63 protein-coding genes, 2 tRNA genes and 1 other RNA gene (1 of these 66 running past the window's edge) are annotated in these 53876 nt (G+C 62.2%); 19 read left to right on the forward strand and 47 right to left on the reverse strand.

All coding sequences use genetic code 11. From position 1 onward, the window contains the following. Positions 1–51: 51 nt before the first annotated feature. Positions 52–128, reverse strand: a tRNA-Pro gene (locus CR492_RS14850). A gap of 234 nt (positions 129–362) precedes the next feature. Here CR492_RS14850 and CR492_RS14855 point away from each other — a divergent pair. After that, positions 363–878 carry a molybdopterin-dependent oxidoreductase gene (locus tag CR492_RS14855; protein WP_102844528.1) on the forward strand — a complete coding sequence of 172 codons (516 nt, stop codon included), beginning with the start codon at positions 363–365 and terminating at the stop codon, positions 876–878. Between the two features lie 6 nt (positions 879–884). On the opposite strand, the gene CR492_RS14860 is transcribed toward CR492_RS14855, so the two are convergent. The 3 genes from CR492_RS14860 to CR492_RS14870 all read right to left on the reverse strand — a co-directional run bounded on the left by CR492_RS14860 (position 885) and on the right by CR492_RS14870 (position 2988). Continuing rightward, positions 885–1316, reverse strand: a complete 432-nt coding sequence (locus CR492_RS14860) for a DUF192 domain-containing protein (protein ID WP_245412096.1) — start codon at positions 1314–1316, stop codon at positions 885–887. Between the two features lie 200 nt (positions 1317–1516). Continuing rightward, entirely contained in the window at positions 1517–2086 is a 570-nt protein-coding gene (locus CR492_RS14865; RefSeq protein ID WP_102844530.1) for a cold-shock protein, read from the reverse strand. 143 nt (positions 2087–2229) lie between these two features. Continuing rightward, positions 2230–2988: an SIR2 family NAD-dependent protein deacylase gene (locus tag CR492_RS14870; RefSeq protein ID WP_102844531.1), complete on the reverse strand. Its 759-nt coding sequence runs from the start codon at positions 2986–2988 to the stop codon at positions 2230–2232. Between the two features lie 164 nt (positions 2989–3152). On the opposite strand from CR492_RS14870, the gene CR492_RS14875 reads away from it, so the two are divergent. Both CR492_RS14875 and CR492_RS14880 read left to right on the forward strand, forming a co-directional pair. Next, positions 3153–4328, forward strand: coding sequence for an SGNH/GDSL hydrolase family protein (locus CR492_RS14875; protein ID WP_102844595.1), 1176 nt, complete (start codon positions 3153–3155; stop codon positions 4326–4328). Between the two features lie 331 nt (positions 4329–4659). Next, positions 4660–5838, forward strand: coding sequence for an SGNH/GDSL hydrolase family protein (locus CR492_RS14880; RefSeq protein ID WP_245412097.1), 1179 nt, complete (start codon positions 4660–4662; stop codon positions 5836–5838). 57 nt (positions 5839–5895) lie between these two features. Here CR492_RS14880 and CR492_RS14885 read toward each other — a convergent pair whose 3' ends face one another. The 3 genes from CR492_RS14885 to CR492_RS14890 are packed head-to-tail and all read right to left on the reverse strand — an operon-like array spanning position 5896 to position 8320. Beyond that, the gene (locus CR492_RS14885) at positions 5896–7737 is read right to left on the reverse strand and encodes a carbamoyltransferase family protein (RefSeq protein WP_102844532.1); all 1842 of its coding nucleotides are present in this window, start codon (positions 7735–7737) and stop codon (positions 5896–5898) included. 4 nt (positions 7738–7741) lie between these two features. Further along, a complete protein-coding gene (locus CR492_RS20845; protein ID WP_012589598.1) occupies positions 7742–7891 on the reverse strand; it encodes a DUF5989 family protein in 150 nt (49 codons plus the stop codon). A gap of 9 nt (positions 7892–7900) precedes the next feature. Then, a complete protein-coding gene (locus CR492_RS14890) occupies positions 7901–8320 on the reverse strand; it encodes an SxtJ family membrane protein (protein ID WP_102844533.1) in 420 nt (139 codons plus the stop codon). Between the two features lie 492 nt (positions 8321–8812). Between CR492_RS14890 and CR492_RS14895 the strand changes: the two genes are divergently transcribed. Next, positions 8813–9262 (forward strand): RrF2 family transcriptional regulator, encoded by a 450-nt coding sequence (locus tag CR492_RS14895; protein ID WP_102844534.1) that lies wholly within the window; start codon positions 8813–8815, stop codon positions 9260–9262. A 69-nt stretch (positions 9263–9331) separates the two neighbouring features. Here CR492_RS14895 and CR492_RS14900 read toward each other — a convergent pair whose 3' ends face one another. From CR492_RS14900 to CR492_RS15050, 31 genes are all read right to left on the reverse strand, one after another. Continuing rightward, on the reverse strand, positions 9332–9913 hold the full coding sequence (locus CR492_RS14900) for an adenylate kinase (protein ID WP_102844535.1): 582 nt from the start codon (positions 9911–9913) through the stop codon (positions 9332–9334). Continuing rightward, entirely contained in the window at positions 9910–11238 is a 1329-nt protein-coding gene (gene secY, locus CR492_RS14905; RefSeq protein WP_102844536.1) for a preprotein translocase subunit SecY, read from the reverse strand. Before secY ends, CR492_RS14900 begins: the two co-directional genes overlap by 4 nt. Positions 11239–11549: 311 nt before the next feature. Then, positions 11550–12044, reverse strand: a complete 495-nt coding sequence (gene rplO, locus CR492_RS14910) for a 50S ribosomal protein L15 (protein ID WP_102844537.1) — start codon at positions 12042–12044, stop codon at positions 11550–11552. A 25-nt stretch (positions 12045–12069) separates the two neighbouring features. After that, positions 12070–12267, reverse strand: coding sequence for a 50S ribosomal protein L30 (gene rpmD / locus CR492_RS14915; RefSeq protein WP_102844597.1), 198 nt, complete (start codon positions 12265–12267; stop codon positions 12070–12072). Positions 12268–12277: 10 nt separating this feature from the next. Continuing rightward, the gene (gene rpsE / locus CR492_RS14920) at positions 12278–12847 is read right to left on the reverse strand and encodes a 30S ribosomal protein S5 (protein ID WP_102844538.1); all 570 of its coding nucleotides are present in this window, start codon (positions 12845–12847) and stop codon (positions 12278–12280) included. Positions 12848–12927: 80 nt separating this feature from the next. Then, on the reverse strand, positions 12928–13290 hold the full coding sequence (gene rplR, locus CR492_RS14925; RefSeq protein WP_012589606.1) for a 50S ribosomal protein L18: 363 nt from the start codon (positions 13288–13290) through the stop codon (positions 12928–12930). A 23-nt stretch (positions 13291–13313) separates the two neighbouring features. Beyond that, on the reverse strand, positions 13314–13847 hold the full coding sequence (rplF, locus tag CR492_RS14930; protein ID WP_102844539.1) for a 50S ribosomal protein L6: 534 nt from the start codon (positions 13845–13847) through the stop codon (positions 13314–13316). Between the two features lie 26 nt (positions 13848–13873). After that, a complete protein-coding gene (rpsH, locus tag CR492_RS14935; protein WP_012589608.1) occupies positions 13874–14272 on the reverse strand; it encodes a 30S ribosomal protein S8 in 399 nt (132 codons plus the stop codon). 10 nt (positions 14273–14282) lie between these two features. Then, positions 14283–14588, reverse strand: coding sequence for a 30S ribosomal protein S14 (rpsN, locus tag CR492_RS14940; protein ID WP_102844540.1), 306 nt, complete (start codon positions 14586–14588; stop codon positions 14283–14285). 41 nt (positions 14589–14629) lie between these two features. Continuing rightward, the gene (gene rplE / locus CR492_RS14945) at positions 14630–15358 is read right to left on the reverse strand and encodes a 50S ribosomal protein L5 (RefSeq protein ID WP_102844541.1); all 729 of its coding nucleotides are present in this window, start codon (positions 15356–15358) and stop codon (positions 14630–14632) included. Beyond that, positions 15351–15668, reverse strand: coding sequence for a 50S ribosomal protein L24 (gene rplX / locus CR492_RS14950; RefSeq protein ID WP_012589611.1), 318 nt, complete (start codon positions 15666–15668; stop codon positions 15351–15353). The genes rplE and rplX overlap by 8 nt, the downstream gene beginning before the upstream one ends. Next, positions 15668–16036 (reverse strand): 50S ribosomal protein L14, encoded by a 369-nt coding sequence (gene rplN, locus CR492_RS14955; protein WP_012589612.1) that lies wholly within the window; start codon positions 16034–16036, stop codon positions 15668–15670. The genes rplX and rplN overlap by 1 nt, the downstream gene beginning before the upstream one ends. Before the next feature lie 99 nt (positions 16037–16135). After that, on the reverse strand, positions 16136–16381 hold the full coding sequence (rpsQ, locus tag CR492_RS14960; RefSeq protein WP_102844542.1) for a 30S ribosomal protein S17: 246 nt from the start codon (positions 16379–16381) through the stop codon (positions 16136–16138). A gap of 48 nt (positions 16382–16429) precedes the next feature. Next, complete coding sequence (rpmC, locus tag CR492_RS14965) at positions 16430–16642, reverse strand: 50S ribosomal protein L29 (protein ID WP_012589614.1); 213 nt, start codon at positions 16640–16642, stop codon at positions 16430–16432. 11 nt (positions 16643–16653) lie between these two features. Then, positions 16654–17067: a 50S ribosomal protein L16 gene (gene rplP, locus CR492_RS14970; RefSeq protein ID WP_012589615.1), complete on the reverse strand. Its 414-nt coding sequence runs from the start codon at positions 17065–17067 to the stop codon at positions 16654–16656. 29 nt (positions 17068–17096) lie between these two features. Then, positions 17097–17816 carry a 30S ribosomal protein S3 gene (rpsC, locus tag CR492_RS14975; RefSeq protein ID WP_012589616.1) on the reverse strand — a complete coding sequence of 240 codons (720 nt, stop codon included), beginning with the start codon at positions 17814–17816 and terminating at the stop codon, positions 17097–17099. Positions 17817–17825: 9 nt separating this feature from the next. After that, the gene (rplV, locus tag CR492_RS14980) at positions 17826–18212 is read right to left on the reverse strand and encodes a 50S ribosomal protein L22 (protein ID WP_102844543.1); all 387 of its coding nucleotides are present in this window, start codon (positions 18210–18212) and stop codon (positions 17826–17828) included. Between the two features lie 2 nt (positions 18213–18214). Next, a complete protein-coding gene (gene rpsS / locus CR492_RS14985) occupies positions 18215–18493 on the reverse strand; it encodes a 30S ribosomal protein S19 (RefSeq protein WP_012589618.1) in 279 nt (92 codons plus the stop codon). A 2-nt stretch (positions 18494–18495) separates the two neighbouring features. Beyond that, entirely contained in the window at positions 18496–19335 is an 840-nt protein-coding gene (gene rplB / locus CR492_RS14990; RefSeq protein ID WP_102844544.1) for a 50S ribosomal protein L2, read from the reverse strand. 26 nt (positions 19336–19361) lie between these two features. Then, positions 19362–19658, reverse strand: a complete 297-nt coding sequence (locus CR492_RS14995; RefSeq protein ID WP_102844598.1) for a 50S ribosomal protein L23 — start codon at positions 19656–19658, stop codon at positions 19362–19364. Between the two features lie 8 nt (positions 19659–19666). Continuing rightward, on the reverse strand, positions 19667–20287 hold the full coding sequence (gene rplD, locus CR492_RS15000; RefSeq protein ID WP_102844545.1) for a 50S ribosomal protein L4: 621 nt from the start codon (positions 20285–20287) through the stop codon (positions 19667–19669). Then, entirely contained in the window at positions 20284–21018 is a 735-nt protein-coding gene (gene rplC / locus CR492_RS15005; protein ID WP_102844546.1) for a 50S ribosomal protein L3, read from the reverse strand. Before rplC ends, rplD begins: the two co-directional genes overlap by 4 nt. Positions 21019–21110: 92 nt before the next feature. Next, on the reverse strand, positions 21111–21419 hold the full coding sequence (rpsJ, locus tag CR492_RS15010; RefSeq protein WP_012589623.1) for a 30S ribosomal protein S10: 309 nt from the start codon (positions 21417–21419) through the stop codon (positions 21111–21113). A gap of 131 nt (positions 21420–21550) precedes the next feature. Then, entirely contained in the window at positions 21551–22741 is a 1191-nt protein-coding gene (gene tuf, locus CR492_RS15015) for an elongation factor Tu (protein ID WP_102844547.1), read from the reverse strand. Between the two features lie 40 nt (positions 22742–22781). Further along, complete coding sequence (gene fusA / locus CR492_RS15020) at positions 22782–24857, reverse strand: elongation factor G (RefSeq protein ID WP_102844548.1); 2076 nt, start codon at positions 24855–24857, stop codon at positions 22782–22784. A 32-nt stretch (positions 24858–24889) separates the two neighbouring features. Next, the gene (gene rpsG, locus CR492_RS15025) at positions 24890–25360 is read right to left on the reverse strand and encodes a 30S ribosomal protein S7 (protein WP_102844549.1); all 471 of its coding nucleotides are present in this window, start codon (positions 25358–25360) and stop codon (positions 24890–24892) included. Between the two features lie 69 nt (positions 25361–25429). Then, positions 25430–25801, reverse strand: coding sequence for a 30S ribosomal protein S12 (gene rpsL, locus CR492_RS15030; protein WP_012589627.1), 372 nt, complete (start codon positions 25799–25801; stop codon positions 25430–25432). A gap of 386 nt (positions 25802–26187) precedes the next feature. Then, on the reverse strand, positions 26188–27594 hold the full coding sequence (serS, locus tag CR492_RS15035; RefSeq protein ID WP_102844550.1) for a serine--tRNA ligase: 1407 nt from the start codon (positions 27592–27594) through the stop codon (positions 26188–26190). A 159-nt stretch (positions 27595–27753) separates the two neighbouring features. Continuing rightward, entirely contained in the window at positions 27754–28542 is a 789-nt protein-coding gene (gene tatC / locus CR492_RS15040; protein ID WP_102844551.1) for a twin-arginine translocase subunit TatC, read from the reverse strand. Positions 28543–28617: 75 nt separating this feature from the next. Further along, positions 28618–29229 carry a Sec-independent protein translocase protein TatB gene (tatB, locus tag CR492_RS15045; protein ID WP_102844552.1) on the reverse strand — a complete coding sequence of 204 codons (612 nt, stop codon included), beginning with the start codon at positions 29227–29229 and terminating at the stop codon, positions 28618–28620. Positions 29230–29337: 108 nt separating this feature from the next. Then, positions 29338–29586 (reverse strand): twin-arginine translocase TatA/TatE family subunit, encoded by a 249-nt coding sequence (locus CR492_RS15050; RefSeq protein ID WP_102844599.1) that lies wholly within the window; start codon positions 29584–29586, stop codon positions 29338–29340. A gap of 167 nt (positions 29587–29753) precedes the next feature. Here CR492_RS15050 and CR492_RS15055 point away from each other — a divergent pair, with 167 nt between their 5' ends. Then, positions 29754–30176, forward strand: a complete 423-nt coding sequence (locus CR492_RS15055; RefSeq protein WP_245412098.1) for an META domain-containing protein — start codon at positions 29754–29756, stop codon at positions 30174–30176. 7 nt (positions 30177–30183) lie between these two features. On the opposite strand, the gene CR492_RS15060 is transcribed toward CR492_RS15055, so the two are convergent. Beyond that, a complete protein-coding gene (locus tag CR492_RS15060; protein WP_348626722.1) occupies positions 30184–31347 on the reverse strand; it encodes a sensor histidine kinase in 1164 nt (387 codons plus the stop codon). A 118-nt stretch (positions 31348–31465) separates the two neighbouring features. Here CR492_RS15060 and CR492_RS15065 point away from each other — a divergent pair, with 118 nt between their 5' ends. The 3 genes from CR492_RS15065 to CR492_RS15075 all read left to right on the forward strand — a co-directional run bounded on the left by CR492_RS15065 (position 31466) and on the right by CR492_RS15075 (position 34034). Then, positions 31466–32257: a TIGR01458 family HAD-type hydrolase gene (locus CR492_RS15065; RefSeq protein WP_245412099.1), complete on the forward strand. Its 792-nt coding sequence runs from the start codon at positions 31466–31468 to the stop codon at positions 32255–32257. A 3-nt stretch (positions 32258–32260) separates the two neighbouring features. Continuing rightward, positions 32261–32788, forward strand: coding sequence for a hypothetical protein (locus CR492_RS15070; protein ID WP_146030288.1), 528 nt, complete (start codon positions 32261–32263; stop codon positions 32786–32788). A 190-nt stretch (positions 32789–32978) separates the two neighbouring features. After that, entirely contained in the window at positions 32979–34034 is a 1056-nt protein-coding gene (locus CR492_RS15075) for a hypothetical protein (protein WP_245412100.1), read from the forward strand. Between the two features lie 52 nt (positions 34035–34086). Here the strand turns inward: CR492_RS15075 and CR492_RS15080 are convergent, their stop codons facing one another. Then, entirely contained in the window at positions 34087–36459 is a 2373-nt protein-coding gene (locus CR492_RS15080) for an ATP-dependent helicase (RefSeq protein WP_102844556.1), read from the reverse strand. Positions 36460–36761: 302 nt separating this feature from the next. Here CR492_RS15080 and CR492_RS15085 point away from each other — a divergent pair, with 302 nt between their 5' ends. Next, positions 36762–40238, forward strand: a complete 3477-nt coding sequence (locus CR492_RS15085) for an AsmA family protein (protein ID WP_146030289.1) — start codon at positions 36762–36764, stop codon at positions 40236–40238. Here CR492_RS15085 and CR492_RS15090 read toward each other — a convergent pair. The 4 genes from CR492_RS15090 to ssrA form a co-directional block, all read right to left on the reverse strand. Further along, positions 40205–40465 carry a ribbon-helix-helix domain-containing protein gene (locus CR492_RS15090; RefSeq protein WP_102844558.1) on the reverse strand — a complete coding sequence of 87 codons (261 nt, stop codon included), beginning with the start codon at positions 40463–40465 and terminating at the stop codon, positions 40205–40207. The two genes, CR492_RS15085 and CR492_RS15090, sit on opposite strands and share 34 nt — an antisense overlap. Then, positions 40462–40746, reverse strand: a complete 285-nt coding sequence (locus CR492_RS15095; protein WP_102844559.1) for a DUF4169 family protein — start codon at positions 40744–40746, stop codon at positions 40462–40464. The genes CR492_RS15090 and CR492_RS15095 overlap by 4 nt, the downstream gene beginning before the upstream one ends. Further along, a complete protein-coding gene (locus tag CR492_RS15100; RefSeq protein ID WP_102844560.1) occupies positions 40746–41288 on the reverse strand; it encodes an SspB family protein in 543 nt (180 codons plus the stop codon). Before CR492_RS15100 ends, CR492_RS15095 begins: the two co-directional genes overlap by 1 nt. A 189-nt stretch (positions 41289–41477) precedes the next feature. Continuing rightward, positions 41478–41840, reverse strand: a transfer-messenger RNA (tmRNA) gene (ssrA, locus tag CR492_RS15105). A gap of 145 nt (positions 41841–41985) precedes the next feature. On the opposite strand from ssrA, the gene CR492_RS15110 reads away from it, so the two are divergent. The 8 genes from CR492_RS15110 (at position 41986) to CR492_RS15145 (ending at position 49104) form a co-directional block, all read left to right on the forward strand. Further along, positions 41986–42795: a thymidylate synthase gene (locus CR492_RS15110; protein WP_102844561.1), complete on the forward strand. Its 810-nt coding sequence runs from the start codon at positions 41986–41988 to the stop codon at positions 42793–42795. Positions 42796–42875: 80 nt separating this feature from the next. Then, positions 42876–43793 (forward strand): DMT family transporter, encoded by a 918-nt coding sequence (locus CR492_RS15115; RefSeq protein ID WP_102844562.1) that lies wholly within the window; start codon positions 42876–42878, stop codon positions 43791–43793. A 4-nt stretch (positions 43794–43797) separates the two neighbouring features. Beyond that, positions 43798–44304, forward strand: coding sequence for a GNAT family N-acetyltransferase (locus CR492_RS15120; protein WP_102844563.1), 507 nt, complete (start codon positions 43798–43800; stop codon positions 44302–44304). After that, positions 44301–44825, forward strand: coding sequence for a dihydrofolate reductase (locus CR492_RS15125; protein WP_102844564.1), 525 nt, complete (start codon positions 44301–44303; stop codon positions 44823–44825). Before CR492_RS15120 ends, CR492_RS15125 begins: the two co-directional genes overlap by 4 nt. 111 nt (positions 44826–44936) lie before the next feature. Beyond that, entirely contained in the window at positions 44937–46043 is a 1107-nt protein-coding gene (hflK, locus tag CR492_RS15130) for an FtsH protease activity modulator HflK (protein WP_102844565.1), read from the forward strand. Beyond that, positions 46040–46978, forward strand: coding sequence for a protease modulator HflC (hflC, locus tag CR492_RS15135; protein WP_102844566.1), 939 nt, complete (start codon positions 46040–46042; stop codon positions 46976–46978). The genes hflK and hflC overlap by 4 nt, the downstream gene beginning before the upstream one ends. A 368-nt stretch (positions 46979–47346) precedes the next feature. Continuing rightward, entirely contained in the window at positions 47347–48921 is a 1575-nt protein-coding gene (locus tag CR492_RS15140; RefSeq protein WP_102844602.1) for a Do family serine endopeptidase, read from the forward strand. Positions 48922–49027: 106 nt separating this feature from the next. Then, positions 49028–49104: transfer RNA gene (locus CR492_RS15145), tRNA-Pro, on the forward strand. 61 nt (positions 49105–49165) lie between these two features. On the opposite strand, the gene CR492_RS20550 is transcribed toward CR492_RS15145, so the two are convergent. Further along, on the reverse strand, positions 49166–49462 hold the full coding sequence (locus CR492_RS20550; RefSeq protein ID WP_146030290.1) for a hypothetical protein: 297 nt from the start codon (positions 49460–49462) through the stop codon (positions 49166–49168). Between the two features lie 39 nt (positions 49463–49501). On the opposite strand from CR492_RS20550, the gene CR492_RS15155 reads away from it, so the two are divergent. Next, positions 49502–49726, forward strand: coding sequence for a hypothetical protein (locus CR492_RS15155; protein ID WP_146030291.1), 225 nt, complete (start codon positions 49502–49504; stop codon positions 49724–49726). An 80-nt stretch (positions 49727–49806) separates the two neighbouring features. Here the strand turns inward: CR492_RS15155 and CR492_RS15160 are convergent, their stop codons facing one another. Beyond that, positions 49807–50058 (reverse strand): hypothetical protein, encoded by a 252-nt coding sequence (locus tag CR492_RS15160; protein WP_180982568.1) that lies wholly within the window; start codon positions 50056–50058, stop codon positions 49807–49809. Between the two features lie 208 nt (positions 50059–50266). Further along, positions 50267–52873 carry a magnesium-translocating P-type ATPase gene (gene mgtA, locus CR492_RS15165; RefSeq protein WP_102844570.1) on the reverse strand — a complete coding sequence of 869 codons (2607 nt, stop codon included), beginning with the start codon at positions 52871–52873 and terminating at the stop codon, positions 50267–50269. A 184-nt stretch (positions 52874–53057) separates the two neighbouring features. Between mgtA and CR492_RS15170 the strand changes: the two genes are divergently transcribed. Then, positions 53058–53876, forward strand: partial view of an MDR family oxidoreductase gene (locus CR492_RS15170; protein ID WP_102844571.1) — the 5' portion only. The gene runs 171 nt beyond the window's last position; the window shows 819 of its 990 coding nt (coding positions 1–819); it begins with the start codon at positions 53058–53060; its stop codon lies off the right edge, out of view.

Raw genomic sequence — 53876 nt, forward strand, 5'->3', positions numbered from 1 at the left:
AGATGTGTATAAGATACAGTCCACGGGCTTTGCGCAAATGCTCACGTTCGCTGGTCGGGGCAGCAGGATTCGAACCTGCGACCTGAAGTTCCCAAAACTTCCGCGCTACCAGACTGCGCTATACCCCGATTTGAACGTGCCGCCGCGAGAGAGCTTTCGCTATCATGCAGCGGCGATCCGAACAAGATCATCCTCAAGCGGCGCCGCCCCAATAAAGCTTGCCAACCTCCTCGCCGCGGCGACGGTTTTGGTCGAGCGTCAACCTGCGCCAAACAACGGATTGACCCACAGTTATATATTTTAATATACGGCTAACAGGCGAGAAACAGTGCGCCTGTGCAGTGATCTGAGGGGACTTCCGAATGAAATCGATTTTTACCGCATTGGCGCTCGTCGGAGGGCTGCTCGTTTCGCCTGTCGCGGTCAGGGCGCAGACCGCGTCGTCGGCCGCGTCCTTCGTTATCGGTGGAGAGGTGACGCAGCGCCTCGTTGTGAACTTGGCCAAGCTGAAGACCTTTCCCGCCGCAAGCGCAGACGTCACTTATTTCGCCGGGGGAGCCGTGACGACCCATTCCTTCACCGGAGCCTTGCTTTGGGACGTGCTGCAAAAAGCAGGAATCGTCGTCGACTCCGCCGTCAAGAATGACATTTTACGTAAAACTGTGACGGTGTACGGCAGCGACGGCTATGTGTCCGTTTTCAGCGCCGGAGAAATCAATCCATACTTCGGCGGTAATCAGATCATTTTGGCCTATTCCCAGGATGGCGCGCCGCTTGGAGACGGCGGCATTGCAAAGCTCGTCGCGCCAGGAGACAAGGCAGGCGGCCGCTTCGTTTCGAACATCGCCAGGATCACCGTCCGCGACAGTGGACGCTGATCTCGTTTATCGCGAGAACATCGAATGCCGGACGCTATCGCCGATTTTCAGCCCGATGCGGGCCGCGGCGCCGGCATTCAGTTCGAGCACGCCATAGGCCGGAGCCCTGGAGGGAATGATCGTCTCGGAAAGGGGTTCGGCGTTCTCCGCGACGCCGACGACCTTGCCGCTCCGCGAAATAAAAATCATGTCGAGCGGCAGATAGGTGTTTTTCATCCACATCTGGATCGGCTGCTCGACGCCAAAGTCGAACAGCATGCCGCGGTCCTGAGGCATCGAGCGGCGATACATCAGCCCGCGCTCGCGCCCGACCTCGGTGCGCATCACCTCAACGAGGAAGGCGTGCGGCCCGGTCGGCGTGACAATCTCGAGCGGTTCGAGCTTTGCGCCCGCGCTATCAGCGACAGCGCGCAGCGCGGCAAACGGCTGCCCCAACATAAAAATCACAGCCAGCAGAAATGACGCGGTCGCCAAGCGCGCTGGCGCGCGCCGTGAGGAAATCCTGAAAAACCGCATCGGCAAACTCGGGCAGCAGATCGCGTCGCGCTCAAACCTTTCAGCCTAGAGCGCCACCTTGCGCTCTAAACCCCAGAAGCGGATCACGGTCATCATCTGGAGCGCTTCAATATCATCGCGATCTAATGCGTCAAAGGCGCGGCGGCGTTGAGCGTGCGCACTTCCGCCGCCATCAGACCTTTCGGCCCGTCGCCGAAACGAACCAGCAGGCTTTCGCCCGGGCGCAATTCGCCGATGCCATAGTGCCGCAAGGTCTCGATATGGATGAAAATATCCTCGGTGCCATCGCCCCGCGTCAGAAAGCCAAATCCCTTCATGCGGTTGAACCATTTCACGACGACGATCTCGAAGCCGCTGCTCGGAGCGACATGGACATGGGTTCGCGGCCGACCTTCGCAAGGGCGCGTCGGCGGCGCGTCCATCGAATTGATTTTCAGGACTTGAAGCCCTTTCGCCCGCTGCGTGGCTTCGCAAACGATTCGCGCTCCCTCGTGGGCAGCCTCATAGCCGTCGCGCCGCAAAATCGTGACGTGCAAGAGCACATCGGGTCCGCCGCCGTCGGGCGTGATGAAGCCATAGCCCTTGATGACGTCGAACCATTTGATCTCGCCGCTGATCTCGACGAGGCTTTCTGGCTTTAACGGGCCGCTTTCGATCACGGCCTCGCGGCGAACAAGCGGCTTTTCGTCCAAGAAGCACCTGTTTCGGAATGCCGCCTTAGGGCTTTAAGAATCGGTTCCGACGCGGCGATCGGGCGCAAAGGATATCATCGCTTGGGCAAAGCGACAGCCGCCTCCCGCAGGAATGTGTGGACGGACCGCGGACCTGCCGCGCCCTATGCGGCGAAGGGCTGAAAAATGTCACCGATGTCGCCCCGCAGGACGAGGTCGGCTTCGGCGTCGAGCGGCGTCTCCTCGCCATTGATGATGACGAGCCGCGCATCGCGTTCGCGAGCGAGCAGCGGGAAGGCGGCGGCGGGATAGACCACAAGCGACGAGCCAATGGCGAGAAACAGGTCGCAGGCGACGCTCGCCTTGTAAGCCCGCGCCAGCGCCTCCTTGGGCATTTGCTGACCGAAGGAGATCGTCGCCGATTTGACGACGCCGCCGCATGCGGCGCAAACGGGCGCGGCGCCGCTCGCCTCGAAAGCGCGCCGAATCGGGAGCAGTTCGTAACGCGCACCGCAGGACAGACAACTCGCGTAAGAGCCATTGCCATGCAATTCGATAATGCGCTCGGCAGGCACGCCCGAAGCCTGGTGAAGATTGTCGATGTTCTGCGTGATGATGCTGCCGGCCTTGCCGCTGGCGACGAGACCGGCGAGGGCGTAATGGCCGCGGCCGGGCGCGGCATGGGCATAAAGATCGTCGAGCGCGAATTTTCTCCGCCAGGCTTCCTCGCGCATCAGGACGTCCGACAGAAAGAGGTCGAACTCGATCGGCCTCAGGCGCCGCCAGGGCGAATCTTTGGAGCGAAAATCAGGCACCCCGCATTCCGTCGAGATGCCGGCGCCCGTGAACGCCGCGATATGGCCGGCGGCCTCGATCAAATCTCCGAGCGCGGCCTGCGCCGTCTGAAGGTCCGTTACCAGCAACCCTCGCCTCCTCCCTGCCCCGCCTTTGCAGTCAACGCGGGAACGCTGCCGCGTTTTGAAATAAAACGTGACCACGCGGCTGTCAGCCGCAGCCTAGACACTTCATCGTCGAACATCTATCGACGGCTCCTTTCGATTATTTCATTCTGGCAAGTTCGGTGTCGATGACGCGGAAAACGTCTCTCCTTCCTCAGCTCGCGATAGCAACCGGGCTAATCGGGCTCATCATCTGGCTGGAAATCAAGCATCCCGTGACGCAGTTCCGCGTGTGGACCTTTCTTGGCGCCAGCCTGCTGCTGGCAAATCTGGCGTTCGCCCTGAAAGGGCGCGGGCGGGATGTCGCGATCGCCCTGACCGCCCTTGGCGTCGGCCTGACCCTCGCGGAGGGCGTGGCGATCGCCATGCAGCAAGGCGGCGGTCTAGACATCACGCGGGGCTGGTCGGTGCGTCAGCCGACTATGGGCTGGGGCCCCGACAAGCCGGGAGTCTATCATGCCGAGATGCGCGCCCCGAAAACCAACGCGCTGATCTACAAAGCCGATTATACGATCGATTCCAATCTCTTGCGTAAAACGGACTCTGCCACAAATGGGCCGGCCATCGTGTTCTTCGGCGATTCCTATACGTTTGGCGACGGCATTCAGGACAATGAAACGCTGCCCCAGGTGTTCGCTAATTCGCTGAATCAGAAGCAACGCGTCCTGAACCTTGGCTTTACCGGCTATGGACCGCAGCAGTTCCTGCGCGAGATGGAGACCTCTCGCTTCGATGAGCTTATCGGTCCGGATCCAAAACTGTTCATTTTCCTGACCGCCCCGTGGCACGCTGAGCGAACCGCCTGCAAGGCTTATTGGACGGCGCATGCGCCCTTGTACAAGGTCGAAAACGGTCATGTCGTCTTCACCGGCCAATGTGACGAAGGCGGCAAGCTTTGGCTTCGTGAATGGCTGCAGAATTCCGTCGCCTATCGCACTCTGACCGAGCCATATCGCCACATGGTCAGCCGTGACGATGTCGAGCTCTATGTCCGGATTCTCGAGGCAGCCGTCATTATGGCGAAGCAAAAATACGGAGTCGCCACCCTGATTCCCTATTTGCGCGTTCCGTCCGACTATCTGGCGGCTTCGGGCTTTACCAATGAGGCGATCATGGCGCGTCTTACCGCCGCCGGGGCGATTGTCCTTGACGCCTCGCTCAAGGCCGAGGCGGCCGCGGGGCAAGTGATTACGATCAAGGGCGACGGCCATCCGACGCCCTTCGCCAATGTCCGCCGCGCCGAGATGATCAAGGCCTATCTCGAGAAAAATATGGCCGGCGTTCTTCTGTCAAATGTGGATTAGAGCTGCGCTTTGCGGCTCGTCTGCCTGTCGCCCGGCGCGAACGAACAGGCACAGCCCTTTGGGACTAGAGCAGGTTCGTTGGGCCAAAAATCATTCGCCAGCGGTAGAAAAACGCCGCCCGGCGGATTCAAGCAATCTCGAGCGCCCTTGACGGAACACCGTTAAGCGGCGAGGACCTTCGGCCTGCGCATGTTCCGTCTTGGACCGTGGCGCTCCGGCGCCGCCTTGATCCTCAAGACCGGAACGCGCATCGCCTCAGGGCCAACAGGAGTGTTTCACCCTGAACAAGATCGATCCCTCGTCCAATTGGGCGCATAGACTGCGTTTCGGCTTGCTGACGCCGCGCTTCATCTCTATCGCCCTGCGCCTTGCCGCGGTTCCTGCGCTGATTGCGCTGATCCTGCATGTAGAGGCGAGCCATTCGCCGGCGCTGTTCCGCCTGGTCAGCTACTCGCTTCTGTTTCCGCTGTTTGCGATCGTCGCCTCCCTGCTGCGCGGCTTTGCACGCAATTGCGCAATCGTGCTGGCTTCAGTGGCGTTGGGGTTAAGCGTGATGGAAGCGGCCGCCACCTTCCTTGAACCCAAGCAAATCGTGATCACGACCGATGGCTGGAACGGCCGCAGGCCAATCCTTGGATGGGCGCCGCAGCGCCTCGGCGTGTATCATTCAGAACGCATCGACCCAAAGACCGGGGCCGTCATCTACAGCGCCGATTACACGATCGACGCCAATCTCCTGCGTAAAACTCAATCGGGAGACGCCAATCCGACCATCGTCTTCGTCGGCGATTCCTTCACTTTCGGCCTCGGCGTCAATGACGCCGACACCATGCCGCAGCAATTCGCCGATCTCATCCAGCGCAAACAGCGTGTGCTCAATCTCGGGTTTACCGGCTATGGCCCGCAGCATTTCCTGCGCGAGATGCAGGCTGGGCTGTTCGATCAGGTCATCGGTCCCGATCCCGGCGTTTTCGTCTTCCTGACGTCGCCCTGGCACGCCGAGCGGACGTCCTGCAAGGCGTCGTGGGTCATCGACGGGCCGCGCTACGAGATCGAAAGCGGGAAGCTTGTCGACAAGGGGCAATGCTATGAAGGGGACGCGCTGAAGTTGCGACAGTTCATGGAAAGCAGCGCGCTCTACCGCTTTGCGCTACAGCCTTACCGTAGCACCATCACAGCAAAGGATGTCGAGGGCTATATCGCGATCATTCTCGCGGCGGTCGATCTCGCCAAGACGAAATATCACGCGCCGACGATCGTCCCCTATCTGAACGGGCATGGATATCTCGCCCAGACCGGCTTCACCGATGCGACGATCATCGAACGCTTGAAGCAGGGCGGCGCCATGGTTATCGACGCTTCGCTCGAGAAGGAGCTGGCCGAAGGGCAGCCTTTGATTATCAAAGGCGACGGACACCCAACCGCCCTCGCCCATCGCCTGCGGATGGAGGCGCTAAAGGCCTATATCGAGCAAAATCTGCCGGGCGTTCTGGTGCCGAAAGCGAATTGAGCGCCTTGCGACGGGAAGCGCTTTCGCGAGTTCATGACTCGTGAAAGCGGCTCTCTGTCAGTCAAGTTCGAAGGCGTTCTTGTAATCGAGTTTCAACGCAGGGTTCTGTTGGTCCTTGGCGAGGATGCAATTGCCGACCGCCAGAAACTCGATCTCGCTGCCCATGAAGCAACGGAACGCGTCTTCCGGCGTATTGACGATCGGCTCGCCGCGGACATTGAAACTCGTATTGATCAGCACAGGACAGCCGGTTAACGCCTTGAAGCGGCTGATCAGCGCGTGATAGCGCGGATTGGTTTCTTCATGCACCGTCTGGACGCGGGCGGAATAGTCGACATGCGTGACCGCCGGAATGTCGGACCGCTGTATATTCAACTTGTCGATGCCAAACAGCGCCTCCTCCGCATCCGACATCTTGCGGCAGCGTTCTGACTTCACCGGAGCGACGAGCAGCATATAGGGCGAATCGACGTCGAGTTCGAACCAGTCCGCCACGTCCTCGCGCAGTACGGACGGCGCGAAGGGCCGGAAACTCTCGCGATATTTAACCTTGAGATTGAGCGCCTTCTGCATCGTCGGCGAACGCGGATCGCCAAGGATCGAGCGATTGCCCAGAGCGCGCGGCCCGAACTCCATCCGTCCCTGATGCCAGCCGACCGCCTGTCCGGCGGCAAGCGCGGCGGCGGTCTTCTCGATGAGATGGTCATCGTCGACAACGGAAAACACCGCTCCTGCCGCGGTCAGCCGCGCTTCGATGTCGGCCTGCTCATAGCTCGGGCCGAGATAGGCGCCCTGCATGGCGTCCGGCTTTTTCACGCTCTTTTGTGCGCCAGCCGGCTTTTCATCGAAATACACGGCGAGCGCGGCGCCGAGCGCGCCGCCGGCGTCGCCGGCCGCAGGTTGCACAAAAATATTATCGAAACGACCGTCGCGCAAAATCTTCCCATTGGCGACGCAATTCAGCGCGACGCCGCCGGCAAGGCAGAGATTGCGCGAAGCCCCGGCCTCCGCAGCGAGCGCGCGCGTCAACCGCAGTACGATTTCCTCGGTCGCCGCCTGCACCGAGGCGGCGAGATCCATATGGCGCTGATCGAGCGGATCGGCGGCGCTGCGCGCCGGCCCCCCGAAGAGGTCGTCGAACCGGCCGTTGGTCATGGTGAGGCCGGTCGAATAGCCGAAGTAATCCTGGTTCAGCCGGAACGAGCCGTCATCCTTGACGTCGACGAGATGCTCGAAAATCTCCTTGGCGAACCGCGGCTCGCCATAGGGCGCAAGCCCCATGACCTTGTATTCGCCGGAGTTGACCTTGAAGCCGGTATAATAGGTGAAGGCGGAGTAAAGCAGGCCGAGCGAATGGGGAAAGTGGATTTCCTTGGTGATTTTCAAGGATTCGCCTTCGCCGACCGCCGCCGAAGTCGTCGCCCATTCGCCGACGCCGTCCATCGTCAGCACAGTCGCGTCGCGGAACGGCGACGGAAAATAGGCCGAGGCCGCATGCGAAAAATGATGTTCGCTGAACCGAAGCTTCGCCTTGTCGCCGAGGGCGGGGTCGATCTCCTTCAGGGCGCGAATCAGAAGATCGCGCTGAAACAGCTTTTCGCCAATCCACAGCGGCATCGCTTTGCGGAACGAGGCGAAGCCGTTCGGCGCAAAAGCCAGATAGGTTTCAACAAGCCGCTCGAATTTCAGGAAAGGCTTTTCATAAAAGACGATGCGATCGACAGCACCAGCCGACGCTTTCGCTTCGCTAAGGCAATAGCGAATTGCGTTGGCCGGAAAATCCGGATCGTGCTTCTTGCGGGTGAAGCGCTCCTCCTGCGCGGCGGCGAGAATCTCGCCGTCGCGAATCAGTGCGGCCGCGCTGTCGTGGTAGAAGGCCGAAACGCCGAGAACGAGCATCGCGTCAGAACAACGTGTAGATGAAGGGAGCGACGGCAGAGCCCTGGCTCAGCACGAACAACCCGCCGAAGATCAAAAAGAGAGCCAGCAGCGGCAGCAGCCAGAACTTCTTTCTGGCTCCGAGAAATTCGAAAAGTTCTGCAATGATCGACATGGCTGCTCCTCAGAATTGCTTGGTCATGCCGCCCTGACCGGAGCCGGGTTCGCGGTCGATCCAATAGGTGGCGGCGTCGGGTTTGAGTTCGAGGCTGAGCAGGTCAGCGCCCCGTTTGCGCATGATCCAGCCAAGCGGCGTCACCGCGCCGAAAAACATCAAACCCATTACAAGCGGGTTCACGATGCGATTCAAAAGCAGACCGAGCTTGAACCAAGCGCGATTAAGCGGATCGAGCCGCTCTGGCGCGACCATCGCGACCGCTGCGAACAGGACGGCAACGATCAGCAGTATCCAGCGCGGCGAGTGGCCATGAATGAGAGGCAAAAAGGAGAAGACCGCGAAGATCGCCGCGAAGGTCATTCCGAATTTCCGATTGGACCCCAGCACGACCTTTCGGAAGCTGGCGACATTTTCATGGGTCTGCATGGGCTTGTGCTTCGTCCTCGGGAAAGTTGTCGGGAGGTCCTGATACGCCCCCTGACTGCAGCCAGCCGCTTCGCGCCTGCCGACAACACAACGGCGCGCCCTATATGGAAATGGACTATGGCGTAAGTTCGAGCCTATCGAATCGCGAGTCTTTTGTCATTTCCCCGCCGTCAAAACAAGTCCAAAGCGGCGAGGCCATTTCCCCGGCTATCGGCCCAAGCTGACGCCGATCGAATAATTCTGCTCGATTCAAGCGAGGCCGCAGCAATTGTGTGCTAAAGCCTACAAAAATAGTGGACATTTGACGAAAGGGCGCCTATGTGCGTGGCGCATGAGGCTGAAAAGTTGCAGTGTCTCCAAGCTGGAATTATGCGCTAAATTCTTGGAATCGATGATTTTCATGATTCTTGATCGGGCGTGTTCAGAATCAGATGTGCTCAAAAAACGTGACGCGAGCGCGATCCTGTCCAAAAACGCGCGCATGGGGATTTGATGCTCACCAAAAAAGGCAAATATGGTTTGAAGGCCATGGTCCATCTTGCCGGCTATCTTCCCGGCGAAGCGACCTTGGTAACGGACATTGCGACGGCGAATCAAATCCCGAAGAAGTTTCTCGACACGATCCTCGGCGAATTGCGCAACGCCGGCTTCGTCAATTCGAAGAAAGGCAAAGGTGGCGGCTATACGCTGGCCCGTCCGGCGCATCAGATCAAGGTCGGCCACATCGTTCGCGTGCTCGATGGCCCTTTGGCGCCGATCCAATGCGCCAGCGCCACGTCGTACCGGCGATGCGACGATTGCACGGACGAGAAGCGGTGCGGCGTTCGACTGATCATGCTCGAGGCGCGCAATGCGATAGCGGAGGTGCTCGACAACCGCACTCTGGCCGAAATGCGCGCGCTGACCCAAAGCGACGACGCGCGCCTCATGTATTACATTTGATTGAGGTTTTTTGCGGCGGCTGATCGACGCTTTTGTCGATCAGCGCTTGGAAAGCCAGCCTAAAATCGCTCAGGAAGCGAGCGCCTTTTCGATGGCAGCGGAGACGTCGTCGATTGGGGCCATGCCATCCACGGCCTTGAGCGCGCCCTTGCCCGCATAGAAAGCCGATACCGGCGCCGTTTGCGCATGGTAGGATTCAAGCCGTTTCTTGAAGGCTTCGGGATTGTCGTCAGCTCGAATCGTTTCGCCTCTGGCGAGGCATTCCTGCGCCCGGTTCTCGATGCGGGCGAGAAGCGGCTTGTCATCGACTTTGAGCTCGATCACCGCGTCAAGCTTCATATTCTTCTTGATGAGGATATCGGCGAGCGCTTCAGCCTGTTTCACCGTCCGTGGAAAGCCATCGAGGATGAACCCCTCCTTGGCGTCCGGCTCGTCGATACGATCGGCGATGATGCCGACGACGACTTCATCGGGAACAAGACCGCCGGCGTCCATGATCGCCTTGGCCTTCAGGCCGACCGGAGTGCCCGCCTTCACGGCGGCGCGCAGCATGTCTCCGGTCGATAATTGCGGGATGTTGAACTTCTGCTGGAGGCGCGTCGATTGCGTCCCCTTTCCGGCCCCAGGCGGACCCAGAAAAACTAGCCTCATTTTCGTCTCCCCCGCAATTTTGCTTTTTTGACGAGCCCTTCATATTGGTGCGCCTGGAGGTGCCCGAGCACCTGCGCCACCGTGTCCATGGTGACGCTCACAACAATAAGAAGCGATGTGCCGCCAAAGTAGAACGGAAGCGCGGCGTAGGAAATAAGCATTTCGGGCAATAGACAAATCACGGCGAGATAGGCGGCGCCGATCACGGTGATCCGCATCAATATGGTGTCAATATATTGCGCGGTGCGCTCGCCGGGCCTTATCCCGGGAATGAAGCCGCCGTGCTTCTTCAGATTGTCGGCCGTCTCCACCGGATTGAAGACGATCGCCGTGTAAAAGAACGCGAAGAAGACGATCAGGCCGACATAGGCGACCATGTAGAGCGGGCGGCCATGGGCGAGATAGCTTGAGAACAGGGCGACGACTCCGCTCTGATTCTGCGAGAAATTGGCGATCGTCGTCGGCAGCAGCAGCAATGAAGAGGCGAAGATCGGCGGAATGACGCCAGCCGTATTCAGCTTCAGCGGCAGGAAGGAGGTCTGACCTTCATAAACCTTGTTGCCCTGCTGCCGCTTTGGATAGGTGATCAGGAGCCGCCTCTGCGCCCGCTCCATGAACACGATAAAGGCGATCACGCCGACAGACATCACGAGAACGCCGATGATCAGGCCAGTCGAAATCGCGCCCTGTCGCCCGAGCTCCAGCGTATTGATGATCGCCGAGGGGAAGGCTGCGACGATGCCGGCGAAAATGATCAGCGAGGAGCCGTTGCCGATGCCGCGTGATGTGATCTGCTCGCCAAGCCACATCAGGAACATCGTGCCGCCAAGCAGCGTCAGAACCGTCGACAGGCGAAAGAACCAGCCGGGATCGGTGACAACGCCCTGCTGGCTCTCAAGCCCGACAGCGATGCCATAGGCCTGGAACGCCGCCAGAACGACCGTCAGATAACGGGTGTATTGATTGATGACCTTTCGGCCGGATTCGCCCTCTTTCTTCAGCGCCTCAAGCGTCGGAATGACCGACGTCAGCAGCTGGATGATAATCGAGGCCGAGATATAGGGCATGATATTGAGCGCAAAGATCGCCATGCGCTGCACGGCGCCGCCCGCGAACATGTTGAAGAGTTCGAGAACGCCCTGCTTGTGATTGGTGAAATTCGCCTCGAACGCGGCTGGGTCGATGCCGGGAAGCGGAATATACGTGCCCAGCCGAAACACGATCAGCGCGCCGAGTGTGAACCAAATGCGCTTCTTGAGCTCTTCGGCCTTACCGAAGGCGCTCCAATTGACGTTTGCCGCAAGCTGTTCCGCAGCCGATACCATCTCGTCTCCTCGGGCGCCTTACGCCGGAATGCCGTCTTTGGACCTCCGCATCAGCTGGCGGCAGAAGCGCCCGCCAATGGCGTCCGCCGCGCGGCGCGTGCCTGACGCGCGAAGGAGGGTGACCGCGCCCGCCAATGTAGGGTTGCAAGCGATCGTTCGCCAGCTTCAGGTCCGACGCACTCCGCATGGAACGGGCGCGCCGAACCCCTTATAGGTCAGGCCGGAGACGATCAAAAGCCCTCCCCTACGGTTCGCCGTCCTGGATGAATGACGGCGGCGCAGGCGCGCGAGTCTTCGCGTCTCGCGGCGAATTACGCCTCGGCAGACGCTGTCGGCGCCTCGGGTGTCCGCTTCAGGAGTTCAATCGAGCCGCCTGACGCCTCAATGGCGGCGACGGCGCTTTTCGACGCTGCGGCGACCTGGAAGGACAGCTTCGCCTTGAGTTCGCCGACGCCAAGAATCTTGACGCCGTCCCGCGGCTTCGAGATGAGGCCGGAGGCGATCAGCGACTCATTGGTGACGACCACAGCAGCGTCAATCCGGCCGGCGTCAACCGCCTCCTGGAGGCGCCCGAGATTGATCTCATTATAGTCAAGCCCGAAGGGATTGTAGAAGCCGCGCTTCGGCAAACGCCGGTGCAGCGGCATCTGGCCGCCCTCAAAGCCCTTGATAGCGACGCCGGTGCGCGCCTTCTGACCTTTGACGCCGCGGCCACAGGTCTTGCCCTTGCCCGAGCCAATGCCGCGGCCGACGCGCATGCGCGACTTCGACGAGCCGGGATTGTCCTGAATTTCATTGAGTTTCATAGCTATATCCTCGATGGCCGCGGCTTCAGTCGTTTTCGACGACGCGCACGAGATGCGCGACCTTGGCGATCATGCCGCGTACGGCGGGCGTATCTTCAAGCGCGGCACGGCGGCGGATCTTGTTGAGCTTCAGCCCCTTAAGAGTCGCACGCTGGTCAGACGGACGCCCGATCGGGCTCCGGATCTGCTCGACGATCACCTTGGGCAAGGTTTTGGCGGTCATCATAGGTTCCTTAAGCTTCGCTCACGGCTTCTGCCTCGCCGCCCGGACGGCGACCCTGCAGAACGGACACTTTAAGGTTACGCCGCGCAGCGACGGCGCGCGGCGAATCCTGTCGGCCAAGCGCGTCGAACGTCGCCCGCACCATGTTGTAAGGGTTCGACGACCCCTGCGACTTGGCGACGACGTCATGCATGCCGAGCGTCTCGAAAATCGCGCGCATCGGACCGCCGGCGATGATGCCGGTGCCGGCCGGGGCGGCGCGCAAAACAACGCGTCCCGCGCCATGGCGTCCATTGACGTCATGATGCAGGGTGCGTCCCTCGCGCAGCGGCACGCGGATCAGCGAACGCTTGGCCGACTCGGTCGCCTTGCGGATCGCTTCCGGCACCTCGCGAGCCTTGCCATGGCCGAAGCCGACGCGGCCCTTCTGGTCGCCGACGACGACGAGCGCGGCGAAACCGAACCTGCGGCCGCCCTTCACCACTTTGGCGACGCGATTGATATGGACCAGGCGGTCCATGAATTCGCTGTCGCGCTCCTCGCGGTCGCGGCCGCGGCCGCCTTCACCCTCACGCGCCATCTGTTTGTTCCATCTTCACGTCGGTTGTCCGTTGCGCCTCGCCGGCGGCGGAGACTGGCTCGCCCGCTGGCGCTCCGGCTTTAGAAATTGAGGCCGCCTTCGCGGGCGCCTTCGGCCAGCGCCTTGACGCGGCCATGGTAAAGATACGACCCACGATCGAATACGACGTCGGTGACGCCGGCGGCGGTCGCCCGCTCGGCGATCAGCTTGCCGATCGCCCGCGCCGCTTCGACATCCGCGCCCGTTTTCAGGCTTTCGCGAGCGCTCTTTTCGAGCGATGAGGCGGCGGCCAGAGTCAGGCCGGCCTCGTCATCGATGATCTGGCAATAGATCTGCTTCGACGAGCGGAACACCGAAAGCCTTGGCTTGCCATAGGCGCGCGCGCGCAAGGTGCGCCTAACGCGCGCCCGCCGACGGTCTGTCGCCTTATTGTCCTGCGCCATAGCTGGCTCCTCTATCCTTCAAATTACTTCTTCTTGCCTTCCTTGCGGAAGATGAATTCGCCAGCGTATTTGACGCCCTTGCCCTTATAGGGTTCGGGCGGGCGCAGCGCGCGGATTTCAGATGCGATCTGTCCCACCTGACGCTTGTCGATCCCTGAGATCGCGACCTCGGTCGGCTTCGCCGCGACGATCGAAATGCCGTCCGGAATGGGAAAACTGACGTCATGGCTGAAGCCCAGCGAGAGCTGGAGATTCTTGCCGGACACCGCGGCCTTGTAGCCGACGCCGGTGATCTCGAGCTTGCGCTCGAAGCCCTTTGACACGCCGACGACGAGATTATTCACCATGGAGCGCGTCATGCCCCACATGGCGCGCGCGCGCTTCGTCTCATTGCGCGGCGACACCTCAATGCCGCCGTCGCCGAGAACGACGGTGACGTCTTCCGGTGCAGCGAAAGAGAGCTGCCCCTTGCCGCCCTTCACCGAGATCAGCTGCCCATTGATGTTGGCCGTCACCCCGGAGGGAATCGCGACCGGCTTCTTTCCGATACGAGACATAATTGAAACTTCCTCGTTTCTTTCGGTCAGAAGACCCTGCAGAGAACTTCGCCGCCAACATTGGCTTCGCGCGCAGCGTGATCCGCCATGACGCCCTTCGGCGTCGAGACGATCGTGATGCCAAGGCCGTTCGCCACACGCGGCATGGCGTCGACGGCGGCATAGACGCGCCGGCCCGGTTTCGAAACGCGCTGAATCTCGCGGATCACCGGCAGACCGTCGAAATATTTGAGCTCGACTTCGAACTCGGTGCGGCCATTGCCATATTCGGTCGTCGAATAGCCGCGAATATAGCCTTCCGACTGCAGCACGTCGAGAACATGGGCGCGCAGCCGCGAGCCCGGCGTCTGCACCTTGCCCTTGCGGCGCATCTGCGCGTTACGGATACGGGTGAGCATATCGCCCAATGGATCGTTGACAGCCATGATCCCGCTCCTACCAGCTCGACTTGACGAGGCCGGGAATGAGGCCCTGCGACCCCAGCTCCCGTAACGCGATGCGCGACATCTTCATCTTGCGCGTGAAAGCGCGCGGACGGCCGCTGACCTCGCAACGATTGCGCACGCGGACGGCCGACGAATTGCGCGGCAGTTCGGCAAGCTTGAGGCGCGCCTCGAAACGCTCCTCAACATTGAGGCTCTTGTCGTCGGCGATCGCCTTGAACCGGGCGCGCCGCGCGGCATATTGCTTCACCAGCTTCTGCCTGTGCTTGTTCTTCTCAATCGAGCTTTTCTTCGCCATAAACCTCTACCCCTGGTCGCCGCGTCTGAAACGTATCCGTTTCACTGCCGGAACGGGAAGTTGAATGCGCGCAACAGAGCGCGCGCCTCTTCGTCGGTCTTCGCCGTGGTGCACACGATGATGTCCATCCCGACGACGTTCTCCACCTGATCATAGTTGATCTCGGGGAAGATAATGTGCTCCTTGATGCCCATGGCGTAATTGCCGCGTCCATCGAAGCTTTTCGGGTTCAGCCCGCGGAAGTCGCGAATGCGCGGCAGCGCGATCGTCACGAGACGATCGAGAAACTCGTACATCCTTGTCTTGCGCAAGGTGACCTTGGCGCCGATCGGCATGTTCTCCCGCACCTTGAAGGTCGCGATCGCCTTGCGGGCGTGCGTGATCACCGGCTTCTGACCCGCGATCAGTCCGAGATCAGCTGCGGCCAGCGTCACCTTCTTGGTGTCGTTGACCGCCTCGCCGACGCCCATGTTGAGGACGATCTTCTCGATCGTCGGCACTTCGAGCGGGTTCTTATAGCCAAACTGCTCGATCAGCTGCGACCGCACGACCTCTTCATAGTGCTTCTTGAGACGCGGCGCGTAATCGGCCGGCAGGGCGAGATCGGACGCCGAGGCCGTCGGACCCGCCGCGCGCTCGCGCCCGCCGCCGCCTTCAGCCTTGGCGGTCGCCTTGACGGCCGACTTCGCGCCCTTGGCCGGCGTCTTGGCGTCCTTGCCGCCCTTGGAAGCGGCTCCCTTGCCGCCCTTCCCTGCTTTGGAATCAGCCATCTATCACGTCTCCGGAACGCTTCGCGAAGCGAACCTTGCGGCCGTCTTCGAGAACCTTGAAACCGACGCGCGTCGGCTTGCCGTCCTTCGGATCAGCGACCGCGAGGTTCGACAATTGAATAGCCGCCTCCTTGGAGACGATGCCGGCTTCCTGCTGCGCAGTCTGCCGCTGGTGGCGCTTGACAAGATTGACGCCGCGAACGAGGGCGCGGTCTTCCTTCGGAATGACCTGCAGCACTTCGCCCGACCGGCCCTTGTCGCGTCCGACCAGTACGACGACCTTGTCGCCCTTCTTGATCTTCGCCGCCATCACAGCACCTCCGGCGCGAGCGAGATGATCTTCATCTGGTTGCGCGCGCGGAGTTCGCGCGGCACTGGTCCAAAGATGCGCGTGCCGATCGGCTCGGCCTGGTTATTGATCAGCACCGCCGCGTTGGAATCGAAGCGGATCACCGAACCGTCGGCGCGCTTGATGTCCTTGGCGGTGCGAACCACCACGGCCTTCATCACATCGCCCTTCTTGACGCGGCCGCGCGGAATCGCCTCCTTGACGGAGACGACAATAATATCGCCAACTCCGGCATATTTGCGCTTGGAGCCGCCGAGCACCTTGATGCACATCACGCGGCGCGCGCCGGAATTATCCGCGACGTCGAGATTTGTCTGCATCTGGATCATCGTTTCATACCTTTCTAGTCAGACCGGTTTCCGGCGGCGCCCGTTGCGCTCCGGACTACGTCTGAAGGAGGCGAACCCCCTTTAGCATTCCTGCAATCTTCAGCCCTGGGCTTGCGCCGCCGGCAGCACGATCCAGCGCTTCAGCTTCGACATCGGCTTCGTCTCTTCGATCGACACCGTATCGCCGACCTTGAAGGCCTTCGTCTCGTCATGCGCGTGATAGTTCTTCGAGCGCCGCACCGTCTTCTTCAGAAGCGGATGCGTGAACCTGCGCTCGACCTTCACGACGATGGTCTTTTCCTGCTTGTCGCTCACGACGACGCCCTGGAGAATTCGCTTCGGCATAGTCTTTCAAACCTATTCTTTTCGGACCGGCGAGAGCCGGAAGGAAGCCTATTTTGCGGCCGCGCCGCGCTGCTGCGCCGCGATCGTCTTCAGACGGGCGATATCGCGCCGCACGACGCGCACGCGCGCGGTATTCTCGAGCTGACCTGTGGCGCGCCGGAAGCGGAGATTGAACTGCTCCTTCTTGAGGTTCAAAATCTCCTGCTCGATCTGATCGCCGGTCATGACCTTGAGGTCGGCCAAACGCTGGGTTCCCTTCATCGCCGCTCCTCCTATTCCTGAATGCGCTGAATGAAGCGCGTCTTGATCGGCAGCTTCGCCGAGGCTAACTGCAGCGCCTCACGGGCGAGATCGACCGGCACGCCGTCGAGCTCGAACATGATGCGCCCCGGGGCGACGCGGACGGCCCAAAGTTCCGGGGCGCCCTTGCCCTTACCCATACGCACTTCGGTCGGCTTCTTCGACACCGGCACGTCCGGGAAGATGCGGATCCAGACACGGCCGGCGCGCTTCATATGGCGCGTCATGGCGCGGCGGGCCGCCTCGATCTGCCGCGCGGTAATCCGCTCGGGCTCGAGCGCCTTCAGTCCGAACTGACCGAAGCTCAATTCGAATCCGCCTTTGGCCGCGCCGTGAATGCGGCCCTTGAAGGCCTTGCGGAATTTGGTGCGCTTGGGTTGCAGCATAGTCAAAAACTCTCAGATGTTCGCGCAGCTCAAGCCGCGTCGCGGTCGCGCCTGCGTCGATCGCCGCCGCCGCCGCCGTGATCCTGCTCGGCCATTTTCTTGTCCTGGGCCATCGGATCATGCTCAAGGATTTCACCCTTGAAAATCCAGACCTTGATCCCGCAGGCGCCATAGGCCGTATGCGCCGTCGCGGTGCCGTAATCGACGTCAGCGCGGAGCGTATGCAGCGGCACGCGGCCCTCGCGATACCACTCAAGACGCGCGATCTCGGCGCCGCCGAGACGGCCGGAGCAGTTGATGCGGATGCCTTCCGCGCCAAGCCGCATGGCCGATTGAACCGCGCGCTTCATGGCGCGCCTAAAAGCGACGCGGCGCTCGAGCTGCTGTGCGATCGAATCCGCGACAAGCGTCGCGTCGATCTCGGGCTTGCGCACCTCGACGATGTTGATGAGGACTTCGCTGTCCGTCATCTTGGCGACGAGCTTGCGGATCTTGTCGATGTCCGCGCCCTTCTTGCCGATCACGACGCCGGGACGGGCCGAATGGATCGTCACGCGGCACTTCTTGTGCGGACGCTCAATGATGATCTTGGAGACAGCCGCCTGCTTCAAGGTCTTCATCAAGGCCGCACGGATCGCCATGTCCTCGTGCAACAGCTTGCCGTATTCGTTCTTGCCGGCGAACCAGCGCGAATCCCAGGTGCGGTTGATGCCGAGCCGAAGGCCGATCGGGTTGACTTTCTGTCCCATCTTCTCTCCTCAGGCCTGCGCCGCTACGACGACTTCGCGCAGTACGATCGTCAAATGCGAAAAAGGCTTCTGGATCTTGCCAGACCGGCCGCGCGCCCGCGGGCTGAAGCGCTTCATCACCAGCGCCTTGCCGACGAAAGCCTCGGCGACGACGAGATCGTCGACTTCGAGACTGTGATTGTTTTCCGCGTTGGCGATGGCCGACTCCAGCGTCTTGCGGACGTCGAAGGCCGCCCGCTTGCGCGAGAATTCGAGCTCGGCGAGAGCGCGCTCGACCTTCTTGCCGCGAATGAGCTGCGCAAGCAGATTGAGCTTTTGCGGGCTGATGCGCAGCATCCGCGCGACAGCCTTCGCCTCGTTATCCTTGAGCGCGCGCGGGGTCTTCTCTTTGGACATGATTAGCCTCTCCTGGCTTTCTTGTCCGCCGAATGACCGTGAAAGGTCCGCGTCGGAGAAAATTCGCCGAACTTATGGCCAATCATCTCTTCGGTCACATTGACCGGGACATGCTTGTGGCCGTTGTAGACGCCGAACGTCAGTCCGACGAACTGCGGCAGGATGGTGGAGCGGCGGCTCCAGATCTTGATGACTTCGGAGCGGCCAGTGGCGCGCGAGGCATCCGCCTTCTTCAGCAGATAGCCGTCGACGAACGGGCCCTTCCAGATCGAGCGAGCCATGGTCAGCCCTTCTTCTTGCTTTTGTGACGCGAGGTCACGATGAATTTCGTGGTGGACTTGTTCGAGCGCGTCTTCTTGCCCTTGGTCGGCTTGCCCCAGGGGGTCACCGGATGACGTCCGCCCGAGGTGCGGCCTTCGCCGCCGCCGTGCGGATGATCGACCGGGTTCATGGTGACGCCGCGGTTATGCGGACGCCGGCCAAGCCAGCGGCTGCGTCCGGCCTTGCCGATCGAGGCGTTCATGTGGTCGGGGTTCGACACCGCGCCGACCGTCGCGAAGCATTGCCCGTGAATCAGGCGCTGTTCACCGGAGTTGAGGCGAATGATGACATAGCCCTGATCGCGGCCGACCACCTGAGCGAAGGTTCCGGCCGAGCGTACCATGGCGCCGCCCTTGCCGATCTTCATCTCGATGTTATGCACGATCGTGCCGACCGGCATGCTGGCGAGCGGCATCGCATTGCCCGGCTTGACGTCGGCCTGTTGCGACGACACCACCTCGTCGCCAACGGACAGCCGCTGCGGTGCGATGATGTAGGACTGCTCGCCATCCTCATAACGGATCAGCGCGATGAAGGAGGTGCGATTGGGATCATATTCGATCCGCTCCACCTTCGCCGCAACATCGAGCTTGCGGCGTTTGAAATCGATGATGCGATAGGTCTGCTTGTGGCCGCCGCCGCGAAAACGCACGGTGATGCGGCCATTATTGTTGCGCCCGCCTGACGACGACTTGCCTTCGGTCAGCTGCTTGAGCGGCTTGCCCTTGTAAAGGTCGCTACGGTCGACGATCACGAGCTGGCGAAGGCTCGGCGTGACTGGGTTGAACGTCTTCAGCGCCATAGGCGTCTATCCTTAAGTCCTGAACTCTAAAGGCCGGTCGTGACGTCGATCTTGTGACCTTCGGCGAGGGTCACGACCGCCTTCTTCACATCCGACTGAACGCCGCGCGTTCCCTTGAACACTTTACGCTTGCCCTTGCGGATCAGCGTATTGACGCCGGTGACCTTGACCTCGAAGAGGCGTTCGACCGCGGCCTTGATCTCCGGCTTCGTCGCAGTGCGGCGCACCTTGAAGACGACCTGGTTGGACTCGGCTGCGAGCGTCGCCTTTTCGGTGATGACCGGCGCGATAATCACGTCGTAATGATGCGCGTCGAGCGCCAGTTTCGAGCTCATTTGAAGCGCGCCTCCAGAGCGTCGACCGCGGCTCTGGTCAAGACCAGCTTTTCGCGGCGAAGAATGTCATACACATTGATGCCCTGCACCGGCAGGACGTCGATCTGAGGAATATTGCGCGCGGCGAGCGCGAAATTCTGCTCAACCTCGGCTCCGTCGATGATGAGGGCGCTGAGCAGGCCGGCCTTGGCGAAGCTCGCCTTCAGCGCCTTCGTCTTGGCGTCGGAAGCGCTCGCCTCCGACCAGACGATGATCCCGCCGCCCTGAGCCTTGGCTGAAAGCGCATGCTTCAGTGCGAGGGCGCGCACTTTCTTCGGAAGATCATGCGCATGCGAGCGAACGACCGGACCGAAAGCGCGTCCGCCGCCGCGAAACTGCGGCACTCGCGCAGAGCCGTGACGGGCCGAACCCGTGCCCTTCTGCTTGTAGAGCTTCTTGCCGGTGCGGGCGATTTCCGCGCGGCCTTTGGTCTTGTGCGTTCCGGCGCGCCGCTTGGCGAGCTGATAGCGCACCATTCGGGCGATAAGATCCTGCCGCGGCTCAAGGCCGAAGATCGAATCGTCGAGGTCGATCGACCCGGCGTTGTCGCCGTCGAGGGAAGTAATGTCGATCTTCACGCTTGCGCTCCCGTATCCGATGCGGCGTCAGCCTCGGCCGGCGCCTCGGCGCTGTTGGCGAGACGATACTTGCCAGGCTGTGGCGCATCTTTTGGCAGCGCCCGCTTGATCGCGTCGCGAACCTGAATCCATCCGCCGGCGACGCCGGGGACGGCGCCCTCGACGAGGATCAGACCGCGCTCGATGTCGAGCTGGATCACCTTGAGATTAAGCGTGGTCACGCGCTCGGCGCCCATGTGGCCGGCCATCTTCTTGTTCTTGAACGTCTTGCCCGGATCCTGACGCCCGCCCGTCGAACCATGCGAACGATGCGACAGCGAGACGCCGTGGGTCGCGCGCAAGCCGCCGAAATTCCAGCGCTTCATCGGACCAGCGAAGCCCTTGCCGATGCTCGTTCCCGTGACGTCGACGAACTGGCCGACGACGAAATGATCGGCGGTGATCTCCGCCCCGACTGGAAGGAGATCGCTCTCCTCGACGCGAAACTCGGCGAGCTTCAGCTTCGGCTCGACTTCAGCGATTGCAAAGCGCCCGCGCTCGGCTTTCGAGACGTTCTTGACCTTGGCGCGGCCGATACCCAGCTGAAGAGCTGTGTAGCCGTTCCGCTCCTTGGTCCGATGCGCGACGACCTGACATCCGTCGAGCTTCAAGACCGTGACCGGCACATGCTCGCCGCCGTCGTTGAAGACGCGCGTCATGCCGAGCTTTTGTGCGATGACACCTGACCGCATGGTTTAATCCTCAAAATCCCAGACGCGGGGCGCGTAGCCCGCAAGCGACAAGGGTTCGTCTTTCCCTGACCAGCCGACCCGACCAGTTGGGCCTAGAGCTTGATCTCAACATCCACGCCGGCGGCGAGGTCCAGCTTCATCAAAGCGTCGACGGTTTGCGGCGTCGGATCTACGATGTCGAGAACGCGCTTATGCGTCCTGATCTCGAACTGCTCCCGCGACTTTTTATCGACGTGGGGCGAGCGGTTCACGGTGAACTTCTCGATCTTCGTCGGCAACGGGATAGGACCGCGAACATGCGCGCCGGTCCGCTTCGCCGTCGAGACGATCTCTTTCGTCGACGTGTCGAGAATCCGATGATCGAACGCCTTGAGGCGAATGCGGATATTCTGGCCGTTCATCTATGCAATCCCTGTCGGCCTGCGTCGGAGAACCCGTCTCGCCGGCTTCGTCTGTCCTTGCGCCTTCTAAAGGCCGGCGCGGCGCGCCGGCCTCGGCTGGCCGGGCACAGCCCGGCCGATCGCGTAAAGCGTTACTCGGTGATCGAAGCGACCACGCCCGCGCCGACGGTTCGGCCGCCTTCGCGGATCGCGAAACGCAGCTTCTCTTCCATCGCGATCGGGGCGATCAGCTCGACATCCATCGTCACATTGTCGCCGGGCATCACCATTTCCGTGCCTTCCGGCAGGGTCACGACGCCGGTCACATCCGTGGTGCGGAAGTAGAACTGCGGCCGGTAGTTGGTAAAGAAAGGCGTATGGCGACCACCTTCATCCTTCGTCAGGATGTAGGCTTCAGCCTTGAACTTGGTGTGCGGCTTCACGGAGCCGGGCTTGCAAAGCACCTGGCCGCGCTCGACGTCTTCGCGCTTCGTGCCGCGCAGCAGGGCGCCGATGTTATCGCCGGCCTGACCCTGATCGAGCAGCTTGCGGAACATTTCAACGCCGGTGACGACCGTCTTGACGGTTGGCTTCAAGCCAACGATCTCGATTTCCTCGCCAACCTTGACGATGCCGCGTTCGACGCGGCCGGTGACGACCGTGCCGCGGCCGGAGATCGAGAATACGTCTTCGACCGGCATCAGGAATGGCAGATCGATCGGACGCTCGGGCTGCGGAATGTAAGCGTCGACGGTTTCCATCAACGCCAGCACGGCGTCGTGGCCAATCGCGGGCTGCTTGCCTTCGAGGGCGCAAAGAGCCGACCCCTTGGTGATCGGAATATCGTCGCCGGGGAAGTCGTATTTCGACAGAAGCTCGCGGACCTCGAGCTCGACGAGCTCAAGCAGCTCCTCGTCGTCGACCATGTCCACCTTGTTCATGAACACGACGAGCGCCGGCACGCCGACCTGACGGGCGAGCAGAATGTGCTCGCGGGTCTGCGGCATCGGGCCGTCGGCCGCCGAGACGACCAGGATCGCGCCGTCCATCTGCGCGGCGCCGGTGATCATGTTCTTCACATAGTCGGCGTGGCCGGGGCAGTCGACATGCGCGTAATGGCGGTTCTTGGTTTCGTATTCGACGTGAGCGGTCGAGATCGTAATGCCGCGGGCCTTCTCTTCCGGGGCCTTGTCGATCTGATCATAGGCCGTGTAGGTCGCCCCGCCGGTTTCAGCGAGAACCTTGGTGATTGCAGCCGTCAGCGAGGTCTTGCCGTGATCGACATGACCAATCGTGCCGATGTTGCAATGCGGCTTGTTCCGCTGAAATTTTTCCTTGCCCATCTTGTGGCTCCTCTAGAACGCTTTGCGCTTCAACCGCGGCTCAGGCGTATTTCGCTTGGACCTTCGCGGCTTCGCCCGCGGGGACCTGTTCATAGTGATCGAATTGCATGGTGTAGTTGGCCCGGCCCTGACTGAAGGACCGGAGCTGATTGACGTAGCCGAACATGTTGGCGAGCGGCACCATCGCGTTGATGACGACCGCATTGCCGCGCATGTCCTGCCCCTGCACCTGGCCGCGCCGGCCGAGCAGATCGCCCATGACCGAACCAGTGTAGTCTTCGGGCGTCGTGACTTCGACTTTCATGATCGGCTCGAGCAACACCGAGCCGCCCTTCTGCAGCGCTTCACGAAATGCGGCGCGAGACGCAATTTCGAAGGCGAGCACGGAAGAGTCGACGTCGTGGAAGCCGCCGTCGAGCAAGGTCGCCTTGACGTCAACCACCGGGAAGCCGGCGAGAATACCGGACCCCATGACGCTGTTGATGCCCTTTTCGACGCCAGGAATGAATTCCTTCGGCACCGAACCGCCGACGATCTTCGATTCAAACAGGTTTCCGGCGCCCGCTTCGTTCGGCTCGAAGTCGATGATGACGCGAGCGAACTGGCCGGTGCCGCCGGTCTGCTTCTTATGCGTGTAGTCGATGTGTACTTTCTTCGTCAGTCGCTCGCGATAGGCGACCTGCGGCGCGCCGATATTGGCGTCGACCTTGTAGGTGCGGCGAAGAATATCGACCTTGATGTCGAGATGCAGTTCGCCCATGCCCTTCAGGATGGTCTGGCCGGACTCCTGATCGGTGGAGACGCGGAACGACGGATCCTCGGCCGCGAGCTTGGCCAGCGCCAGACCAAGCTTCTCCTGATCGGCCTTCGACTTCGGCTCGATGGCGATCTCGATCACGGGCTCCGGAAACTCCATCCGTTCCAGAATGACCGGCTTGTTCATGTCGCAGAGCGTGTCGCCGGTGCGGGTGTCCTTGAGTCCGGCAAGCGCGACAATGTCGCCGGAATAGGCTTCCTTGACGTCTTCGCGGTTGTTGGCGTGCATCAGCAACATGCGGCCGATGCGCTCTTTCTTGTCTTTGGTCGAATTCATGACGGTCGTGCCGGATTCGACATGGCCGGAGTAGACGCGCGCGAAGGTCAGCGTGCCGACGAAGGGATCGTCCATGATCTTGAAGGCGAGCATGGAGAAGGGATCTTCGTCGCGCGGCATGCGCAGCACTTCCTCGCCCGTGTCGACGTCGACGCCCTTGATCGCCTCGCGATCGATCGGCGAGGGCAGATAGTCGACAACTGCGTCGAGCAGAGGCTGCACGCCTTTGTTCTTGAAGGCGGAGCCGCAAAGGATCGGAATGAACGTGATGTAGCGGACGGCCTTGCGGATGAGGCGCTTCAGCGTCTCTTCGTCCGGCTCGACGCCGTCGAGATAAGCCGCCATCACATCGTCGTCGAGCTCGACCGCCGTCTCGATCAGGATGTGGCGGTATTCCTCGGCCTTCGCCAGAAGCTCAGCCGGAATCTCGGCGTCATTATATTTCGCGCCCAGCGCCTCGTCCTGCCAGACGACCGCTTTCATCCTAACGAGGTCGATAATGCCCTTGAAATCGGACTCGGAGCCGATCGGAAGCTGGATGCAGACCGGGCGGCCGCCGACCTTGGTCTTGATTTCGTCGACGCAGCGATAGAAATCGGCGCCGATCTTGTCCATCTTGTTGACGAACACGATACGCGGAACGTGATATTTGTCGGCCTGACGCCATACGGTTTCGGTCTGCGGCTCGACGCCCTGGTTGCCATCGAGGACGCATACGGCGCCGTCGAGCACGCGCAGCGAACGCTCGACTTCAATCGTGAAGTCGACGTGGCCGGGGGTGTCGATGATGTTCAACCGCTTGCCGTTCCAGAAGGTGGTCGTCGCAGCCGAGGTGATCGTGATGCCGCGCTCCTGCTCCTGCTCCATCCAATCCATGGTGGCGGCGCCGTCGTGCACTTCGCCAATCTTATGCGACTTGCCGGAATAATAGAGGATACGCTCCGTCGTCGTCGTCTTGCCCGCATCAATGTGGGCCATGATGCCGAAGTTACGGTAGTCCTCGATGTTATGACTGCGCGGCATAGTCCATTCCCTTCAGAAGAAGGCTAATTCTCTTACCAGCGATAATGCGAGAAGGCGCGGTTGGCTTCCGCCATCCGGTGCGTGTCTTCGCGCTTCTTGACGGCGTTGCCGCGATTATTGGCGGCGTCCATCAGTTCGGCCGACAAACGGTCGACCATGGTCTTGTCGTTGCGGCCGCGGGCGGCCGTGATGATCCAGCGGATGGCCAGCGCCTGACGGCGCTCCATGCGGACCTCGACCGGCACCTGATAGGTGGCGCCGCCGACGCGGCGCGAGCGCACTTCGATCGCCGGAGCGACATTCTCGAGCGCCTGCTTGAAAACGCCGAGCGGCTCGCCGCGGGTCTTCTGCTCGATGATGTCGAAGGCGTCATAGACGATCGCCTCGGCGACCGACTTCTTGCCGTCATACATGATCGAGTTCATGAACTTCGTGAGAATGACGTCCCCGAATTTTGCGTCGGGGATGACTTCCCGCTTTTCGGCGCTGTGGCGGCGAGACATGTCGTAGGCTCCGATAAACGTCTATTTCAGCATGCCGGCTGCTTCGCCGGCCGTCGTCAAAGCGGCGAATTACTTCGGCCGCTTCGCGCCATATTTCGAACGGCGCTGCTTGCGGTTCTTGACGCCCTGGGTGTCGAGAACGCCGCGCAGGATATGGTAGCGCACGCCGGGCAGATCCTTGACGCGGCCGCCGCGGATCATCACCACCGAATGCTCCTGCAGATTATGGCCCTCGCCCGGGATATAGCCGATGACCTCGAAGCCATTGGTGAGACGCACCTTGGCGACTTTACGCAGAGCCGAGTTCGGCTTCTTCGGGGTCGTCGTATAGACTCTCGTGCAGACGCCGCGCTTCTGCGGCGACGCGCCGAGATGGCGGGCCTTTTCACGGTAGGTTTTTTCCTGCCGCGGCTTGCGGATCAACTGACTGATCGTCGGCATGCTTCAAGTCTTCCCGAACAAATGAGGGCGGACGGCGCCGCCCCGCGAGGAGCCACGCTATTCGCCTGAATTTCCGGCCCGCCCGCCGGCTGGCGCGCAAAAACGCGAAAAAGTCAGCGCCAAGAGCCGGTTTCGGCCTTCGACGCTGGGTGCGCGCAGAGGACCATGGCGAAACCACGGTCTTGCTTCTAAAGACCCACGGCGCGAGCCATGGATCGTTTTGGACATTTCAGTCGCTAGATCCGGCAGCGTTTAGGTTTCGAAAGGTTCCGGACGCGACGTCCCGAACACAAAAACCTACTGCCTGCCTGAGGTGGGCGGAACTTAGAGAGGACAGACTTGCCCGTCAACCCCTGATGCGAGGAAAATCATGGGTGCGACACCGGCTAATCGGCGTTTGGTCTTTGCAGCGCCGGTTTTTCGATCCGCGTGATCCCGCCCATATAGGGCGCAAGCGCGTCGGGGACAACAATAGAGCCATCCTCCGTCTGGTAATTCTCAAGAACAGCCACCAGGGCGCGCCCGACGGCGACGCCCGAACCATTCAGCGTATGGACGAATCGCGTGTTCTTGGCCCCGTCTGGCCGATAGCGGGCGTTCATCCGCCGCGCCTGGAAATCGCCGCAGACCGAGACGGAGGAAATTTCGCGATAGCGGTCCTGCCCCGGCAGCCAGACCTCGATGTCATAGGTTTTCTGTGAGGCGAAGCCCATGTCGCCAGTGCAGAGGGTGACGACGCGATAAGGCACCTTCAGGCGCTTCAGCACCTCCTCGGCGCAGCCGAGCATGCGCTCATGCTCGGCGAGCGCCTGTTCGGGCGTTGTGATCGAGACAAGTTCGACCTTGGTGAACTGATGCTGGCGAATCATGCCCCGCGTGTCGCGCCCGGCCGAGCCGGCTTCGGCGCGAAAACATGGGGTCGAGGCGGTAAAGCGAAGCGGCAGCAGCTTTTCGTCGAGAATCGATTCGCGCACGAGATTGGTGAGCGGGACCTCGGCGGTGGGGATGAGCCAGCGTCTCAGATCGCGCATCGCCTCAGTCGCGCGGAGCGCGATGTTCTGCGTCTCGCCTTTTGCGCTTTCGTCGAAAGCGGTCTTCTGTGCTTCCTCAAGTTCGCCTTGCGTCGTCACAAGAAACTGATCGTCCAAAAACTTTGGCAGCTGCGCCGTGCCGAACATCGCCTCGTCGCGCACCAGAATCGGCGGATTGACCTCGGTATAGCCGTGCTCGCCGGTATGAAGATCAAGCATGAAGGCGGCAAGCGCCCGCTCCAGCCGCGCCAGCGGACCCTTGTTGACCACGAAGCGCGCCCCGGACAGCTTTGCCGCCGTCTCGAAATCCATCAGCCCCAAGGCCTCGCCAAGCTCGTAATGCTCGGCCGGATCGAACGAAAAGCGCGGCATCTCGCCAAAGACATGATGCTCGCGATTGTCGTTCTCGTCGCGGCCGAAAGGAACTTCTTCAAGCGGCAGATTAGGAATTTCGGATAACGCCTTGTCGAGCGCCGCCCCAGCCGCGCGTTCGGCGGCTTCGAGCTCTGGCAGGTCGCGCTTCAAGGCGGCTACCTCCGCCATGAGCGACTCCGCGGTCGCCTGGTCCTTGGCGGCCATCGCCCGACCGATTTCCTTGGAGGCGGCGTTGCGGCGCTCCTGCGCACTCTGCGATTTGCCGATGGCGGCGCGACGTATATCGTCAAGCTCAAGCAACTGCGCAGCCAAGGGCGCCAGCCCGCGCCGCTTGCGGCCCTGATCGAATAACTCAGGATTATCGCGAATCCATTTGATATCGTACATAAATTAATTCCGTTGTGGCGCCGCTCCTCTTCCTGAGGAGCGGGGCAAAGACCGCGTCTCGTCCTCCGGCAAGTTCAGGAGACGAGGCGAACGGGTTCTGAACTTTCCTTGTTCGAGCCGAGCTCCCCGAGCTTATTTCACCTTGAAGGCAGGATTTCCCTAGCTCTCCGGCGTCTGCCCGGCCTCTCGCTCCGCGACCTGCTTCTTCTGGATGAGACCCACAGCCAGGATCGAAAGCTCGTAGAGAAGCAGCGCAGGCGCGGCAAGCGCGAGCATCGAAAAAATATCCGGCGGCGTCAGGATCGCCGATATGACGAAGACCAGCACGATGGCGTAGCGGCGCTTGTCGCGCAAAAAGGCCTGATCGACGATGCCGACCTGTCCAAGCAAGGTGATGACGACCGGAAGCTGAAAGGTGACGCCAAAGGCGAAGATCAAGGTCATGATCAGCGAGAGATATTCGCTGACGCGCGGCAAAAGCTCGATCTGCGCCCTGCCCGGCTCCTTCGCCTGCTGCATCCCGATGAAGAAGTGCAGCAGGTTCGGCATCACAATGTAAAAGACGATGATCGCGCCAAAAGCAAAAAAGATCGGCGTCGCCAGAAGATAGGGGGCGAAGGCGCGGCGCTCGTGCTTGTAAAGCCCCGGCGCGACAAAGGCGTAGAGCTGGGAGAACACAATCGGGCAGGACAAAAACGCCGCCGTGAAGAGCGCGACCCTGATCTGTGTGAAAAAATACTCCTGCGGAGCCGTATAGATCAGCGTCGCCTCGGCGCCCGCGACGCGCTGATAGGGCTCAAGCAGCACGTTATAAATGTCTTTGGCGAAGACGAAGGCGATGATGAACATGACGAGGAAGGCGACAAGCGCCTTTATCAGCCGCGAGCGCAGCTCAATCAAATGGTCGAGAAGCGGAGCTTTCGTCGCCTCGATGTCGGCGTCGGTCATAGGCGCTGAAGTCCCGGGCGGAATTTTTTACAGCTTTGCCGAGCGCGCCGCGAGGGCGCGACCGGGCAGCCAGCCTTAAGCTTGGTCATTTGGCGCCGGCTCCCTGGACGAGACCGGATCGTGAGGCAAAGGCTGCGCGGACGCGGCCACAGGCGCCGGGGCTGCGATCTCGGCCTTGAGCGCATCGGCAAGCGCCCGCATCTCGGCGTCGAGCCCTTCGCCGGGGCGCGGCGGCGCAACGCCGGCCGCCTCGCTCTGCAGCTCGCCCGTCGGCAGATTGCTGTCCGGCTCCGCTTCGCCCAGCACGCCAAGGGACTCGGCCGCCGCCGAGGCGATCGCCGCAGGTTCGGGCGCGGCAAGATCGGTTGCACGCGGCCCGGCGAGCGCCGGGGCGGCGGCCTGTTTATCGATTGCGCCTTTCAGTTCATTGCGAATGTCGGCAAGCGGGTCGAAAGGCGCGTCGAGCTGCGCGCTTTTGGCGAACTTTTCAACTTCCGCCCTGGCGTCCGCGACGTCCGCTTCGCGCATCGCCTCCATGAACTGGCCCTGAAACTCGCCCGCCATGCGCCGCATCTTGCCAACGGCCTGACCGAGCTGGCGCAAGACGCGCGGCAGATCCTTGGGGCCGATGACGATCAGGGCCACAATGGCGATGATGATGAGTTTGCCGGCGTCGAAATCGAACATGCGGGAGGTTTGCTCACCTAAATTCCCGCGCCGAAGCGCGGCGCTCCTGCGCCGGAACCGACTGCTGCTTCACGTCAGCATCCCCGCCGGGATGTTTGCGGCCAGGATTCAGCCGACCTTGCGGGCGTCCGGCGTCTTGAGCGGCTCGCCGGCGGCCTGATGGTCGAGGCTGCGCAGCGACGGCTCGCCGGCAGGCTTGGCCTCGGCCTTCTCCTCATCCTCCGAAAGACCCTTCTTGAAGGATTTGATGCCCTTGGCGACATCGCCCATTATGTCGGAGATTTTGCCCTTGCCTCCGAAAACGAGCAATACCACCGCGCCAACGATAAGCCAGTGCCAGATCGAAAGACTTCCCACGGCGAACCTCTGCTTCAAGCCTGACGGCGCATGATTTCTGCGCGGAACTTATGCCTCTCGACCTCTAAAAACAAGCAAAGCCGCATTATTTAAAGTGAGGCGCGAACCGCCGGCGCCGCGCTTTAGAATCAAATTCCCCTCCTTTTGGCGAAATCGGAAAAATCTGCTTGGCCTCCAGCTCTATCTTCAAGGCCGCGGCTTTCGCCTGCGCCTTTCTCCTCTGCGCAATCCGTCTTGCCGGAGCGGCGGCGGACAGTCCGTTCGGATCATGGCTGGCGGAGGACATAAGAGGCGCCGGCGTGATCGCCGGGGTCCGGACGACCTTGGACATCCTGCCGTCCGGAGAGACATCCGGCTCCAGCGGATGCAACCGGTTCCACGGCGCCGCCAAAGTCGCCGGAGCCGAGATCGCCTTCGGCCCTCTGGCGTCGTCGCAGATGGGCTGCCCCGGCCCCGTCGGCGACCAGGAGCGGAAATTCTTCAAGGCGCTGGAGGACGTGCGGCAATGGACGCGCGACGAACAGCGCCGCCTGCTATCGCTGCGCGACGCTGACGGCCGCGAAATCCTCCGCCTGTCGGAGACAAAATAGGCGGGCTTCAGTCGGCGGCCGCTTGAGACGCGTCGGCCTCGACGGAAGCGGCGCGCCGCGTAAAAATGATGATCACCCGCAGCCCCTCGCCGGGCTTGGATTCGACCAACATCTGCGCCCCTGCGTTTTGCCGGAGCGAGCGGACGATCAATTCGCTGAGCTTGCCGGGCCTCGGCCATTCGACGCCATCCGGCAGGCCTTGCCCGTCATCGGCGATCTCGATACGGCAACCCGAAGCGTCAACGTGAAATTGCAGCGATATGGTGCCGCTCTCGCGCTTGGCAAAGGCGTATTTCAGCGCGTTGGTCATGAGTTCGTTGACGACAAGGCCGGTCGGCATGGCGACATTGACGGAGACGGGATAGGCGTCGACCTTTAGGTCGAGAGTGATGCCTTCTCGCGCGTGCGCCCGCATGACATGCGAGGCGATTTGACTGAGATAGGAGCCAAGGTCGACTTCCTGTCCAAGCTCGTCGTCGGCCATGGACCGGTAAAGCAGTTGCAGCGCCTCGATCCGGCCGGCGATCTTGTCGAAAGGATCGCGCGCCGCGCTATCGCCAGCGATCCGCGCCTCGTAGCGAATCAAGGCGGCGATCATCTGCAGATTATTGCGGACGCGGTGCTGAATTTCTTTCAGCGCCATGTCCTTGTCGCGCAGCTGGCTGGCAAGCGCCTCGCGCTCGCTCTCAAGCGCGGCGCGGTTAGGAGCGAAGGACGCGAGCCGAAATATGGCGGCGCCATCGTCATCTTCAATGATATTTGCATAAATATCGATAATCGCCGGCTCGGCCCCCGGCGGCCCGATCGAAAAGCAGCCAAGATAATCGCTGCCGCCGACGATGGCCTCGCCGAGGGCGACGTCCGATTCGACCATGCGCCCGTGCAGGGCGCTCCACTGCTGGCCTTCGAGTTCGCCTGGCGACTGGCCGGAGATTTTCTCGAACTCCGGATTGGCGTAGACAATGCGCTCCTGCCCGCGCATGTCGGAAGCGACGAGCGCGATCGGCGCCTGATCGAGAAAGCGCCTGAAATGCTCGCTGTCGAGCGCCCCGGCGAGCTGAGGCGTCGCCAGCAGCTGGTCGATCTGTTCCGGCTTTTCGTCGTCTGCCATGGCGGGCGGGGAAACCTTCGTGTTCTGGATACGGCGCGGGCAGCTTATCCCGATATCCATTTGAACATCCATCCCATAAAAAGAGCGGGGGCGAACGGGCAATTGCTGCTCCGCCGCAATCGATTATTTTCGCGCCTGCCACCCGAACACCCCGATCCGTCAAACAGAAGAGGCGCATGTGCCGCCAAACGCCAAGCCCGCCGCCATCACGCCTCCGGCTGGAGTTCTTCTCGATATCGACGGCGTCATTTGCGTTGGCGCCCACCCCATCCCTGGATCGGTCGAGGCGGTGCGCCGCCTGCGCGAGCGCAATATTCCGGTCCGATTCGTGACGAACACCACACGCCGCCCGCGCCGCCGCATCCTCGAGGATCTGCGCCGCCTGCCCCTCGAGATCGCAGACAGCGAGATTTTTACGCCCGCGCGCATCGCCTGCGATCTCCTCGCCGAGCGCGGCCTCGCGCCGCTGCTGATCGTGCATCCCGACCTTGGCGAAGATTTTTCAGGCCTGCCGCAACAGGGACCGACAGCCGTCGTCGTCGGCGACGCCGGCGAGGCGTTTTCGTATCAGGCGCTGAACGGCGCCTTCCGCGCGCTCGCGCATGGCGCCGAATTTTTTGCCCTCGCCAACAACCGGAACTTTCTCGACTCCGACGGCGACCTCAGCCTCGACGCGGGGCCTTTCGTCGCGGCGCTCGAATATGCCTCGGGCAAAAAACCGCTGGTGCTTGGCAAGCCCTCGCCCGCCTTCTTCAAGCTCGCGGTAGAAAGCATGGGGCTCGATATGGAAGATGTCGCAATGATCGGCGACGACGCCGAATCCGATGTCGGCGGCGCCATGGCGGCCGGGCTCAAGGGCGTTTTGGTGCGAACGGGCAAATATCGTCCTGGGCAGGAGGACCGTCTTGCCGCGCCGCCGACGTCGATCGAGGACGATTTATCCGCCGCCGTCGCAAAACTGTTCGGCTAGATGATGACGCCAATATCAAGGATCGCGCCCTTCGCCGGGCTGTTTTTTCTCGTTGCGGCCTCGCCTTCGCACGGCCAGACGCTTGTCAAATGCCCGGTCGAAGATCGCGACCCGGCGCAGATCGGGCAGGCGACGCAGGACGCTCCAAGCTGCGCGCAGGCCTATGAAATCATGAATGTCTGCCGGTCGAACACCAATGGCGACGCAAAAATCGCGCAGATCGTGGTGGACAAATGCGAGAAGATCTTCGTGCCCGCGCTCGATGAGCCGACATTCAAGGCCTATCACGCCGCGCGCGACTCCTGCGCCCGGCGTTTTTCTCAGCGCACGGATGCGGCTGGGACATCGTTCCAGTCGACCTGCGAGGCCGGCGTCGCCGTCGTCTTCGCGCATCGGGCCGAGCTTGCAGCGATGCGCGCGCTGCGCGATCCGAGGCAGCCGCGAACCCCTGCAGGCGCGCCCGCGCCCGAAGCGCCGCCGCTGGAGCCGCCACGGGGCGCGCCCTTCGGCGGCCTCGGGCCGAGGCCGTAGCGGTTTGCGTGCAATTGACGCCGCTCTGACAAACACCCCTCCGCTCGCATTGACACGAACCGTGCGGGGCGCCACCTTGCACCGCCCTCATAACGAAGCCGCTCGCCAAAGTCGGAGCGCGCGCGCTTGTGGGGGAAAAATGTCCAAATCTGCCGGTCTTACCAAAGGCGTCGCTTTCGCGGCGTCGCTCATGGCGTCCAGCTTTGCCTGCCCTTCTGGCGCTTCTGCGCAGTTCTACAATGGGCGCGAACCGCTGGTTCTCATGTCGCAAGGAAGCTTTTTCGTCGGCGGCGAAAACCGCGTGACGGATGCGGTCACTTCAGCCGCGCCCGGCGCCGGCACGATCACAATCAATCAGATGTATGTTCAATACATGTATCCGAAAGTGTCCGGGCCGTCGAAGACTCCGGTAATCATGATTCACGGATGTTGCCTCAGCGCAAAGTCATGGCAGGAGACGCCCGATGGCCGACAGGGCTGGGATGAATATTTCGTCCGCAACAAGCATGCCGTCTTTCTGCCGGATCAGGTTTCGCGCGGACGCTCCGGATTCGATCCGACGATCCTGAACGAGATCAAACTCGGGCTCAATGGGAAAACCGCCAAGGATATTCCTTTCATCCTCGCGATCGGCCACGAGGACGCCTACACATCATTCCGCTTTGGCGCGACTGTAGGCGTTCCCTATCCGGACGAAAAATTCCCGGTCAAATATGTGGGCGAGTTCTACAAGCAGATGATCCCGGACCTTAATGGCTTCCTCGGTCCCGACTTTCCGCCTACGCCAAATCCCACTTATAACAACCTCTCCGCTCTCGCTATCAAGGCGGGCGGCGCCGTGATCATCGGCCATTCGGAATCCGGGTTCTTCCCGCAAAACGCGGCGCTCGTCAGCACCGCCAACATCAAGGGAATGGTGTCCATCGAGCCGGGCGGATCATGCACCACCACAAACCCGAGCACGCTGCCGTTAACGCCGGCCCAGATCAAGATCCTCGCGACCATTCCGCAGCTGGTCATGTACGGCGATCATCTTGTGGGAAGCTGGGTCAATAGCTTCAACAATTGTCAGGCCTATGCGAAGGCGATCAAACAGGCCGGCGGCGACATCTCCTTCATTCATTTGCCTGACATCGGCATCCGCGGCAACAGCCATATGATGATGATCGACAAGAACAACCTCGACGTCGCGGATGTTGTGCTCGACTGGATCGACAAGCACGTCGACCGGCGCCGCGGACACTAGGCCTCGAATCAATGGGAACGGCGGCGCTCATCGCGCCGTCGTTTTCTCCCCATCACGCCTTCGCTTCGACAAAGCTCTCCAGCACCATCTTCCGTCCAGCCTTGTCGAAATCCACCGTCAGCTTGTTGCCGTCGACCGCGGCGACCGCGCCATAGCCGAATTTCTGGTGGAACACGCGCGCGCCTTTGGCAAAGGCCGATGACGCGCTGGACTTTGCGATCAGTTCGCCCTCGATCTGCATCGGCCCGCGCTGCGACGTTTTTCGCGCAAAACCGCCGCTGCTTGCCGCGCCGCTCTCGGCGCGCGTCTCTTCCGTGCGGCGCTGTGCGCGCTTCCAGCCGGGGGTGCCATAGGTAGAGCCGAAACTGTCCATATTGGCGAAGCGCGATTGCGCATAACCGCCATAGGCCGCGCCCGTCGCCGCCTCGACAACCTCAACATGATTGGGCGGAAGCTCATCGAGAAAGCGCGAGGGGATCGTCGTTTGCCACAGGCCATGGATGCGGCGGTTGGTGGCGAAATAGATTTTCGCGCGCCGCCTTGCGCGCGTGATCCCGACATAGGCGAGGCGGCGCTCCTCCTCGAGCCCCGCCCTGCCGGATTCATCGAGCGAGCGCTGGTGCGGAAACAGCCCTTCCTCCCAGCCGGGCAGAAAAACAGTTTCAAATTCCAGACCCTTGGCCGCGTGTAGAGTCATGATCGAGACGCGGGGGCCCGCGTCCTTGCTCTCAGCCTCCATCACCAGCGAAATATGCTCGAGGAAGGCGCCAAGGTCTGGAAACTCCTCCATGGCGCGGATCAGTTCTTTCAAGTTTTCGAGCCGGCCCGCCGCCTCGGCGGTGCGGTCCTTGCGCCACATGTCGGTGTAGCCGGATTCCTCCAGAATCATTTCGGTGAGTTCGCCATGCGGCTTGTCGCCGATGAGCGAAGCCCAGCGCGAAAAATTCGCCAGAAGATCGCGCAGGGCCTGGCGCTGCTTTGGCTTGATCTCGTCGGTCTCGATCATGAAGCGCGCCGCCTCCATCAGCGGGATACGCTGCCGCCGGCCATAGTCGTGCAGCTGTTGCAGCGTGCTCTCGCCAAGGCCGCGCCGCGGCGTGTTGTAGATGCGCTCGAAGGCGAGATCGTCGGCGGGCTGGGCGACGCAGCGCAGATAGGCGAGCGCGTCGCGAATTTCGGCGCGCTCGTAAAAGCGCGGACCGCCGATGACGCGATAGGGCAGTCCGAGCGTGATGAAGCGCTCCTCGAATTCGCGCATCTGGAACGAGGCGCGCACGAGGATCGCGACCTCGTCATAAGCGTGACCCTTCCGCGCCAGCTGCTCGATCTCCTCGCCGATGCCGCGCGCTTCTTCTTCCGAATCCCACACGCCGGAAACGGTCGGCATCAGCCCGGCTTCGTCGTCGGTGAACAGCGTCTTGCCGAGCCGCCCCTGATTATGGGCGATGAGGCCCGCGGCGACGGCGAGGATATGGCCGGTCGAGCGGTAATTGCGTTCGAGCCGGATCACCTTCGCGCCGGGAAAATCGCTCTCGAACCGCAAAATATTGTCGACCTCGGCGCCGCGCCAGCCATAGATCGACTGGTCGTCGTCGCCGACGCAGCAGACGTTGTGCCGGCCCTGCGCCAGCAGCCGCAGCCAGAGATACTGGACGGTATTGGTATCCTGATATTCGTCCACGAGCATATATTTGAAGCGGTCCTGATACTGCTTCAGGACGTCGGGGTTTTCCTTGAAGAGCCGCAGGGTTTCGAGCAGCAGATCGCCGAAATCGGCGGCGTTGAGAATTTTCAGACGCTCCTGATAGAGCGCATAGAGCCGGCCGCCCTTGCCATTGGCGAAAGCGGCCGCCTCGCCGGCCGGAACATGGGCTGGATCGAGGCCGCGATTTTTCCAGGCGTCGATCTGATAGGCGAGCGCGCGCGCCGGCCAGCGCTTGTCGTCGACGTCTTCGGCTTTCAGCACCTGCTTCATGAGACGAATCTGATCGTCCGTGTCGAGAATGGTAAAGCTTGACTTCAGCCCGACGAGTTCGGCGTGGCGGCGCAGGATCTTGGTCGAAATGGCGTGGAAGGTGCCGAGCCAGGGCATGCCTTCGCCGACAGGGCCGGCCAGAAGGGCGACGCGCTCGCGCATCTCCCGCGCCGCCTTGTTGGTGAAGGTCACGGCGAGAATTTCACGCGCGCGCGCCCGGCCCTCGGCGAGAATATGGGCGATGCGCGTCGTCAGCACGCGCGTCTTGCCCGTGCCGGCGCCGGCCAGCACGAGAACCGGCCCGTCGATCGCCTCGACGGCGGCGCGCTGCTCAGGGTTCAGACCGTCGAGATAACGCCGTCCGCCCGCCGCCGCGCGAGCGCGCGCGGCGATGCCGCCGGGCTGCGGCGCTGGCGCATCGGTTTCGGAGAGCGAAAAAGGATCGGTCAAATTTTGCGGCTCCGAGGCGTTGAGGCGTTCGCGCGGCGCGCGGCGCGCCCCGAATCATTTCAGCTTGTCGCGTTAACTTATATCGCGCCGCCTCAAGAGCATAAGGCGGGACGCTGCCCAAGCCCGCAGTCCTGCTTACCTCCCAATGTGGGGGCTGAGGCTTCCCCTGTCGAGGCGAGGATGGCTGGAGCCCCCGCATTGGCTTTCTTGACCCGGGTCGATGCGCTGAATTTGGATGAGACGCGGCCCGTCTTTGCCTATATCGGACAGGATCAATCCGGTTCCCGAACGACGAGACCGATTTGCGCGATAGCCTGACCGTCTTCGCCGTAGGCGTCATCCTTGTCCTCACCGCGGCGCTCGTCGGCCCCTATCTCGTCGACTGGAGCGCGGAGCGCGGCTTGATCCAATCAAGGCTTAGCGCGGCGATCGGGCGTCAGACAGAAATTGCCGGTCCAATCGACCTGAAGCTGCTGCCGACCCCCTATTTTGTCGTCGGGGATATATCCGTCAAAGGCCCCGACGGCCCCGCCTCCTGGCGCGCTTCCGCGCGCAAAATGCGGCTCGAAATCGCTTTTGCGCCCTTGCTGCGCGGCGAGGTGGAATTCGTCGAGGCGGCAATCGAGAACCCAAGGCTCGAAGTCACACTTGGCCCAGATGGAACGCCGCCGCTCACGCTAAAGGACAGCCCTTTGGCCCGAAACGTGCGGTTTCAGCGGATCAAGGCGACGGGTGGCTCGCTTCTCATCGACGATCCAACGCGAAACCGTCGTTTTGAGCTCGCTGGCCTTGATCTTGAAGCGGAAGCCGGATCGCTTTACGGCCCCTTCAAAGGCCATGGCTCGGCGCCTCTCGCGGACGGTCGGTTTTCCTTTCAGTTTCTGACCGGCGCGGCGGAAGCCGGCGAGATGAAGCTGAAGCTTTCGGCGGAGGCGCGGTCCCGCGGCGCACTGTCCTTCGACGGGAGCCTGGTTTTCAGGTCAGAGGCGCAAAAGCTCGCCGGGGCGCTGCGGCTGCAAAGCGCAGACCCCTCCTTGCGGATCCTCAGCCTGCTGACCTTGACGCCGCAACGCGCGACTTTCGACGAGATCGAAGCGACGCTCGGCGAGGAGCCCCGCACGACGACGGGGAAGGGCGCGGCAGAACTCGATTTTTCAGCCGCGCCGAGGGCGAGCCTGACATTGTCGTCCGAGCAGATCGACCTTGATCTTCTATTCGACGGCCGGCCTGCGGCTGCGCTGACGGCGTTTTCGCCGCCCCCCTGCCCGCTCGTCGTGAGCTACAAAGCAAAGGCCCTGTCCTGGGGCGGCGCCGGCTTCGCCGACATCGCCGCGGACATTGTGTTTGGCAAGCAGCCTGAGGCGCCTGGCCCGACTGCAGGCGCCTGGCTGCGCCTCGAGGCGCGCGGACCGAAAAGCTCCCGCCTCTACATCGATGGCGCGGCGCGTTTCGGCGCGGCGCCTGAATTCGACGGCAAATTCAGCGCCGCCGCCGAGGATGCGGGCTGGCTGAAGCCCTGGTTCGGGCGGGCTTTTGGCGCGCAAGCGGCGGCGCCATGGCCGATGGACGGGGGTTTCGGCGACATCCCTTTTTCTGCAATCGATCTCAGCGCTGCGACACGAGTTACATCGCAGAAGATTGAATTGCGTGATCTCGACCTTACGCTCGATGGCGCGCATCTTTCGGGTAAATTGTCTTATTGGCCGAGGCTCGCCGCAAAGCCGGCGCGCATTGATGCCGATCTTTCCACACGCTCCCTTGATCTCGCTGCGCTCGTCAACAATGCCGGCGGCGCACCGGCGCGCGCGCTGGGCGACCTCGACGGATCGCTGACATTCGAGGCCGACGCCGTGCGTTTCGGCGCCTTTGCTCCGCCCGGCGCGCTTGGTCTGTCGATCAACAAGACGGGCGATCGCATTGAGCTCGATCAATTGACTTTCGAGGGACCAGACGGAGCAATAGCCGCAGCAAGCGGCCTGCTGTCCAGTCAGAGCGCGCGTATCAACGCCGTGCTGAGCGCGCCGCGCGGATTTGGCATTACGGCAGCCCTGGCGAAAATTGCTCCCGGGGCCGCGACCAACGCTCTGCTGTCGCGCGCGGACGCGCTGACGCCGATCGATCTCAAGCTGTTCGCTGAAGCGGCGCAGCGGCAATCGGCTTTCGGCTTGAAGACGCTCACCGCGAAAGGCTCCATCGGCGGCGCGACAATCGACGCGACAATCGACGGCGATCCGGACAAGGGCGAGGAACTCAGTCTCTCTGCCGTGCTTGACGCCCGCGACAGCCTTCCGCTCATGCGTCTTGCCGGCCTTGCCGCCACCGCGACGGATAATCCCGGCCGCGCCCATATCGAGCTCAAGGCACGCGGCGCGCCGCGTGAGGCGACGCAGGCCGCGGTGATTTCGGCGGCGCTCGGACCAGCGAGGCTGAGCTTCGACGGGCGCATTGGAGCCGATCTTTTCGACCCTTCCGCGAGAGGCGCCATTTCCTTCACGGCGCCCGACGCTGCGCCTTTTTTGCGGGCGGCAGGCCTCGTTTTTCCGGATTTTGCCGCAAAGACGCCGGCCGCCGTCTCGGGCGATCTCATGCTGACGGCGGGCGAGGCGAAACTCGAGAGCCTCAAGGCCAATATCGCCGGGCCGTCCTTTGCCGGTTCGCTTGCCTATGACGCCAAAGCGCAACCGCGACTCAGCGGCGAACTCGCGGCGGACAGGCTGCCCGCGGCGGCGCTATTTGCCCTCGTGCTCGGACCGCCCGAACCCGCCAAGGGCGGCGCGCTCTGGTCAAGCCTCGCTTTCGCGCCCCCGGCTTTTGATCTCCCGACCGCACGCATCGCGCTGACGGCGCGGGAAGCTCCACTCGGCGCGCCGCTCGCGCCCGGCGCCGGCCTTGGCAAAAATCTCAAAGCCACCTTAGTCACGTCGCAGGGCCGTCTCGACCTTGAAGACTTCACTCTCGATCTCGCCGGCGGGCAGGCGTCCGGCGATCTCAAACTGCGCCGATCAGGCGCCGAAGCCTCGCTCGCAATGCGGCTCGATCTGAAAAATGTAGCGCTTGATCTCGCTTCAGCGCGCGGGCGCATCGACGCCTCGATCGAGGCGGCCGGAAGCGGCAGGAGCGCGGACGGGCTCGCTGGCGCTCTCGCGGGATCGGGCAAAGCCGCCCTCGCCGATCTTGTCATCCCCCGCATCGACCCCCGCGCCCTGCCCCGGATTATCGCCAAATTCGATGCGGATGGCCATGAGCTCGGCGCAAAGCAAATTGCGGCGGCGCTTGCGAGCGAATTGAGGGGCGGCAATTTACAAGCGGGCGACAGAGCTTTCGACATCGCCATCGCCTCCGGCGTGGTGACTCTTGCCTCAAAGCCGCCGCAACCCGATCAGGCCGGGCTAACCGCCGCCTTCGATCTGCGTCGCGCTTTGTTGACGCAACGCTTGACGCTCGTCGATCCGACGCCGCCGAAGGGATGGAGCGGCGCGCCGCCGCAGATCGTGGCGACGCTCAAGGAACTCTCTGGCGCTCCTTCGGTCGAAATCGACGCGGCCGCGCTAGCCAATGCGTTGGCGAACCGGGCGATCCAGCGCGAGATCGCGCGGATCGAGGCCTATGAATTCGACATCCACGAACGGGCGTTCTTCTATCAGCGGCTGCTGTCCGAGCGCCGCCGGCAGGCCGAGCGTGACAAGGCGGCGGCCGAAGCATCTGCGGCGCCAAAGCCTGCAGAGGCGGCGGCGCCTAATCCCAATTATTCGCCCGCTTCGGGCGAAAGCGCCGACTGAAGAATATAAACGCGGATTGCGGAAGACAGATTGGCGTTGCCGCGCGCGGCGTCGATCTCCGCGACGCAGGCGGCAAGCGAGGAGCCGCGTTCAGCGGCGATTCGCTTCAAACGCTCCCAGAAAGCGCGTTCGAGCGAAATGCTTGTTCGATGCCCGGCGATGGTCAAGGAATGTTTGACGTTGGAGCGCAGATCGTGCGGCCCCTCATCGAGCGGAGCGGCGCTCATCGCACGGCGGCGTCATCCGCCGAAACCGTCCCCTGGGCCCCGATCGATTGGCTGCACACCACCGTGCTCGAATCTACGCCATCGGATCGGATCGGCTCGACCGGAAGATGCTCAAGAAGATGCCCGTCGAGCCGCAGTTTCGCCTGGGCGCGCAGCCTTTCGGCGGCGCTCCGCACCGTCTTGGCGAGCCCTGCCCTGACGCGCGCATGCTCTGAGGCCTCAGCGGCGACCTCTCGCGCGCGTCTCTTCCGGAAAAGTCGCAGATTGACGATATTGGGCATCAGGTTTTCTTACGGAATTTATCGATCGAAACGATCTTGTCTTCGGCTGGGGAGCTGACGTTCATATCTTTCACGCCCTTTTCATCGGACTTGGCGCTTTGCAGAGACGCCTTCTCTGGCGGCGAAACCGTTGAAACATCTCCCTCGACGGGCGATCCGGCGTCATTGGCGCTCGTCTCTACCGCCTCATCCAGCTTGAACTCGAGATCGAAGCCTGCGGCGGGGTCGGAGAATCGGGTAATGGCGTCAAAAGGCACGAGCAGCATCTCGGGAACGTTCTTGAACGAAAGCCCGACTTCGAATGCGTGCTCCGACACAGACAGATCCCAGAATTGATGCTGCAGGATAATCGTCATCTCCTCGGGATAGAGTTCTCGCATACGCGCGGAGAGCCGCACGCCGCGCCCGCTGGTGCGGAAGGTGATGTAGAAATGATGCTCGCCGACCAGTCCTTCGCGCGCCATATCGGCGAGCACTTTGCGGACGACTCCGCGCAGCGCCTCCTGCACAAGAATATCATACCGGATCAGATCAGCGGCCATCGAACCCCCGGCATGATATCTTTTATCCTGAAAATTTTGGATTGAATCGATTCAAACTCGCGCATTTGCTCGATTCCGAGAGTCAGAAAAAGGAAGCGCTTCCGAAAAGCGTGCAGCTTTTCGGCGCCATGCTCCAGTGACGAACGCAAACGTGAGCATCTGCCTTAAACAAAAACGGGACAAAAGGAAAGTGGAGGCTTCTGTTGCCAGGCGCCTCCGAGCCCCGCCTTGAAGTGCTACCCCCAAGGACTTGATTTCGGTGCTAACGCCGCATTACGCGGCGACGGCGACCGGAGCATAGTTGTCATTGGCAACTATAAGAATAGCCCGATAACGGTGGTACAATGCCGGGCAAAAGACAGTCCTTTACACTCCCTGTCGAACCTGTTTCGCCCCCGCCGAAGCCCGCCGCAGAATCAAGGCAGACGGGCTTGGGTGGAGGCGCCGGGTACCGCCCCCGGGTCCAAAGAGCTTATTTCGACGTCGTTTATCGCCATAGCCGCTTGAGGCGGCAAATCGAATATAGAGCGAAACGCCCGATTTACAAAGCCTTCGGCGAGGATGGCGCGTTTTCCGCAAAGGACGGGCTTTTCCCCGCTAAGCACCGAAGGCGCCCCTGCCGCCTCGCTTGATGCGCCCGGCGCCCCCGGTTAGATCGTCCTATCCGCCGGGCGAATCCGCGACAAAGGATCGAACCATGCAGGCCTACCACGATCTCCTCGACAGGATCCTGCGCGAAGGCGTCCGTAAACCCGACCGCACCGGCACCGGCACGCTTTCGGTATTCGGCCATCAGCTGCGCTTCGACCTCAGCGCCGGCTTTCCGCTGGTGACGACGAAGAAGCTGCACTGGAAATCGATCGTGCATGAGCTGATCTGGTTCCTGCGCGGCGATACCAATATCGGCTATCTGAAGGACAATGGCGTCGGCATCTGGGACGAATGGGCCAACGACAACGGCGATCTCGGCCCAGTGTACGGCCGGCAATGGCGCTCCTGGCAGGCGCCGGACGGTCGCACGATCGATCAGATCGCCAATGTGATCGACCAGATCCAGCGCGATCCTTTTTCGCGCCGGCTCATCGTGTCGGCCTGGAATCCGGCGGACCTGCCGGCGATGGCGTTAGCGCCCTGCCATTGCCTGTTCCAGTTCAATGTGCGGGACGATTCCGCCGGAACGCGGCGGCTCGACCTGCAGCTCTACCAGCGCTCGGGCGACGCCTTCCTGGGCGCGCCCTTCAATATCGCCAGCTATGCGCTTCTGACCGAGCTCGTCGCCGCCGTCTGCGGCCTGGAGCCGGGCGATTTCGTGCACACTTTCGGCGACGCGCATCTCTATCTCAATCACATCGACCAGGCCAAGCTGCAGCTTTCGCGCGATCCCCGGCCGCTGCCCAGGCTGCGCATCAACGGAAACGTCAAATCGCTGTTCGATGTCCGTTTCGAGGATCTCCGGCTCGAGAATTACGATCCCCATCCGGCGATCAAGGCCCCTGTCGCGGTTTGACGCGGACGCGGCGTTTTCCGCCGGCGATGCGATGAGCTATAGGCTTGCCGCGACGGCTTCTTCCGCCGCGGACGAGGTCCATGACGCTTTCAACATCAACGCAGAGCGATCGGCACGACTCAACGCCCATTCCCGGCGCTGGCGCTTCGGTAGCATCCGGCATCCTGTGGATGCTGCTGACGACGCTTCTGTTCGTCTGCCAGGATTCGACCGCGCGCATTCTCGTCGCGCGCTATCCGGCGACGGAAGTTGCCTTCATGCGCTATTTCGTCCATTTCGCGCTTGTCGGCGCTTTTCTCGCCCTGCGCGCGCCGCGCTTGCTGCGGTCGCGCCGGCCCGTGCTTCAGCTCACGCGATCGAGCTTTCTGCTCGCCAATACGCTGTTTGGCATGATGGCCTTGAAGATCATGCCGTTCCTCGATTTTTCCGCGGTGGTCTGGGTCGCGCCCGTGCTCGTGACTGCGCTCTCGATCGTCGTTCTCCACGAGAAAGTCTCGTTGACAGGCTGGATCAGCGTGTTCATCGGTCTCGCCGGCGTCTGGATCATCGTCGTCGGCGCCGGGTTCGACGTCTCGGCACTGATGATTCTGCCTTTGATGGCCGCGCTGACCAATGCGCTTTATCAGATCGCCACGCGTTTCTTGCGCACGGCCGACGCGCCGCTGACGACGCTGTTTTACACGGCGATCGCCGGAACCGCGTTTTGCGCGCTGTTCCTGCCCTTCTCCGCGGTGCGGCCGGCGCCCGCCGATCTTGCTTTGATGACGCTGCTTGGCGTCCTCGGCGTGGCCAGCCATTTTTGCATAATTCGCGCCTTTGCCGCGGCGCCCGCCAATGTCATCGCCCCCTTCGGCTATACGGCGCTCCTCTGGGCGAGCCTGTTCAGCGTCGTGATTTTTGCGGAAATTCCGACGCTGCGGACGATCATCGGCTCCTGCCTCATCGTCGGGGCGGGCCTTGCGATCTTCTTCGGCCCCCGCGCCAAACGGAGCGTCTGACCTCATGACTGCTGAGAACGAACGCGCAAGAATCCGCCCCGCGAGAGCGGAGGACTGTGCACTGATTCTTTCCCTGGTCGCCGAGCTCGCCGACTATGAGCATCTCTCCGCCGAGATGCATGCCGGCGAGCAGGACATCTTCGCTGCGCTATTTGACGACACGCCGCGCGTTTTCGCCGCCGTCGCCGAATGGGATGGGGAAGCGGCCGGCTTCGCGCTCTGGTTCTACACTTTTTCAAGCTTTCGCGGCCGCCATGGCGTCTGGCTGGAAGATCTTTACGTGCGTCCCGCCTTTCGCGGCAAAGGCTGCGGCAAGGCGCTTCTCGCTCATGTCGCGCGGCTTTGCGTCGCGGAAAATCTCGGCCGTTTCGAATGGTCCGTGCTCGACTGGAACGAGCCGTCGATCCGTTTTTACAAATCCATGGGCGCTACAATCATGGATCAATGGCGCATCTGCCGCGTCGAGGAGGACGCGCTTTTGCGCCTCGGCGCCTGCATGCCAAAACCATGAGCGCCGCTCTCGCCCTCGTCGCGGCGCTCGGCGAAAATGGCGTCATCGGCGTCGGCGATCGCCTGCCTTTCCGGCTGCCGAGCGACCTCAAGCGATTCCGCGCGCTGACCTGGGGCAAGCCGCTTCTAATGGGGCGCAAGACATTCGTTTCGATCGGGCGCCCTTTGCCCGGGCGTGAGACGATCGTCGTGACCCGCGACAAAGGTTTTGCCGCGCCCGCGGGGGTGCATCTGGCTTTTAGCCCAGAAGACGCGCTGAGCCTTGCCATAACCCGCGCCGCGGCCATGGGCGCCGATGAGATCATTCTTGCCGGCGGCGGCGAACTCTATGCCGCGCTGCTGCCCCGCGTCGCGCGCATGTATCTGACGCTCGTCGAGGCCTCGCCGCCGGGCGACGCTTTGTTTCCCGCCGTCGATTGGACCGACTGGATCGAGACGGAGCGGCTTCGCCCCGAGCCGCAAGCGGGCGACGAAGCGAAATTCGCCTTCGTCCGCTTCGAGCGGAAGCTTAAATTTACGTAATGAAGCGGCGTTCGCCTCGGCTCCAGCGCCGGGCGGCCGCCGTCCCGATTTGTGCTGGCGCGGGCGCGCTCCTATAAAGGGCGGTCTTGAAATATGCACAAATGAGGTTTCATGCCGTGGATCAGTGATGGCGGTGGCGGCGGTTCCTGGAAACCCAGCGGACCGTGGGGACAAAAACCAAGTTCCCCGCAGCAGCCGGATTTCGAGGATTTGCTGCGGCGCGGACAGGAGCGGATCAAAAGCTGGATGCCCGGCTCCGGCGGCGGCTTTGCCGGCGGGCGCGGCATTCTCGCCTTGGCGCTGATCGGCATTGGCGTCTGGCTCTTGTCCGGCTTCTATACGGTTGCCCCGAGTGAAGTCGGCCTCAACAAGATCTTCGGCCGATATACCGGCAAGACCGGGCCAGGCCTTAATTATAATCTGCCGTTTCCGATCGGCGAAGTCGAAAAGCTGCCCGTCACCACGCGCAGCACCATCAATGTCGGCTTCACCTACCGGCCCGACATGCGCACCTCGGTCGATCTCCCGGAGGAGAGCCTGATGCTGACGGGCGACGAAAACATCGCCGACGTCAAATTCGTCGTGATCTGGCAGATCGATCCGGTGCGGCCTGAGGATTACGCCTTCAACATCGCAAACCAAAAGGAAACGGTGAAGGCCGTCGCCGAGAGCGCGATGCGCGAAGTCATCGGCCGCAGCCAGATCCAGCGCATTCTGACCGCCGAGCGGAAAGTCATCGAGCCCGCCGTGCAGGAGCTCATGCAGCGGATTTTGAACCAATATAAAGCCGGCGTGCTCGTCCTGCAGGTGCAGTTGCAGTCGGTCGATCCGCCGGAGCAGGTCATTGCCGCCTTTCGCGACGTGACCGCCGCGCAGCAGGATCAAAACCGCATGCGCAACGAGGCCGAAGCCTACGCCAATCGCGTGGTGCCGGAGGCGCGCGGCAAGGCCGCGGCGACCATTCAGGAAGCCGAAGGCTACCGGCTGCAGACCGTCGCCGAGGCGACCGGCCAGGCGGCGCGATTCGACAAAATCTACGATGAATACAAAAAGGCGCCAGGGGTGACTCGCGAACGCATGTATCTCGAGACCATGGAGCGCGTGTTTGGCGGCATGGATAAGGTCATCGTCGATCAGGACGGGGACCGCTCCGGCGTCGTCCCCTATTTGCCCCTGAGCGCGCTCACAGGCAAGGCGACCGAGGGAGCGCATAAATGAAAAGCGTTTCCGCCCTCGCGATCATCGCCGCCGCCGTCATCCTGCTCGTCCTTGCGACCGGCTCCCTCTTCACCGTGCAGCAGACGCAGCAGGCTCTGGTGCTGCGCTTTGGCGAGCCGGTCGCCGGCCGCGGCCTCGTGACCAAGCCGGGTCTGCACTTCAAAATTCCGTTCATCGAGAACGTCGTTTACCTCGACAATCGCATCCTCGATCTTGAAGCGCCGAAGCAGGAGGTTCTCGCCTCCGACAATACGCGCATCGAGGTCGATTCCTTCCTGCGCTACCGCATCGTCGATCCGCTGAAATTCTACCAGACGGTCGGCACCATCGAGCGCGCCAACAGCCAGCTCGGCTTCGTTCTGAATTCGGCGGTCCGCCGCGTACTCGGCGAAGCCAATCTTACCCAGATCGTGCGCGACGACCGCGCCAGTCTGATGGCGCGGATCAGGGATCAGGTCGAAGCCGAAGGCTCCCGGCTCGGCATCGTCGCGGTCGACGTCCGCATCCGCCGCGCCGATCTGCCAAGGCAGATTTCGGAGCGGGTTTACAGCCGGATGCAGACCGAGCGCGCCCGGGAGGCGGCGGAGTTCCGCGCGCAGGGCTCGGAGCAGGCGCAGAAGATCGTCGCCGGCGCCGACCGAAACGTCGTCGTGCTGAAGGGCGAGGCGCAGCGGCAGGCCGACCAGACGCGCGGTGAGGGCGACGCCGAACGCAACCGCATCTTCGCCGCATCCTTCGGCAAGGACCCGGACTTTTTCGCCTTCTTCCGCTCCATGCAGGCCTATGAGAACGGGCTGCAATCGAGCGATACGCGGATGGTCATCAGCCCGAAATCGGAGTTCTTCCGGTTCTTCGGCTCTCCATCGGGCGCACGGGCGGAGGCCCCCGCCCCTCTCGCCAAGGAGCCGGCGGCAGCGCCGGCCGCGAGCCCCTGAACCCCAACAATTTTGGACCAGATCGGTCCAAAATCTCAAAAGCAATTGATCTTTGGCGCTGGAAGAACACCGCAGCGTTTTCTACAGGGTGTGGCGACCATTTGACGGCTTGAGCGGTCGCGATGCTTTGTCCGCCGCGCCATGGCGCCCGTCGCAAGTTCAGCGTAAAGGCAGGACAAACCTGCAATATGCTGATCTTGCGGCTTGGGTACGGCTGTCGGGCTCCCTGCCTCACGAAGTTTTGCTGGATTTCGACGCCCCTTTCCGCTCCATTGCGTCAAACCGCGGATATACCGGGCATATTCGTCGACAGGACGACCGCTTCGCCCGGAACAGGCGCGCTGCATCACACGAAGGAGAAACCGCCCATGGGCCTGTTCAAGACTGCGAGGCGCGACGCCACGGCGTTTGCCGCCGGCGGGTCCGGTCCGCATATCAGCGCCTGCTCCATGCTCGCCATGGCGGCCGTTCTCATATTCGGAGCTGCGGCCATCGCGCCCGTGCTCGGCCCGCAGCCAGCCTTCGCGAAGGGACCGGATTCCCTCGCTGACCTCGCCGCCGACGTAAGCGACGCCGTCGTCAACATCTCGGCGACGCAGACGATGGACGAAAAGCGCCCGGGCGGCGCGCCGCAGCTAGAGCCCGGCACACCCTTTGACGATCTGTTCGAGGAGTTTTTCCGCCGCCGCCAGCAAGGGCAAGGCGGTCCCGATCAGCCCGCGCCCCGCGCGCCGCGCGAGCGCAAGTCGAATTCGCTCGGCTCCGGCTTCGTCGTCGATCCGTCGGGAATTATCATCACCAACAATCACGTCATCGCCGACGCCAATGACGTCACGGTAATTTTTACCGATGGGCAGAAACTGAAGGCTGAAGTCCTCGGCAAGGATTCGAAAGTCGACGTCGCCGTCCTGAAAGTGAAGCCCGACAAGCCGCTCAAGGCTGTGAAATTCGGCGACAGCGACAAGATGCGCGTCGGCGACTGGGTCATTGCCGTCGGCAATCCGTTCGGCCTTGGCGGCACCGTCACCGCCGGGATCATCTCCGCCCTGAAGCGGAATATCGATTCCGGCCCCTATGACAATTATTTCCAGACCGACGCTGCGATCAACAAGGGCAATTCGGGCGGTCCGCTGTTCAACATGGCCGGCGAGGTCGTCGGCATCAACACCGCGATTCTGTCGCCCTCGGGCGGATCGATCGGCATCGGCTTCTCGACGCCGGCGGCGACCGTGACGCCGGTCATCGACCAGCTGCAGAAATTCGGCGAGACGCGCCGCGGCTGGCTCGGCGTGCGCATCCAGAACGTCGACGACACGATCGCCGAAACGCTCAACCTTGGCGCGGTGCGCGGCGCGCTGGTCGCCGGAACAGACGACAAGGGACCGGCCAAGGCGGCCGGCATCGAGGCCGGCGACGTCATCTTGAAATTTGACGGCGTCCCGATCAAGGAATCCCACGATCTGCCCAAGATCGTCGCCTCCGCGCCGGTCGGCAAGGATGTCGAAGTGGTGCTGCTGCGGCAGGGCAAGGAGATCACCAAGACGATCAAGCTTGGCCGCCTCGAGGACAATGAGAAACAGAAGGCCGCGCTGACCGTCAAACCCGGCGATGACGACAAGCCTCCGGCGGCGAACGCCTCGGTGGAGCGCGCGCTCGGCATGGCGTTCTCGGGCCTTAGCGAGAGCGCGCGGCGGAAATATTCGATCAAGCAGAGCGTCGCCGCCGGCGTTATTGTGACCGACGTCGAGCCAGAGTCGGGCGCCGCGGAAAAGCACATCCAGCCCGGCGACGTGATCATGGAGATCAATCAGGAGCCGGTGAAGGAGCCGGCCGATGTCGCCAAGAAAGTCGCGAAGCTGAAGGACGACGGAAAGAAGTCGGCGCTGCTTCTCGTCGCCAACGGCCAGGGGGAAATGCGCTTTGTCGCGCTCCCCTTTCCGTGAAAAGCCGCGGTCGCGGCGCGCGCAATAAGGTTTCGCCCTTGCCCGCCGGAAATGAGGTGGCTATAAGACCTCAGCCAAAGCGGCCGGCGTCAATCGTACGCCATGTCGGAGTGTAGCGCAGCCTGGTAGCGCACCTCGTTCGGGACGAGGGGGTCGGAGGTTCGAATCCTCTCACTCCGACCACTGCCTTAAAGGCCTCGCACATACTTTTCATCCTGGCCGGCCGCCGCGGCAAATTCTGCCGTCAGGTCGACGGGGCTGGGAGGAAGCGGTGCAATGGATTCGGTTCGAGGCCCGTCTCGAGCAAAGCGTCGAGGAAGCCTTTGACGCTTGGAAGGCGCGTTTGCCCACGCATGATGCGAAAGAGACGGAACAACGGCAACTTGTCGAAGGGCCCAAATCCCAGAAGGCGGTCGCTAAATTGGTCGACCGTCGCTTCATCGACTACCTTATCGAAACCGGCATTCCCTTTGAGCGTCCTTAAGCTGACGTAGCGTTCGGCGCTAGCGCAATTAGGGCAATTCGTCGCGTCTTGATCCATTCGGCGGCGGCCCTCCTCCGCAGATGCTACGGCCGCGAGATGAACAAGGCAGAATTATTGGATCGATTGTCAGGGGTGCTCGATGCGCTCGCGCAAAGCGAGGAGCTCGTCGCTAATCAACGGCACATCGTCCATTTATTCGAACGCCAGCGCCAGAACGCCATACAAGCGAAAGAGATGCTCGACCAGTTCGAGGAGATCCTGGCGGCGCAAATTGCCAAGCGGGACCGATTGCTCAAGGAGCTGTCAGAACTTCCCGGCTAGAGCATCCACCCGAAAGGCTGAAGGCTTTTGTGCCAAGCGGAGCCGTCGAGACAACAGCGCCGCCGCGACTACGCTGGGAATTAGCGTCTTGCTAGCGCGAACCCCAGGATCAGGCCGACGCCCATCGCCGCCGCCAACGCCATCATCGGCTGGTTCGACGTAAAGCTCCTGGCCTCGCTCACAGCCGTTCCATACGCCTTCTCGACTTGATCAAGACCCTTGTCCACGGTTCCATGCGCCTGCCGCAGCGTGTCGTCCGCGAAGTCTCCAAGCGCGCCATTAATCTTCTCGCCAACATCGCTCGCGGCGTCAGAAAAACTCTGATTATTCATCATTTTGCTCCGTTTCAAAGTATCTTGCCGCGCGCATGCGGCCCGCCCGGCGAGATCATATAACTTGCGGCGACAGCGCGAAGACCTTGCACAGACGATTCATTGCCCGCGAACGTCATGCTTCTTTGGAAGTTCCGCGTGGCGCCCGCCGGAACGCCAATTCATCGGATCGTCGCTCCGACATGATCGTGGATCAATTGATCGGGGATCATCGTGGTCTGGCGCGGCGCGGCGATGGCGCACCCACAGCGCGATAGAACATTGCTTTAACGAGTTCAACAAGCGCCAGATAGGCAAGCGTCGCGCCGATCAGATAGGCGAAGAACAACGGCGGCGGCGTGACGAAGCCGAACCAATGCCCTATGGGCGACAGCGGCAGTCCGATCGCCACGGCGACGACGCCCAACGCCATCGCAATGAGAAAGCCGTTCGGCCGGCTCCGAAAGAACAATCGCCGCGTGCGGATGGCGAACACGACCAGCACCTGCGTCGCCAGGGATTCCATGAACCAGCCGGTCTGAAAGAGCGATTCGCCAGCGCCGAACACCGCGATCAACGCGTAGAAGGTGAGAAAATCGAAGATCGAGCTGACCGGCCCGAACACCAGCATGAAACGCTCGATAAAGCCGATATCCCATTTCACCGGCAAGGCGATGGCCTCCGGATCCACCCCGTCGAACGGGATCGCGATCTCGGACACGTCATAGAGCAAATTGTTGAGCAGGATCTGGATCGGCAGCATCGGCAGGAACGGAAGGAAAAGGGACGCGCCGGCCATGCTGAACATATTGCCGAAGTTCGAACTCGACGCCATCAGGACGTATTTCGAAACGTTCTGCACTGTTTGACGGCCGCCGACGACCGCCTCGCGCACGACTGACAGATCATGTTCGAGCAAAATCAGATCGGCGGCTGCGCGCGCGACGTCGGCGGCGCCATCGACCGAGATCCCGACATCGGCGGCATGCAGCGCCGGCGCGTCGTTGATGCCGTCGCCCATGAAGCCGACGATATAGCCGAGCCGCTTCAGCGCCAGCAGGATGCGGAGCTTCTGCTGCGGGTTGACGCGGCAAAACAAATTGATCTGCGGCAACTGGCCGAGCAGCGCCTCGTCCGAAAGATGCGTCATCGCGTCTCCGGTCAGAACGCCTGTAACCGGCACGCCGATTTCGCTGAAGACGTGGCGGCTCACAATTTCATTGTCGCCGGTCAGCACCTTCACCGCGACGCCCGCATCCGCCATGGCCTGGATCGTCGCGCCGGCGCTCGCCTTTGGCGGATCGAGGAAAACGGCGAAGCCGGCGAACACAAGATTGCATTCATCGACGATCGCGGCCGCCGGGCAGACGTCGTCGACGGCATGGCTCGCGACGCCAAGCGCGCGGAAGCCCTGCGCGCCGATTTTCTCGAGCGTGGCCTCGAATGCGCGGCGCGTCTCGGGATCGAGGGCCTGCTCCTCGCCGTTCGCAGCTTCATAGCGCACGGACAGGCGCAGCAGATCCTCGGGGGCGCCCTTGACGATGAGACGCCGCTTCCCCTCGTGAGCGGCCAGCACCGAGACGCGCCGCCGTTCGAAATCGAAGGGGACTTCGTCGATCTTGGTCCAGCCCGCCATATCGAAAGGATGAGCGGCGAGGATCGCCTCATCGAGCGGGCTTTTCATGCCGGTCTCGAAACGGCTGTTGATGAAGGCGTAAGCGAAAGCGGAAGCGCTTTCCGCGCCGCGCCCGTCGATCACATGCACGAGCTTGATCGAAGCCTCGGTCAACGTGCCCGTCTTGTCGGTGCACAGCATGTCCATGGCGCCAAGATCGTGGATGGCGGAGAGGCGCTTGACGATCACCTTGCGCTTTGACAACGCCATCGCCGAGCGGGCCAGCGTGACCGTCACGATCATCGGCAGCAATTCGGGCGTCAGACCGACGGCAAGCGCCAGCGCGAACAGCAGCGATTCCAGCAAGGGACGATGAAACGAAATGTTGACGACCAGAACGAAGACCACCATCAGCAGCGTCAGGCGCATGATCAGCATGCCGAAGCGGCCAATGCCGACCGTGAAAGCTGTGGCTGGCGGCTTTTCGGCAAGGCTCGTCGCGAGATGGCCAAGCGCCGTCAGCGCCCCGGTGCGGCAGATGACGATCGTGGCGGAGCCGCTGATGACCGAGGTCCCGGCGAAGACGGCGTTCACGGCTCCGGCGGGATTCTCGGCGCCTGAGGCTGTCTCGGTCGCCTGTTTCTCCGCCGGATAGGGCTCGCCCGTCAGAAGCGCCTGATTGATGAAGAGATCGCGGCTTTCAAGCAGTCGCGAATCCGCCGGAACGAGATCTCCGGCGATCAATTCGACGACGTCGCCGGGCACCACCGTGTCGATCGGAACGCAGAGGATTGCGCCATCGCGCCGGACGCTCGCTTTGACCGCCACTGACCGGCGGAGCGCTTCGACCGCATCCTGCGCGCGGACCTCCTGGATAAAATCAAGCGTCATGCTCAGCATGACGATGGCTCCCACGATGGCGAAGCTCACGATGTCGCCGGTCGCCGCGGACAATCCGCTCGCCGCGAGCAGGATGATGACCAGCGGGTTGCGGAAGCGCGACAGAAACTGCAGCCAAAGCGGGGACCGCTTAACGGCGGCGGCGTTATTGGGACCGAAGGCCGCGAGCCGCGCCTGAGCCTCCGCCGCACTCAGGCCGGCCGGGGTCGTCGACAGGCGGACGAGCAGCTGGGCGGTCGGCGCCTTCCAGATATCTTCGGCGCCGATTTCGTCGGATTTCAAGCCGGGCGATGCTTCGCTGCGTCCTTGCATCAAATTCATCGCAGGTTTCCTGGTGCAGCCCGCGTGGGAAACGAAGTCTGACCGTGACCGGATCGAAACCCATGTGGTCTTGCGCTGCAGCGTGGCATTTCGCTTTGACCACGATCAATTCTCAAAATGCGCTCCGCGCTCGATCCATCCATACTGGTGAGACTGGCGCATCCGCGCGAAAGGAAGATGAAGGATGTTTGATGCAATCCTGATCGAGCAGGAGGAAGACCGCAGCAAGGCGAGCCTGACGCGGCTCGACGAAAGCCGGCTGCCGGACGGCGATGTGATAGTGCGCGTCAGCCATTCGACTCTCAACTACAAGGACGGGCTGGCGATCACGGGACGGGGCCCGATCGTGCGATCGTTTCCGCTTGTGCCGGGCATCGACTTCGCCGGCGTCGTCGAGGATAGTCGCGACGCGCGGTTCAAACCCGGCGACTGTGTTCTGCTTAACGGCTTCGGCGTCGGCGAATCGCATTGGGGCGGGCTTGCAGGGCGCGCCCGCGTCAGCGCCGATTGGCTGATTGGGCTCCCCGAGGGTTTGAGCGCAGCCCGCGCGATGGCGCTCGGCACAGCGGGCTACACCGCGATGCTGTGCGTCATGGCGCTTGAGCGACAGGGCGTTACGCCCCGCGCCGGCGAGATCATTGTGACCGGAGCGGGCGGCGGCGTCGGCGGCATTGCGATCCAGATCCTCGACCGTCTAGGCTACCGCATCGTCGCCTCGACCGGCCGGCCGCAGGAGGCCGACTATCTGCGCGCGCTCGGCGCTGACGAAATCATTGATCGCGCCACGCTCTCGGCGCCTGGCAAACCGCTCGCCAAGGCGCGCTGGGCCGGCGCGGTCGACAGCCTCGGCAGCCATACGCTCGCCAATGTTTGCGCAGCGATGAAGGAAAATGGCGTGGTCGCCGCCTGCGGCCTCGCGCAGGGCATGGATTTTCCCGCGTCCGTCGCCCCCTTCATTCTGCGCGGCGTCACGCTCATCGGCATTAATTCGGTATACCGATCG

The organism is Methylocella silvestris (assembly GCF_002891535.1).
Classification (GTDB): domain Bacteria; phylum Pseudomonadota; class Alphaproteobacteria; order Rhizobiales; family Beijerinckiaceae; genus Methylocapsa; species Methylocapsa silvestris_A.

Excerpts from the sequence above, each read along its gene's own strand:
- CR492_RS14855 (WP_102844528.1), top strand. The coding sequence starts at position 363 with ATGAAATCGATTTTTACCGCATTGGCGCTCGTCGGAGGGCTGCTCGTT.
- CR492_RS14860 (WP_245412096.1), bottom strand. The coding sequence starts at position 1,316 with ATGTTGGGGCAGCCGTTTGCCGCGCTGCGCGCTGTCGCTGATAGCGCG.
- CR492_RS14875 (WP_102844595.1), top strand. The coding sequence starts at position 3,153 with ATGACGCGGAAAACGTCTCTCCTTCCTCAGCTCGCGATAGCAACCGGG.
- CR492_RS14885 (WP_102844532.1), bottom strand. The coding sequence starts at position 7,737 with ATGCTCGTTCTCGGCGTTTCGGCCTTCTACCACGACAGCGCGGCCGCA.
- CR492_RS20845 (WP_012589598.1), bottom strand. The coding sequence starts at position 7,891 with ATGTCGATCATTGCAGAACTTTTCGAATTTCTCGGAGCCAGAAAGAAG.
- CR492_RS14890 (WP_102844533.1), bottom strand. The coding sequence starts at position 8,320 with ATGCAGACCCATGAAAATGTCGCCAGCTTCCGAAAGGTCGTGCTGGGG.
- CR492_RS14895 (WP_102844534.1), top strand. The coding sequence starts at position 8,813 with ATGCTCACCAAAAAAGGCAAATATGGTTTGAAGGCCATGGTCCATCTT.
- CR492_RS14900 (WP_102844535.1), bottom strand. The coding sequence starts at position 9,913 with ATGAGGCTAGTTTTTCTGGGTCCGCCTGGGGCCGGAAAGGGGACGCAA.
- secY (WP_102844536.1), bottom strand. The coding sequence starts at position 11,238 with ATGGTATCGGCTGCGGAACAGCTTGCGGCAAACGTCAATTGGAGCGCC.
- rplO (WP_102844537.1), bottom strand. The coding sequence starts at position 12,044 with ATGAAACTCAATGAAATTCAGGACAATCCCGGCTCGTCGAAGTCGCGC.
- rpmD (WP_102844597.1), bottom strand. The coding sequence starts at position 12,267 with ATGACCGCCAAAACCTTGCCCAAGGTGATCGTCGAGCAGATCCGGAGC.
- rpsE (WP_102844538.1), bottom strand. The coding sequence starts at position 12,847 with ATGGCGCGTGAGGGTGAAGGCGGCCGCGGCCGCGACCGCGAGGAGCGC.
- rplR (WP_012589606.1), bottom strand. The coding sequence starts at position 13,290 with ATGGCGCAGGACAATAAGGCGACAGACCGTCGGCGGGCGCGCGTTAGG.
- rplF (WP_102844539.1), bottom strand. The coding sequence starts at position 13,847 with ATGTCTCGTATCGGAAAGAAGCCGGTCGCGATTCCCTCCGGGGTGACG.
- rpsH (WP_012589608.1), bottom strand. The coding sequence starts at position 14,272 with ATGGCTGTCAACGATCCATTGGGCGATATGCTCACCCGTATCCGTAAC.
- rpsN (WP_102844540.1), bottom strand. The coding sequence starts at position 14,588 with ATGGCGAAGAAAAGCTCGATTGAGAAGAACAAGCACAGGCAGAAGCTG.
- rplE (WP_102844541.1), bottom strand. The coding sequence starts at position 15,358 with ATGGCTGATTCCAAAGCAGGGAAGGGCGGCAAGGGAGCCGCTTCCAAG.
- rplX (WP_012589611.1), bottom strand. The coding sequence starts at position 15,668 with ATGGCGGCGAAGATCAAGAAGGGCGACAAGGTCGTCGTACTGGTCGGA.
- rplN (WP_012589612.1), bottom strand. The coding sequence starts at position 16,036 with ATGATCCAGATGCAGACAAATCTCGACGTCGCGGATAATTCCGGCGCG.
- rpsQ (WP_102844542.1), bottom strand. The coding sequence starts at position 16,381 with ATGCCGAAGCGAATTCTCCAGGGCGTCGTCGTGAGCGACAAGCAGGAA.
- rpmC (WP_012589614.1), bottom strand. The coding sequence starts at position 16,642 with ATGAAGGGAACCCAGCGTTTGGCCGACCTCAAGGTCATGACCGGCGAT.
- rplP (WP_012589615.1), bottom strand. The coding sequence starts at position 17,067 with ATGCTGCAACCCAAGCGCACCAAATTCCGCAAGGCCTTCAAGGGCCGC.
- rpsC (WP_012589616.1), bottom strand. The coding sequence starts at position 17,816 with ATGGGACAGAAAGTCAACCCGATCGGCCTTCGGCTCGGCATCAACCGC.
- rplV (WP_102844543.1), bottom strand. The coding sequence starts at position 18,212 with ATGTCCAAAGAGAAGACCCCGCGCGCGCTCAAGGATAACGAGGCGAAG.
- rpsS (WP_012589618.1), bottom strand. The coding sequence starts at position 18,493 with ATGGCTCGCTCGATCTGGAAGGGCCCGTTCGTCGACGGCTATCTGCTG.
- rplB (WP_102844544.1), bottom strand. The coding sequence starts at position 19,335 with ATGGCGCTGAAGACGTTCAACCCAGTCACGCCGAGCCTTCGCCAGCTC.
- rplC (WP_102844546.1), bottom strand. The coding sequence starts at position 21,018 with ATGCGGTCAGGTGTCATCGCACAAAAGCTCGGCATGACGCGCGTCTTC.
- rpsJ (WP_012589623.1), bottom strand. The coding sequence starts at position 21,419 with ATGAACGGCCAGAATATCCGCATTCGCCTCAAGGCGTTCGATCATCGG.
- tuf (WP_102844547.1), bottom strand. The coding sequence starts at position 22,741 with ATGGGCAAGGAAAAATTTCAGCGGAACAAGCCGCATTGCAACATCGGC.
- fusA (WP_102844548.1), bottom strand. The coding sequence starts at position 24,857 with ATGCCGCGCAGTCATAACATCGAGGACTACCGTAACTTCGGCATCATG.
- rpsG (WP_102844549.1), bottom strand. The coding sequence starts at position 25,360 with ATGTCTCGCCGCCACAGCGCCGAAAAGCGGGAAGTCATCCCCGACGCA.
- rpsL (WP_012589627.1), bottom strand. The coding sequence starts at position 25,801 with ATGCCGACGATCAGTCAGTTGATCCGCAAGCCGCGGCAGGAAAAAACC.
- serS (WP_102844550.1), bottom strand. The coding sequence starts at position 27,594 with ATGTACGATATCAAATGGATTCGCGATAATCCTGAGTTATTCGATCAG.
- tatC (WP_102844551.1), bottom strand. The coding sequence starts at position 28,542 with ATGACCGACGCCGACATCGAGGCGACGAAAGCTCCGCTTCTCGACCAT.
- tatB (WP_102844552.1), bottom strand. The coding sequence starts at position 29,229 with ATGTTCGATTTCGACGCCGGCAAACTCATCATCATCGCCATTGTGGCC.
- CR492_RS15060 (WP_348626722.1), bottom strand. The coding sequence starts at position 31,347 with ATGGATATCGGGATAAGCTGCCCGCGCCGTATCCAGAACACGAAGGTT.
- CR492_RS15070 (WP_146030288.1), top strand. The coding sequence starts at position 32,261 with ATGACGCCAATATCAAGGATCGCGCCCTTCGCCGGGCTGTTTTTTCTC.
- CR492_RS15075 (WP_245412100.1), top strand. The coding sequence starts at position 32,979 with ATGGCGTCCAGCTTTGCCTGCCCTTCTGGCGCTTCTGCGCAGTTCTAC.
- CR492_RS15090 (WP_102844558.1), bottom strand. The coding sequence starts at position 40,465 with ATGAGCGCCGCTCCGCTCGATGAGGGGCCGCACGATCTGCGCTCCAAC.
- CR492_RS15095 (WP_102844559.1), bottom strand. The coding sequence starts at position 40,746 with ATGCCCAATATCGTCAATCTGCGACTTTTCCGGAAGAGACGCGCGCGA.
- CR492_RS15100 (WP_102844560.1), bottom strand. The coding sequence starts at position 41,288 with ATGGCCGCTGATCTGATCCGGTATGATATTCTTGTGCAGGAGGCGCTG.
- CR492_RS15110 (WP_102844561.1), top strand. The coding sequence starts at position 41,986 with ATGCAGGCCTACCACGATCTCCTCGACAGGATCCTGCGCGAAGGCGTC.
- CR492_RS15115 (WP_102844562.1), top strand. The coding sequence starts at position 42,876 with ATGACGCTTTCAACATCAACGCAGAGCGATCGGCACGACTCAACGCCC.
- CR492_RS15120 (WP_102844563.1), top strand. The coding sequence starts at position 43,798 with ATGACTGCTGAGAACGAACGCGCAAGAATCCGCCCCGCGAGAGCGGAG.
- CR492_RS15125 (WP_102844564.1), top strand. The coding sequence starts at position 44,301 with ATGAGCGCCGCTCTCGCCCTCGTCGCGGCGCTCGGCGAAAATGGCGTC.
- hflK (WP_102844565.1), top strand. The coding sequence starts at position 44,937 with ATGCCGTGGATCAGTGATGGCGGTGGCGGCGGTTCCTGGAAACCCAGC.
- hflC (WP_102844566.1), top strand. The coding sequence starts at position 46,040 with ATGAAAAGCGTTTCCGCCCTCGCGATCATCGCCGCCGCCGTCATCCTG.
- CR492_RS15140 (WP_102844602.1), top strand. The coding sequence starts at position 47,347 with ATGGGCCTGTTCAAGACTGCGAGGCGCGACGCCACGGCGTTTGCCGCC.
- CR492_RS20550 (WP_146030290.1), bottom strand. The coding sequence starts at position 49,462 with ATGGATCAAGACGCGACGAATTGCCCTAATTGCGCTAGCGCCGAACGC.
- CR492_RS15155 (WP_146030291.1), top strand. The coding sequence starts at position 49,502 with ATGAACAAGGCAGAATTATTGGATCGATTGTCAGGGGTGCTCGATGCG.
- CR492_RS15160 (WP_180982568.1), bottom strand. The coding sequence starts at position 50,058 with ATGAATAATCAGAGTTTTTCTGACGCCGCGAGCGATGTTGGCGAGAAG.
- mgtA (WP_102844570.1), bottom strand. The coding sequence starts at position 52,873 with ATGAATTTGATGCAAGGACGCAGCGAAGCATCGCCCGGCTTGAAATCC.